General features: G+C 67.3%; 38 protein-coding genes and 1 pseudogene (1 of these 39 running past the window's edge). 10 read left to right on the top strand and 29 right to left on the bottom strand.

Annotated elements, in window-relative coordinates:
- Positions 1–939, bottom strand: the 5' portion of a protein-coding gene (locus K344_RS20845; protein WP_051362036.1) for a hypothetical protein. 795 nt of this gene lie to the left of the window's left edge; 939 of the gene's 1,734 nt are visible here — the first part of the coding sequence; it begins with the start codon at positions 937–939; its stop codon lies beyond the left edge, outside the window.
- A gap of 122 nt (positions 940–1,061) precedes the next feature.
- On the bottom strand, positions 1,062–2,753 hold the full coding sequence (locus K344_RS0108365; RefSeq protein ID WP_028080290.1) for a phosphoethanolamine transferase: 1,692 nt from the start codon (positions 2,751–2,753) through the stop codon (positions 1,062–1,064).
- A gap of 98 nt (positions 2,754–2,851) precedes the next feature.
- Between K344_RS0108365 and K344_RS0108360 the strand changes: the two genes are divergently transcribed.
- From K344_RS0108360 to K344_RS0108315, 10 genes are all read left to right on the top strand, one after another.
- Positions 2,852–3,697, top strand: coding sequence for a symmetrical bis(5'-nucleosyl)-tetraphosphatase (locus K344_RS0108360; RefSeq protein WP_028080289.1), 846 nt, complete (start codon positions 2,852–2,854; stop codon positions 3,695–3,697).
- 567 nt (positions 3,698–4,264) lie between these two features.
- Entirely contained in the window at positions 4,265–5,080 is an 816-nt protein-coding gene (locus K344_RS0108355) for a sulfatase-like hydrolase/transferase (protein ID WP_028080288.1), read from the top strand.
- A gap of 55 nt (positions 5,081–5,135) precedes the next feature.
- Positions 5,136–14,165: a type I polyketide synthase gene (locus K344_RS22955; RefSeq protein ID WP_051362051.1), complete on the top strand. Its 9,030-nt coding sequence runs from the start codon at positions 5,136–5,138 to the stop codon at positions 14,163–14,165.
- A gap of 40 nt (positions 14,166–14,205) precedes the next feature.
- Positions 14,206–19,179, top strand: coding sequence for a type I polyketide synthase (locus K344_RS0108345; protein ID WP_028080286.1), 4,974 nt, complete (start codon positions 14,206–14,208; stop codon positions 19,177–19,179).
- A gap of 34 nt (positions 19,180–19,213) precedes the next feature.
- Positions 19,214–20,833, top strand: a complete 1,620-nt coding sequence (locus tag K344_RS0108340; protein WP_028080285.1) for an alkaline phosphatase family protein — start codon at positions 19,214–19,216, stop codon at positions 20,831–20,833.
- Between the two features lie 8 nt (positions 20,834–20,841).
- The gene (locus tag K344_RS24805; protein ID WP_051362035.1) at positions 20,842–21,618 is read left to right on the top strand and encodes a CatB-related O-acetyltransferase; all 777 of its coding nucleotides are present in this window, start codon (positions 20,842–20,844) and stop codon (positions 21,616–21,618) included.
- Between the two features lie 29 nt (positions 21,619–21,647).
- Positions 21,648–21,929 carry an acyl carrier protein gene (locus K344_RS0108330; RefSeq protein WP_051362034.1) on the top strand — a complete coding sequence of 94 codons (282 nt, stop codon included), beginning with the start codon at positions 21,648–21,650 and terminating at the stop codon, positions 21,927–21,929.
- 16 nt (positions 21,930–21,945) lie between these two features.
- On the top strand, positions 21,946–22,821 hold the full coding sequence (locus K344_RS22950; protein WP_028080282.1) for an alpha/beta fold hydrolase: 876 nt from the start codon (positions 21,946–21,948) through the stop codon (positions 22,819–22,821).
- A gap of 269 nt (positions 22,822–23,090) precedes the next feature.
- The gene (locus K344_RS24800; protein WP_051362033.1) at positions 23,091–23,897 is read left to right on the top strand and encodes a CatB-related O-acetyltransferase; all 807 of its coding nucleotides are present in this window, start codon (positions 23,091–23,093) and stop codon (positions 23,895–23,897) included.
- A 98-nt stretch (positions 23,898–23,995) separates the two neighbouring features.
- Positions 23,996–24,838 carry a glycosyltransferase family 2 protein gene (locus K344_RS0108315; protein ID WP_028080280.1) on the top strand — a complete coding sequence of 281 codons (843 nt, stop codon included), beginning with the start codon at positions 23,996–23,998 and terminating at the stop codon, positions 24,836–24,838.
- Between the two features lie 147 nt (positions 24,839–24,985).
- On the opposite strand, the gene K344_RS0108305 is transcribed toward K344_RS0108315, so the two are convergent.
- The 27 genes and pseudogenes from K344_RS0108305 to K344_RS0108175 form a co-directional block, all read right to left on the bottom strand.
- Complete coding sequence (locus tag K344_RS0108305; RefSeq protein WP_028080279.1) at positions 24,986–25,444, bottom strand: GNAT family N-acetyltransferase; 459 nt, start codon at positions 25,442–25,444, stop codon at positions 24,986–24,988.
- A 2-nt stretch (positions 25,445–25,446) separates the two neighbouring features.
- Positions 25,447–26,016, bottom strand: a complete 570-nt coding sequence (locus K344_RS0108300; protein WP_028080278.1) for a helix-turn-helix domain-containing protein — start codon at positions 26,014–26,016, stop codon at positions 25,447–25,449.
- 59 nt (positions 26,017–26,075) lie between these two features.
- Entirely contained in the window at positions 26,076–28,349 is a 2,274-nt protein-coding gene (locus tag K344_RS0108295; protein WP_043114110.1) for a CaiB/BaiF CoA transferase family protein, read from the bottom strand.
- A 62-nt stretch (positions 28,350–28,411) separates the two neighbouring features.
- Positions 28,412–29,302 (bottom strand): sulfotransferase, encoded by an 891-nt coding sequence (locus K344_RS24305; protein WP_028080276.1) that lies wholly within the window; start codon positions 29,300–29,302, stop codon positions 28,412–28,414.
- Entirely contained in the window at positions 29,299–30,792 is a 1,494-nt protein-coding gene (locus K344_RS24300) for a hypothetical protein (RefSeq protein ID WP_043114109.1), read from the bottom strand. The genes K344_RS24305 and K344_RS24300 overlap by 4 nt, the downstream gene beginning before the upstream one ends.
- A 151-nt stretch (positions 30,793–30,943) precedes the next feature.
- Positions 30,944–33,289 (bottom strand): HlyD family secretion protein, encoded by a 2,346-nt coding sequence (locus K344_RS0108280; protein WP_157622838.1) that lies wholly within the window; start codon positions 33,287–33,289, stop codon positions 30,944–30,946.
- Positions 33,290–33,303: 14 nt separating this feature from the next.
- A complete protein-coding gene (locus K344_RS0108275; protein WP_028080274.1) occupies positions 33,304–34,779 on the bottom strand; it encodes a TolC family protein in 1,476 nt (491 codons plus the stop codon).
- Positions 34,780–35,294: 515 nt separating this feature from the next.
- Positions 35,295–35,630, bottom strand: a complete 336-nt coding sequence (locus K344_RS0108270) for an EthD family reductase (protein ID WP_028080273.1) — start codon at positions 35,628–35,630, stop codon at positions 35,295–35,297.
- A gap of 55 nt (positions 35,631–35,685) precedes the next feature.
- On the bottom strand, positions 35,686–38,088 hold the full coding sequence (locus tag K344_RS0108265; protein WP_245586155.1) for an efflux RND transporter permease subunit: 2,403 nt from the start codon (positions 38,086–38,088) through the stop codon (positions 35,686–35,688).
- Between the two features lie 67 nt (positions 38,089–38,155).
- A complete protein-coding gene (locus K344_RS0108260) occupies positions 38,156–39,409 on the bottom strand; it encodes an OmpP1/FadL family transporter (protein ID WP_028080271.1) in 1,254 nt (417 codons plus the stop codon).
- Between the two features lie 3 nt (positions 39,410–39,412).
- Entirely contained in the window at positions 39,413–40,423 is a 1,011-nt protein-coding gene (locus tag K344_RS0108255; RefSeq protein ID WP_028080270.1) for an alcohol dehydrogenase, read from the bottom strand.
- A 10-nt stretch (positions 40,424–40,433) separates the two neighbouring features.
- Positions 40,434–41,819, bottom strand: a complete 1,386-nt coding sequence (locus K344_RS0108250; protein WP_028080269.1) for a DUF1329 domain-containing protein — start codon at positions 41,817–41,819, stop codon at positions 40,434–40,436.
- Positions 41,820–41,890: 71 nt separating this feature from the next.
- Positions 41,891–42,973 carry a hypothetical protein gene (locus tag K344_RS23960; protein WP_157622837.1) on the bottom strand — a complete coding sequence of 361 codons (1,083 nt, stop codon included), beginning with the start codon at positions 42,971–42,973 and terminating at the stop codon, positions 41,891–41,893.
- A 160-nt stretch (positions 42,974–43,133) separates the two neighbouring features.
- Positions 43,134–45,251 carry a DUF1302 family protein gene (locus K344_RS0108240; RefSeq protein ID WP_169729270.1) on the bottom strand — a complete coding sequence of 706 codons (2,118 nt, stop codon included), beginning with the start codon at positions 45,249–45,251 and terminating at the stop codon, positions 43,134–43,136.
- Positions 45,252–45,327: 76 nt separating this feature from the next.
- The gene (locus K344_RS20825; RefSeq protein WP_157622835.1) at positions 45,328–46,440 is read right to left on the bottom strand and encodes a WD40/YVTN/BNR-like repeat-containing protein; all 1,113 of its coding nucleotides are present in this window, start codon (positions 46,438–46,440) and stop codon (positions 45,328–45,330) included.
- A 7-nt stretch (positions 46,441–46,447) separates the two neighbouring features.
- Complete coding sequence (locus K344_RS0108230) at positions 46,448–47,845, bottom strand: DUF1329 domain-containing protein (protein WP_028080266.1); 1,398 nt, start codon at positions 47,843–47,845, stop codon at positions 46,448–46,450.
- A gap of 78 nt (positions 47,846–47,923) precedes the next feature.
- Positions 47,924–50,407 carry an efflux RND transporter permease subunit gene (locus K344_RS20820; RefSeq protein WP_043114106.1) on the bottom strand — a complete coding sequence of 828 codons (2,484 nt, stop codon included), beginning with the start codon at positions 50,405–50,407 and terminating at the stop codon, positions 47,924–47,926.
- A 598-nt stretch (positions 50,408–51,005) separates the two neighbouring features.
- A complete protein-coding gene (locus tag K344_RS20815) occupies positions 51,006–51,713 on the bottom strand; it encodes a 2-keto-4-pentenoate hydratase (RefSeq protein ID WP_157622834.1) in 708 nt (235 codons plus the stop codon).
- A gap of 135 nt (positions 51,714–51,848) precedes the next feature.
- Positions 51,849–52,280, bottom strand: coding sequence for a GFA family protein (locus tag K344_RS20810; RefSeq protein ID WP_051362030.1), 432 nt, complete (start codon positions 52,278–52,280; stop codon positions 51,849–51,851).
- A 38-nt stretch (positions 52,281–52,318) separates the two neighbouring features.
- The gene (locus K344_RS0108210; RefSeq protein ID WP_028080265.1) at positions 52,319–53,347 is read right to left on the bottom strand and encodes a 2Fe-2S iron-sulfur cluster-binding protein; all 1,029 of its coding nucleotides are present in this window, start codon (positions 53,345–53,347) and stop codon (positions 52,319–52,321) included.
- 20 nt (positions 53,348–53,367) lie between these two features.
- Positions 53,368–54,357, bottom strand: a complete 990-nt coding sequence (locus tag K344_RS0108205; RefSeq protein ID WP_028080264.1) for an aromatic/alkene monooxygenase hydroxylase subunit beta — start codon at positions 54,355–54,357, stop codon at positions 53,368–53,370.
- Positions 54,358–54,385: 28 nt separating this feature from the next.
- Entirely contained in the window at positions 54,386–54,685 is a 300-nt protein-coding gene (locus K344_RS0108200; protein ID WP_028080263.1) for an MmoB/DmpM family protein, read from the bottom strand.
- Between the two features lie 69 nt (positions 54,686–54,754).
- On the bottom strand, positions 54,755–55,090 hold the full coding sequence (locus K344_RS0108195) for a monooxygenase system ferredoxin subunit (RefSeq protein ID WP_028080262.1): 336 nt from the start codon (positions 55,088–55,090) through the stop codon (positions 54,755–54,757).
- Positions 55,091–55,112: 22 nt separating this feature from the next.
- Complete coding sequence (locus K344_RS0108190; RefSeq protein WP_028080261.1) at positions 55,113–55,385, bottom strand: toluene-4-monooxygenase system B family protein; 273 nt, start codon at positions 55,383–55,385, stop codon at positions 55,113–55,115.
- 76 nt (positions 55,386–55,461) lie between these two features.
- Entirely contained in the window at positions 55,462–56,964 is a 1,503-nt protein-coding gene (locus tag K344_RS0108185; protein ID WP_028080260.1) for an aromatic/alkene/methane monooxygenase hydroxylase/oxygenase subunit alpha, read from the bottom strand.
- Positions 56,965–57,044: 80 nt separating this feature from the next.
- Positions 57,045–57,236, bottom strand: coding sequence for a 2-hydroxymuconate tautomerase (gene thmT / locus K344_RS0108180; protein WP_028080259.1), 192 nt, complete (start codon positions 57,234–57,236; stop codon positions 57,045–57,047).
- Between the two features lie 48 nt (positions 57,237–57,284).
- Positions 57,285–57,671 (bottom strand): annotated as a pseudogene (locus K344_RS0108175) (4-hydroxy-2-oxovalerate aldolase); the annotation flags it as partial.

The raw sequence follows: 57,671 nt of genomic DNA, 5'->3' as shown, positions 1-57,671 counted from the left end.
GTCGTCGTGGAAGAACGACAGCGCGCCCGGCGTCGGCAGCAGTGTCCATACGATATAGGACACGACGATGCGCGCTTCGCTGAGCAGGCGCTGGGCAAGCGTGAAGTCGCGCTCCACCCAGACTTGCGGATGCAGGACCATGCGCAGCTGCCAGATGAAGCCGGCAGCGAAGGGCAACACGAATACGGCGAGCAGCAGCAGGCCGATGCGAGCGTCGTACCGCCGCTCGATGGCGCGGAAGCGGAAGACACAGACCTCGATCAGCGCAGCGTAGAGCGGCAGCAGGATCGCCGTCTCCTTCGCCAGCAGGCCGCAGGCCGTGCCGCCGACGATGCCGAGCGCGCAGCGCAGCAGGCCGCGACCGCCGGCGAGCATGTCGCGACGCCCCTGGCAGTAGGCGATGAGGCCGAGCAGCACGAACACGTTGGCCAAGCTTTCCATGCGCTGCACGACATAGAGCACCGCCGTCAGATTGATCGGCAGAACCAGCCAGGCGCCGGCGATCGCGAGCGCCAGCCGCTCCTGGCCGGGCGTGGCGGCGCGCGTCGGCGGCGTGCCGGCGGCGGCCTGCAGGATGAGCAGGCTCAGCCAGTAGAGCAGCGCGCCGTTGAGCAGATGGATGGCGATGTTGGTGAGCTTCATCCAGCGGTAGTCGAGGCCGGTCGCGAGGTAGTTCATCGCGAAGCTCAGCGAGGCCAGAGGCCGCTTGAAGTCGCTCGCGGGCGACGACCACGCGGCGCGCGCCAGCGCCTGCGGATCGAGGTGCTGCGGCTGCACGCCCGGGTTGTCGACGATGTTCGGAAAATCGTCGAACAGGAATCCGCCGTTCAGGCCGGGCAGATAGACCAGCGCGGTGACCAGCAGGACGATGTACAGCAGGCTGCGCGTGCTGAAGCGCGCGGCGCGCGGCGGTGACGGCTCTGCTTCCATCTGGCTCATGGGGCGCTGCAAGGCATCCCGCGGTCGGCGCGGCGGCGCGCATTATGGTCGGCGGCGGCGATCGCTGCGCGCGGCGCGGCGACGGACGGTGTTGCGGGGCGCATGCGTGGCGTCGCCGACATTCAGGGCGCCGCGCGGCAGGCCGAAGTCCGGAAGGCGCGATCGAAATCGACCTGCCGGCGCCCGTCGATGGTCAGCAGCCGCGGCGGCGCGTCGCCGGTCGAATCGGCCGGCGCGGGCGGCGCGAAACCGAAGGACTCGCGCAGCAGCGCCGCGAAGCCTGCGGCGGAGAACGGCCTTGCCTGGCGCGCCCGCAAGGCCTGCAGCCGCGGCGCGAACGCCTGCGCGTAGCGCTCGGAATACCAGAACAGCAGCGGTACCTCGAAGTTGTAGCGCGAGAAGAAGCCGTTGCCGCTGCGTCCGCAGCCGTCCGCCGGCAGCGTCTGGCCGTGGTCGGCGATGTACCAGAGCGCGCTGACGCCGGGCGTCGCCTGCAGCCGCGCGATGAGCGCATCGAGCACGGCGTCGCTGTAGCGCACGCTGTTGTCGTAGGCGTTGCCGATCTGCTCGTCCACCCCGGCCTCGACGATGCCGAGCTCCTCGTCGCCGCGCGGCGCCGGCCGGAAGTGCTGGAACGACGGCGGGTAGCGCCGCTGGTAGGGCGCGTGGCTGCCGATCATGTGCAGGATGACGAGCCGCTTGCCGGGCGGCGAGCGCAGCTCGCGCGCGAAGGCCGGCAACAGCGCCGCGTCGGTCGTGCCCGGCACGGCGCCGGCTTCGCTGTTGAGGAACTCGAGGCGGTCGGCGAGCTGCGCGTAGATGCCGACCGGGCTGTCACGCGGCACCGGCATTTGCGCCGACAGCCAGGACACACGAAAACCGGCCGCCTTGAAGGCGCTGATCCACGACGGCCGGTAGCGCCAGGTCGCGAGATCGTCGATGTTCATGCCGCTGAGCAGCACCGGCAGCGAGGTGCGCGTGGTCGGCGTCACCGATACGGCGTCGCGGAACACCAGGAGCTGCGCGCGACGCGCCAGCAGGGGCGTCGTCTCGCGCGGATAGCCGTAGAGCTGCCAGTGATCGGCGCGCGAGGCTTCGCCGATGACGACGACATAGGTTTCCGGCTGCGCCGGCAGCGGCGCCTGCCGCGTGCCGTCGGCCGTGGCCCGGCGCAGCCGCTCGGCGGCGCGCCGCAGTTCGCGGCGCTGCCGGACCAGATCGTAGAGGCGCAGCGGCATCCCGAGCGGATAGCTGTCCACGACGACCTCGCGCAAGCCCGGTGCGCGAGCGCCGGCCTTCGCCTCGGGCCGCCAGGCCAGGCAGAGCCCGAGCAGCGCGACGGCGAGAACGGCCACGAACAGCGGGCGGCCACGACGCAGCGGCGGCAGCGCACGCCGCAGGAAGCGCAGGGCGGCGAGCAGTGCCAGCAGCCACAGCAGGGCAGCGGCGAGCCACAGCCACAGGGCGCGGCCGATGTAGCCGCTGATCTCGTCACGATTGGTCTCGCCGATGATCGCGAGGACGTGCGCCGACGTCGGCAGGCCGTAGTAGTGCAGGTAGAAGAACTCGCCCGGCAGCCACAGCAGGAACGGCAGCTGCACGAGCAGCCAGAGCCAGGGCCGCGCCAGCACGGCGAGCAGGAGCAGCTCGCTGAGCAGCGCGATCAGCGGCGGCAGCAGCCGCTGCGACAGGGGCAGGCCGGCGCTCAGGCTTTCGGCGCCCAGGAGGAACGCGTTCGGCACCAGCAGCGCGCCGAGCAGCAGCAGACACAGGCCGACGCCGAGTCCTGTTCCGAGACGCGTGTGTTCCGGCATCGGCTGCTGTCGCCCGGCTCGTGGAGGAATCGCCATCATGCCAGCATGAGGAGCGCCATCGCTCTTACACTGATCGTCCGTTTCGCATTCGCACGCGCATGGCCACTTACGCAATCGGTGATATCCAGGGCTGCCTGCAGGGCCTGCAGGCGCTGCTCGCGAAACTGCGCTTCCGGCGCGATGATCGCCTGCTGCTGACCGGCGATCTGGTCGCGCGCGGACCCGATTCGCTGGAGACGCTGCGCTTCATCTCGGCGCTCGGCGCGCAGGCCGTCAGCGTGCTCGGCAACCACGATCTGCACCTGCTCGCGCTCGCGCAGCGCGGCGAACGCGGCGATCCCGAAGACCGGCTCGGCGAAGTGCTCGACGCGCCGGACGGCGATCGCCTGCTGCACTGGCTGCGCCGGCAGCGCATGGCCTACCGCGACCCCGCGCACGGCGTGCTGATGATCCACGCCGGCCTCGCGCCGCAATGGACGCAGCGCGACACGCTGGCGCTGGCCGCCGAGGTCGAAGCCGTGCTGCGCGACGAGGCGCGCTGTCGCCGTTTCATCGACGGCATGTACGGCGACGAGCCGCGGCAATGGTCGGATCAGCTGCGCGGCATCGAGCGCACGCGCTGCACCGTCAACATCTTGACGCGCGCCCGCGTCTGCGACGCCGCCGGCCGTTTCGATTTTCGCTACAAACGCGGCCCGCAGGACGCGCCGGACGGCTTGCTGCCCTGGTTCGCCGTGCCGGGCCGGCGCACGCGGCGCACGCCGGTGATTTTCGGCCACTGGTCAACGCTCGGCCAGATTCGCTGGCCGTCGTACAAGGTGCATGGGCTCGATACCGGCTACGTCTGGGGCGGACGCCTGACGGCCCTGCGCCTCGACGACGGCGCCCTGTTCGACGTCGCGGCCGGGCGCGCCGCGGGTACGCCGATGGCGGCGCTGCCGTAGGACAGTTCAGATTTATTGTCCGATCCTATTCCGACACGGCCGGCGGCTTGCCGGTTTTCAGTGAAATCGGCAGGCATGTGACACAGCGCAGAGCGGCAGTCCGTGGCAGATTTCCGCACATTCCGCCGCTTGTTGTCAGTGCTTACGGCACCATATCCAAACCCTGAGGCAAGCGCCGGAATTTTCTGATAGATGCACCCTGGACCGGCATGGTACCTAGTGTGGTGTAAATATAAGGAAAGACTTGGCCGTTACTAAGACGGCGCTTTCCGACGCCGGCGACCGAGCGCCGGCTCGACATCACGCACGGGAGAACGCAGATGGCAACACCGGCCGGTGGGGACCGGGCCATCCGGACGCGGGGTCAGATTTCATGGGGCAGCAGGTTCACCGCAGGCATCAACACCGACCGAATCACGGCCAGCAGCCGCGCTGCGCGCGTAAAGCCAGCATCTCTCGCACGGCGCGTAGCGCGGAGCGGGCTACACCGTTCGCGGGATTCGTAGTCGTTTCAGGCGGCGGACGCTGTCCGTCGATTCCCCCACATACCGGCATCGTTTTCTTCTCATGAGCAACAACCTGGTTTTCATCGTCATGGACAGCTGCCGCTTCGACAGCTACCACGCCGCCAAGACACCCAACATGGACCGCATCGGCACCGGCGAGCGGCGCTATGCCTACGCCTCGTGGACCAGCCCGTCGCACTACACCTATCTGATGGGCATGATCCCGCATGACAGCCCGCAGAACGTGTTCGCCTCGGAGGTCTACAAGAAGGACTTCGTGAAGTGGGTCGACCGCCTCGGCATCGACGGCCTGTCGTTCAAGAGCTTCATACCGAACCTGTCGCTGCCGAAGGTGCTGCAGGACCAGGGCTACCGCACGGTCGGCCGCGTGTCGATGCCGGTGCTGAACCCGGCTAGTCATCTGAACAAGTACTTCGATGACTACAAACTGATGAGCAACCACAACGACTTCGCCGGCATGGTCGACGAAATCGAGTTCGACGAGGACGAGCCGAGCTTCCACTTCCTCAACCTCGGCGAGACGCACTACCCGTACATGCTCGACCCGAAGTCGCTGCCGCACATCTCGGGCGTGCACGGCGTGTTCAAGCGCATGGACGACCAGCTCGGCCAGGGCAGCGAGGACAAGTTCTTCGACGAGAAGCAGATGAGGGACCTGCACCTGCAGCAGATCAAGACCGTCGAGTACGTCGACGGCGTGCTCGACGCGCTGATCGCCAAGGCGCCGAAGGACACGCATTTCATTATCACCGCCGACCACGGCGAGTGCTTCGGCGAGAACGGCTACTTCGGCCACGGCCCGATCGTGCACGAGAAGGTGCTCGAAGTGCCGTTCCTCGAAGGCAAGAAGCGCTGAGCCGCCACCGCAGTCGTCGCCACGCCCGCCTGAACGCTGGAGAGGTCCCGTGAGCATGCCCCCCGCCAAGACCTTCGATGTCATCGGCCTGCAGGCCGCCGACCTGCCGCATGCCGGCATCGCCGCCGCCACGGCACGCGCCGGCGGCATCGGCCTGCTCGATCTCGAGTTCGCGCGCGACGCCGAGCTGGCACAGCGCAATTTCGCGCAGCTGTGCGCCTCGTCCGATGCGCGGCTCGGCCTGCGCGTGACGCCGGGCAGCGCCGAGCTGGCGAAGAAGCTGCTGGCGAGCGCCGAGGACCGTGCGTTCACCGTCGTGCTCGCCGGCACCGACCATTACCGGAAGCTGCGCAAGGACGCCGGCCTGCGCGCCGGCGACCGCGCCTGGGCCGAGATCAGCGATCCGGCGCAGCTCGACGCACGACTCGAAGGGGCGGCCGGCTGCGATGCCATCGTCGCGCGCGGCCACGAGTCCGGCGGCTGGGTCGGCGAGTACACGAGCTACATCCTGCTGCAGAAGCTGGCCGGCAAGACCATGCTGCCGCTCGTCGTGCAGGGCGGCGTCGGCGTGCACTCGGCGGCCGCCTGCCGCGCCGCCGGCGCGGCCGGCGTGATCTACGACGACCAGCTGCTGCTGCTCGCCGAGTCGCCGCTGCCGGGCTCGCTGCAGAACGAGCTCGGCCGTCTCAACGGCTCCGAAACCAAGCTGCTCGGCGAACTGCTCGACGCCAGCTGCCGCGTCTACGCGCGGCCCGCCTCGCCGGTGCTGAAGGCCGCCGAGGAAGACAACCGCCAGGCCGAAGGCACGCTGCTGGCGCTCGACGCCTGGCGCGAGCAGACCGCGGCGCGCATCGCCTGGAGCGCGGACGGTTCGACGCTGCTGCCGCTCGGCCAGGGCATCGGCCTCGCCGCGGCGTTCCGCCGCCGCTACGGCAACGTCGCCAGATTCGTGCAGGCGGTCCGCCGCGACAGCCTGCGCCAGATCGATCAGGCCGCCGAGCTGCGCTTCCTCGACGAGAACGGCGCCCTCGCCGCCTCGCACGGCACGCGCTTCCCGCTCGCGCAGGGCCCGATGACGCGCGTTTCCGACTCGCCGGCCTTCGCCGTCGAGGTCGCCAGGGGCGGCGCCCTGCCCTTCCTGGCGCTGGCGCTGATGCGCGGCGACCAGGTGCGCGAGATGCTCGCGCAGACCGCCGCGACCATCGGCGACAAGCCCTGGGGCGTCGGCATGCTCGGCTTCATTCCGCAGGCGCTGCGGGATGAGCAGTGCGAGGCGATCTGGAAGTGCAAGCCGCCGTTCGCGCTGATCGCCGGCGGCCGTCCGGACCAGGCCGCCGAGTTCGAGAAGCGCGGCATCAAGACCTACATCCACGCGCCGGCGCCGGCGCTGCTGAAGATGTATCTCGAACAGGGCGCCCGGCGCTTCGTGTTCGAGGGCCGCGAATGCGGCGGCCACATCGGCCCGCTCGCCAGCTTCACGCTGTGGGAAGAGATGATCGACGTGCTGCTCGAGCACGTGCAGCCGGGCGACGAGAAGACCAAAGCATCGGAGATTCACGTGCTGTTCGCCGGCGGCGTGCACGATGCGGTGTCGGGCGCCATGGTCGCGGCGATGACCGCGCCGCTCGCGGCGCGCGGCATGAAGGTCGGCGCATTGATGGGCACGGCCTACCTGTTCACCGAAGAGATCGTGTCGAGCGGCGCGGTCGTCGCCGGCTTCCAGGAGCAGGCACTGATCTGCGAGCGCACCAAGAATCTCGAAACCGGCCCCGGCCACTCGACGCGCTGCGCCGACACGCAGTTCGCCAAGGACTTCTTCGACGAGCGCCGCCGCCTGATCCGCGAAGGCAGGAGCGCCGAGGAAATCCGCGACATTCTCGAGGAGCTCAATCTCGGCCGCCTGCGCATCGCCTCCAAGGGCGTCAACCGCGACGAATCCGGCAAGGTCGTCGAGATCGGGGCCGATCGCCAGCTCAGCGACGGCATGTACATGATCGGCCAGGTCGCGACCCTGCGCCGCGAGCCGGTCAAGGTCGAGGCGCTGCACGCCGACGTCTGTGTCGCCGGCCAGCGCCTGCTCGAGGAGATTTCCGAGTCGCGCGTCGAACGCGCGATCAAGGCGGCGCCGTCCGACGTCGCCATCATCGGCATCGGCACCCTGCTGCCCAAGGCCGGCAGCGCCGACGAGTTCTGGTACCACGTGCTGCACAAGGACGTCGCGCTCGGCGAAGTGCCGAAGACGCGCTGGGACGCCGACCTGTATTTCGACGCCGACCGCAAGGCGCGCGACAAGGTCTACTCGCGCTGGGGCGGCTTCCTCGACGAAATCGCCTTCGATCCGATGCGCTTCGGCATTCCGCCGAAGTCGATGAAGGCGATCGATCCGATGCAGCTGCTGACGCTCGAGGTCGCGCGCCGCGCGGTCGCCGACGCCGGCTATGCCGACGGCGGCTACGATCGCGGCAACACCTCGATCGTGCTCGGCGCCGGCGGCGGTCTCGGCGATCTCGGCCTGCAGTACGGCGTGCGCGCCGAGCTGCCGCGCTTCGTCGAGAATCCGGACCCGTCGGTGTGGCAACGTCTGCCGGAGTGGACGGAGGAATCGTTCTCCGGTTCGCTGCTCAACGTCGCCGCCGGCCGCGTCGCCAACCGCATGGATTTCGGCGGCATCAACTTCACGGTCGACGCAGCCTGCGCCTCGTCGCTCGCCGCGATCAGCATCGGCGTCAACGAACTCGAATCGGGCCGCAGCGCGATGGTGCTGGCCGGCGGCGTCGATACCGTGCAGTCGCCGTTCGGTTTCCTCTGCTTCTCGAAGACGCAGGCGCTGTCGCCGACCGGCAAGCCGAAGACCTTCGACCAGGCCGCCGATGGCATCGCCATCAGCGAGGGCCTCGCCGTCATCGTCATGAAGCGTCTCGCCGACGCCGAGCGCGACGGTGACCGCATCTACGCCGTCATCAAGGCCACCGCCGGATCGAGCGACGGCAAGGCGCTGGGCCTCACCGCGCCGCGTCCGGAAGGCCAGATCCGCGCGCTGCGCCGCGCCTACGCCAAGGCCGGCTTCTCGCCGGCGACGCTGGGCCTCGCCGAAGCGCACGGCACCGGCACGCCGGTCGGCGATCGCGCCGAGGCGCAGACCATCACCCGCGCGCTGATCGACGAGCAGGCGCCGGCCAAGAGCGTCGCGCTCGGCTCGGTGAAGACGCTGATCGGCCACACCAAGGCCAGCGCCGGCGTCGCCGGCCTGATCAAGGTCGCGCTGTCGCTGTATCACCGCGTGCTGCCGGCGCATCACGGCGTCGACAAGCCGATCGACACCATCGCCGATCCGAACTCGCCGGCCTATCTGCTCAAGGATGCGCGGCCGTGGATCGCGCATCCGGATCATCCGCGCCGCGGCGGCGTATCCGCCTTCGGCTTCGGCGGCACCAACTTCCACGCCGTGCTCGAAGAGTACCGGGGCAACGCGGCGGCGAGCGGCGCCAACCGCTGGTCGTCGGAGCTGTGCGTGCTGCGCGCCGCCGACGACGCGGCGCTGAAACAGAGCGTCGACAAGCTGCTGCCGGCCCTGAAGAGCGACGGCGGCCGCCTGACGCTCGCCGAAGTCGCCTTCGCGCTGGCGCGCGAGGCGGATGCGAAGCGCGGCGCGCCGCTCAGCGTGGCGATCGTCGCCAGCAGTCTCAAGGGCCTCGCCGCCGATCTCGACGCGCTGCTCGCCCATCTCGCGCAAGGCAAGCCGCTGCCGCCGCAGATCCGCTTCAGCCGCGCGACGCCGGCCGAAGCGCCGCAGGTCGCGCTGCTGTTCCCCGGCCAGGGCGCGCAGTACGTCAACATGGGCCGCGAAGCGGCGCTGTACTTCGACGAAGTGCGCGCCGCGCTCGAACTCGCCGACCGCACGCTGCGCGACGAGATTCCCGAGCTGCTGTCGCGCAGGATCCTGCCGGCCGCGGCCTTCGACGCCGAGACCGAGCAGCGGCAGGCCGCCGCGCTCACCGACACGCGCATCGCGCAGCCGGCGATCGGCGCGCTCGCGCTCGGCTATTTCAGGCTCGCCACGCGCCTCGGCCTCGCCGCGCAGGCGGCGGCCGGTCACAGCTACGGCGAATATGCCGCGCTGATGGCGGCCGGCGTGCTCGGCGCGCCGGATTTCCTCAAGCTCTCGGCGATCCGCGGCGCGGCCATGGCCAGCGCCTCGCAATCGTCGGTGCCGGGCGGCATGGCCGCCGTGCAGGGCCAGCGCGCGGCGATCGCCGCGGCGATCGCGCCGTATGCCGGCGTCAAGATCGCCAACCACAACGCACCCGAGCAGACCGTCATCTCCGGTCCGAAGGACGCGGTCGCCGCGGCCGCCAAGGCCTGCGACGCGGCCGGCATGCGCGCCACGCTGCTGCCGGTGTCCGGCGCCTTCCACACCGAACTGGTCGCCGCCGCGCAGCCGCCGCTGTCGCAGGCGATTCACGCCACGACGTTCAACGAGCCGGCGCTCACCGTCTACTCGAACAGCACGGCGAAGCCCTATCCGGCCAGGCCCGAGGAGATGCAGCGCCAGCTCGACGAACACCTGCTGAGCAGCGTCGAGTTCGTCGCCGAGATCGAGGCCATGCACGCGGCCGGCGCCCGCGTGTTCGTCGAACTCGGCCCGAAGGGCGTGTGCAGCAACATGGCCCGGCAGACGCTGGCCGGCAAGCCGCACGTCGCCGTCTCGCTCGACGGCAACGGCGGCGGCCTGCGCGGCCTGCTGCTCGGCCTCGCCGAGCTGACGACGGCCGGCGTCGCGCTGAATCTCGCGCGCCTGTTCGACGGCCGCGACATCGCCATCGTCGAACCGGCGCAGTTCGCCGCGCGCGCGCAGCCCGAGGTCCTGCCCCGGCATATCTGGATGGTCAGCGGCGGCTGCGCGCGTCCGCTCGACGATCCGCAATACCGCACCGGTGCGCTGCCGCAGCTGGGCAAGGCGGAAGCCGAAGCCGCCGTCGCGAAGGCCAGGGCCGAGCGCGAAGCGCTCGTCGCCGCCGCGCGCGCGCCGGCGGCAGCGCCGCCGCCGGCCACCGCCGCCGTCGCGCAGGCGGCGCCGATGCCAATGGCGCCCGCCGTCGGCGGCGCGCTGGGCACCGAGGCGATGCAGGCCTACCAGCAGACCATGCGCCAGTTCCTCGCGCTGCAGGAACGCGTGATGCAGCAGTTCCTCGGCGGCGCGCCGAGCGCGGCGATGCCGGCACCCGCGATGCCGGCGCCGCCGGCGGCTGCGCCCACCGTCGCCGGCGCCATGCCGGCACCCGTGCCGGCGCCGGTCGCGATGCCCGTGGCCGCTCCGCTCGCGGTGCCGCCCGTCGGCGCGCCCGCCGCCGCCGCGCCGGCGATCACCGGCGTCGCCTTCGACGCCAGGAAGACCCTGCTCGACATCGTCGCCGAGCGCACCGGCTATCCGACCGAGATGCTCGCGCTCGATGCCGATCTCGAAGCCGATCTCGGCATCGATTCGATCAAGCGCGTCGAGATTCTCGGCGCCCTGCAGAAGGCACTGCCCGGCGACACCGGCAGCGCCATGCAGGCGGCGATGGAACGCTTCACCAGGGCGCGTTCGCTCAATGCGATCCTCGCCGAGGCGCAGGCCTTCGTGCCGGCCGCGACGGCGCTGCCCGCCGTCGGCACGGCGCCCGCCGCGCCGCTCAGCGTCGTGGCCACGGCCGCGAGCGCGCCGGCGATCGACCTGCAGGGCCTGCTGCTCGGCATCGTCGCCGAGCGCACCGGCTATCCGACCGAGATGCTGGCGCTCGATGCCGATCTCGAAGCCGATCTCGGCATCGATTCGATCAAGCGTGTCGAGATTCTCGGCGCGCTGCAGAAGGCGATGCCGGCCGAAGCGAGCGCGCAGATGCAGGGCAGCATGGAGCGCTTCAGCAAGGCACGCTCGCTGAACGCCATCCTCGCCGAAGCGCGCACGATCGGTGCTCTCGCCGCACCGGCCGCGATGCCGGCCGCCGCGGCCGCTTCCGTCGCGGCCGCCACCGTTGCCGCGCCGGCCGTGGCGTTCGACGCCGAGCGCAGCCTGCTCGACATCGTCGCCGAGCGCACCGGCTACCCGACCGAGATGCTCGCCTTCGACGCCGATCTCGAAGCCGACCTCGGCATCGATTCGATCAAGCGCGTCGAGATTCTCGGCGCCCTGCAGAAGCTGCTGCCGGGCACGCTCGCGGAAACCATGCAGGGCCGCATGGAACGCTTCACCAAGGCGCGCAGTCTGCGCGCCATCCTCGACGAGTTCGCGCGGATCGCCGGCGCCGCACCGGCGGCGCCGGCGGTCGCGGCGCCCGCCATCGATGTGCGCGGCACGCTGCTGGCGATCGTCGCCGAGCGCACCGGCTATCCGACCGACATGCTCGCCTTCGACGCCGATCTCGAAGCCGACCTCGGCATCGACTCGATCAAGCGCGTCGAGATTCTCGGCGCCTTCCAGAAACTGCTGCCGGCCGAAAGCGCGGCGGCGATGCAGGCGGCGATGGAGCGCTTCACCAAGGCTCGCTCGCTGCAGGCGATCGTCGACGCCTACGCCGAGCTGTCGGCGGCTGCCGGCGCGCCGGCGGCGCGCCTCGTCACGGCCGCGCCGGCGGCGCCGGCCATCGCGACCGCAGCGGCGACGATTCCGCGCTATCTCATCAAGTCGCAGGCCATGCCGCTGCCGGCCGCGCGCGTCACGCTGCAGGGCCTGGCCCTGATCATCGGCGGACCGGCGGCCGTCAGCGACGCGCTGCGCGGCCTGCTCGCCGCGCGCGGCCTGACGCCGGTCTGCATCGACGCGCGCGGCGAAGCGCTGCAGGCCGCCATCGCCAGCGCGCAGGCCGAGCACGGCACGGCGCGCGCGGTGCTGCATCTGCACGGCCTGGTCGGCGAGGAAGCGACCAGCGCCGCGGCCTGGCAGCAGCTCGGCGCGCGCTGCGTGCTGAGCCTGTTCCATGCCGCCAGGGCGCTGGAGCCGCAACTCGCGAACATCCGCCTGATCGCGGCGACGCGCCTCGGCGGCAGCTTCGGCCGCGACGCCTTCGGCGGCGGCGCGCCGCTCGCCGGCGGCGTCACCGGCCTCACCAACTGTCTGCGCCACGAGTATCCGGAGGCGCAGATCCGCACGGTCGACTTCGATGGCCAGAGCGACGAGGAGATCGCGCGGCTGCTGGCCGACGAGCTGCTGACCGACGACGCCCAGCCGGAAGCCGGCTGGATCGGCGGCGAACGCTACGGCAGCGTCACCGTCGAGCAGGCCGCGAGCGAGCATGCCTTCGCGCCGCAGCTGAAGCCGGAGGCCGGCTGGGTGCTGCTGGTCACCGGCGGCGCGCGCGGCATCACCGCGGAAATTCTCGAAGAGCTCGCCGTGCCGGGCCTGCGCTACGTGCTGCTCGGCCGCACCGCCGAGCCGGCCGCCGAGAGCGCGGCGACCGCGACGCTGGCGACCGGCGCCGAGCTGCGCAAGGCGCTGCTCGATGCGGCGCTGGCGCGCGGCGAGAAGCCGAAGCCGGTCGACATCGACCGCGCCGTGGCGGCGCTGCTGGTGGACCGCGAGATCCGCGCCAATCTCGGCAAGCTGCGCGCCAAGGGCGCCGAGGTCGATTACCTCGCCTGCGACGTGCGCAACGCCGAGGCCTTCGCGGCGGCGATCGACGGCGTCTACGCGCGGCTCGGCCGCATCGACGCGGTGATCCACGGCGCCGGCGTGATCGAGGACAAGCTGCTCAAGGACAAGAGCGCGGAGTCGTTCGCGCGCGTGTTCGGCACCAAGCTCGATCCGGTGTTCGTGATGCTGAACCGGCTCAAGCCGGAATCGCTGAAGTGGCTGTCCTTCTTCACCTCGGTCGCCGGCCGCTACGGCAATCGCGGCCAGAGCGACTACGCCGCCGCCAACGAAGCGCTGAACCGCATCGCCTGGGCGACCTCGCGCGCCTGGCCGCAGACGCGCGTGTTCGCCGTCAACTGGGGCCCCTGGGATGCCGGCATGGCGAGCGAGGGCGTCAAGCGCGCCTTCCGCGACAGAGGCATGGAGCCGATCCCGGTCGCCGCCGGCCGCCGCTTCTTCGCCGATGAACTCGCCTACGGCACCAAGCAGGACGTCGAGATCGTCGCCGGCTTCGGCCCGTGGCGGCACTTCGCGCCGAAGCCGGTGGACGACGAGGCGCCGGCGAGCGGCGAAGCGAGCGCCTATCCGCTGATCCGCGACGCGCTGCGCATGGGTCCCGGCGGCAACATGACGCTCGATCATCTGTTCACGCTGCAGAGCGATCCCTACCTGATCGACCACTGCATGGACGGCAAGGCCGTGGTACCGGCGGCCGGCGCGCTCGAATACATGGCGCAGTTCGTCGGCGCCGCCTGGCCGGGCTGGCACGTGGTCGGCATGCGTGACGTGCGCCAGCTCGGCGGCATCGTGCTCGACGGCGGTTCGCGCGCCGTGCAGCTGCGCGCGCGCGCCTCCTCGCACTCCGACGTGCACGGCCAGACGGTGACGGTCGAGATCATGGACGCGCAGCGCAAGCTGCCGCTGTACCGCGCCACCGCCGTGCTGCTGCAGCAGATGCCGGAGGCGCCGCTGTCGCAGGCGCCGGTGCTGCCGGGTGACGGCGTCGCCATCGAGGCGGCCGACGCCTATCGCGAGCATCTGTTCCACGGTCCGCGCTTCCGCCTGATCGAGCGCATCGAGAAACTGCACGGCGGCGGCATCGCCGCGTCGGTGCAGCCCTCGCAGCTCGCCGGCTTCATCGGCGGCGGCGGCGCCTGGGTCTTCGACATGGGCCTGATGGACGTGCCGCCGCAGCTGGCCTTCGTCTGGGCGCGCGTGCAGCAGGACAAGGGCGCCCTGCCGGCCGGCTTCGGCAGCGTGTCGCGCTACGGCGCCGGCCCGCTGGCGGGTCCGCTGAAGCTGGTCATGCGCCTCAAGCCCGCGCCGCACGAGCACGCCATCGCCTACGACCTCGACATCATCGACGCGCAGGGCCGCGTGCGCATCGCGATCGTCGACGGCCTGAGCACGATGAGCGCCGGCCTCAACAAGCTCGCGCCGAGCCATCGCGACTTCGTTCCGGGGCTCTCGGCTTGAGCGCGCGCGGACAGCGGACGACGGCGGCGGGAGCGCTGTCGTGAGCCAGCCCGTCGACATCGCCATCGTCGGCCTCGCCGGCGCCTACGCCGGCGCCACCGACGCGCGCCGCTACTGGCAGAACATCCTCGACAAGGTCGATGCGGTGACCGATGCCGGCCCGCGCTGGACGGGGCCGTACTTCGATCCGGCGGCGACCACCAACGACCGCATCTACACCACGCGCGGCGGCTTCCTGCACGACAGCATCACCGTCGACCCGGCCGAGTTCGGCGTGCTGCCGAGCCTCGCCGAGGGCGGCGACCCGGACCATCTCATCGCGCTGAAGTACGCGCGCGACGCGCTCGCCGACGCCGGCTACGGCAGCAAGCTCAAGCCCTTCGATCCGCAGCGCGCCGGCGTCGTCATCGGCCGCGGCACCTACGGCAACCGCGGCATGGCCAGCGTGCTGGCGCGCGGCCTGTTCGCCGACCAGGCGATCGCCCTGGCGCGCGGCCTGCGGCCCGATCTGTCGGAAGCCGAGCTGCGAGAGCTGCACGATCACTTCCGCAGGCAGCTGCCGATCTACAACGCCGACATGGTCGGCGTGCTGACGCCGAACGTGATCGCCGGCCTGATCGCCAACCGCCTCAACATGATGGGGCCGAACTTCATCGTCGACGCCGCCTGCTCGTCGAGCCTCATCGCGCTCGACGCCGCGGTGCGCGAGCTGGTGACCGGCCGCTGCGACCTGATGCTGACCGGCGGCGTGCACTCGCAGACGCCGCCGCAGCTGTACATCCAGTTCTGCCAGATCCAGGCGCTGTCGCACGGCGACATCCGCCCCTTCCAGAAAGGCTCCAACGGCATCCTGCTCGGCGAAGGCGTCGGCATGCTGGTGCTCAAGCGCCTCGCCGACGCCGAGCGCGACGACGACCGCATCTACGCCGTCATCAAGGGCGTCGGCACCTCCTCGGACGGTCGCGCCAAGGGCCTGCTGTCGCCGCGCCTCGAAGGCCAGGTGCTGGCGCTGCAGCGCGCCTACGAATCGTCGGGCATCGACCCGCTGACGGTCGATCTCATCGAGGCGCACGGCACCGGCACCGAGATCGGCGACAAGACCGAGATCGAGACGCTCAAGCACATCTACGCCGCGCGCGGTCGCGGGCCGATGATCGCCGTCGGTTCGGTGAAGTCGCAGATCGCGCACTGCCTGCCGGCCGCCGGCAGCGCCTCGCTGATCAAGACCGCGCTGGCCCTGCACCACAAGGTGCTGCCGCCGATGATCTGCGAAGAACCCGATCCGCAGCTGCGGCTCGACGAATCGCCGTTCTACATCAACAACCAGGCGCGCCCCTGGGTGCACGGCGCCGCGCATCCGCGGCGCGCCGCCGCCAACGCCTTCGGCTTCGGCGGCATCAACGCGCACGTCATCCTCGAGGAATACGTCGCCGGCGCCAGCGAGCGGCGCCGCGCGCAGGCCGCCGTGCTGCACCGGCCGACGCCTTCGGAGCTGGTCACGCTGGGCGGCGACACCGTCGCCGCGCTGCTCGCCAAGATCGCCGCGACGCTCGCCCATCTGCGCGCCGCGCCGGCGACCACCACGCTCGCCGAAGTGGCGAAAGCCAGCGCCGGCCTGGCGCGCGGCGCGCATCGCCTCGCCGTCGTCGCCGACAACGAAGCGGACCTGATCAAGAAGCTCGAGCAGGCCCAGGAAAAGCTGCAGCGGCCCGAGGCCAGGCCCTACAAGACGCGCAGCGGGGTGTTCTACGGGCACGGCGCCGCGGCCGGCAAGCTGTGCTTCGTCTACCCCGGCGAAGGCGCGCAATACCCGAACATGCTCGCCGATCTCGCCCTGCATTTCCCGCAGGTGCGCGAGGCGTTCGACTTCATGGAGAAGACCGGGCTGGCCAGCGGCATGCCGGCGCGCGGCGGCATCCTCTTCCCGGCGCCGAGCGGCCTCGACGACGCGCAGCGCAAGGCGCTCGAGGATCGCCTGTACGGCATGGACGTCGCCGCCGAGAGCGTGTTCTCCGCCGCGCTCGGACTGCAGCAGCTGCTCGACGATCTCGGCTTCGAGCCGGACGCCATGCTCGGCCACAGCACCGGCGAGAACACCGCGCTGACGGTGAGCGGCGTGCGCCGCACCGAGCGTCGCGAGGAAATCGCCGAATCGATCCGCACGCTCAACGCGCTGTCGAGCCGCCTGGAGCGCGAAGGCCGCATCGCCGAAGGCACGCTGCTGACGCTCGGCGCCCTGAAGCCGGCGATGCGCGAAGCCCTGCTGCAGGATTTCGCCAGGCCGGGCGGCGAGATGATCGTGGCGATGGACAACTGCCCGAACCAGCTGGTGCTGTTCGGGCCGCCGGCCGCCGCCGAAAAACTGCGCGAGCGGCTGTCCGCGGAAGGCGTCATCTGCGTCGCCCTGCCCTTCGGCCGCGCCTACCACACGCCGCTGTTCAAGCCGTTCGCCGACGCGCTGCGCGAGTACTTCAAGACCCTCGACTTCGGGCCCGGCCGCTGCACGCTGTACAGCGCGCGCAGCGTCGGCCGCTTCCCGGCCGAGCCCGACGCGATCCGCGAGCTCGCCGCCCAGCAGTGGGAGAACCCGGTGCGCTTCACCGAAACGCTGGCCCGCCTCTACGAGGACGGCTACCGCGTGTTCGTCGAAGTCGGGCCGAGCGGCAACCTGACCTCGTTCATCGGCGACGCGCTGCGCGCGCACGACGACGTGCTGGCGCTGGCCCTCAACAGCCGCCGCCGCCATGACGTCACGCAGCTGCAGCAGACGCTCGCGCAGCTCTACTCGGCCGGCGTCGACTTCGAGCCGGCGGCGCTCTACGCGCACCGCGACATCGACGATCTCGACCTGATGTCGGCGCCGGTCGCCGCCAGGCGCCGCGGCATCGCCATCTCCCTGCAGATGCCGGAACTGAGCCTGCCGGAAAACTGGGCGCCGCTGCGGCGCCCGCCGGCCGCGGCGACGCAGCCGGCGCTGCACGACGGCGACGCGACGCATCCGAACGTCGTGCCGATGCCGAAGAAGATCGAGCCGGCCGCGCTGCCCGCGGTCGCGGAGGCGCCGGCCGATCCGCGCAGCGAGCTGCTGCGCACGCACTTCTCCCTGATGCAGGACTTCCTCGACAGCCAGTCGCGCGTGCTGGGCTTGATGACGGGGACGAATCCCACCCCTCCGACTCCCTCTCCCCTGCGTGAAGGGGAGAGGGTTGGGGTGAGGGGTGATGCGGGCGCGGCGCTCGATCGGGCACCCCCTCACCCCAACCCTCTCCCCCACATCCGTTGGGGAGAGGGAGAAAAATCGACGCGCTTTCCGCTGCTCGGCCGCGTCATCGAACAGGGCGCGCGGAAGCTGGTCTGCGAGCGCCGCCTCGATCATCGCCACGACCTGTTCCTGCAGGATCACGCGATCGGCGGCACGCCGAGCCGGCGCGACGCGAGCCTGCTGCCGCTGACCGTCGTGCCGTTCACCTTCAGCATGGAGATGCTCGGCGAGGCGGCGGTCAAGCTGCTCGGCCGCGACGAGCTGAAAGTCGTCGGCTTCGACGACGCGCGCGGCAGCCGCTGGCTGGCGCTCGACGGCGAGGTGCTCGACGTGCGCATCAGCGTCGAACGCCTGGCCGCCGAAGGCGGCGACGAGCGCGTCGCCGGCCGCATCTTCGCCCTCGGCAGGAGCGGCCCGGCCGCCGGGACGCTGCCCGGAACATTGGTGTTCGAAGCGACGGTGCGTCTCGCGTCGCAGTATCCGCAACCGCCGCCGATGCGGCCGTGGACCTCGGCCGACGCACATCCGGCGCGCGCCAATCCCGACGGCGAGATCTACAGCCGCGGCATGTTCCACGGCCCGCGCCTGCAGGGCGTCAAGCACATCGCGCGCTGGGGCGAGCGCTCGATCGAGGCCGACATCGAGGCGATCGCCACGCACGACTACTTCGACTCCACCGCCACGCCGCGCTTCGAGTACGACGCCGCCGTGCTCGACGCGGTCGGCGCGCTCGCCGCGTACTGGGTCACCGAGAAGTTCGCCTGGGGCTACAACTGCTTCCCCTTCCACCTCGGCCGCTTCACGCTCTACGCGCCGCCGCCGAAGGCCGGCGAGCGCCTGCGCTGCCGCGGCGACGTGCGCCTGGTCGGCGACACCATCGTCGCCGCCGACTTCGACGTCGCCGATGCCGGCGGCCGCGTCGTCATGCGCGCCGACAACTGGGAAGACCGCAAATTCCCGACGCCGTCGCACTTCCTGCATTACCGCCTCGATCCGCCGGCGCGCGCGCTGTCGAAGCCGCTGCTCGACGGCGCCCTGCCGCCGGGCCTCCTCGTCAACCGCGTCGAGCCCTTCGATGAAGGCTTCCTCGACCAGGGCTTCGCGATCTGGAAGCGCGTGCTCGCGCACATGGTGCTCGACGCCGCCGAGCTGAAGACCTTCTACGCGCTGCCGCTCGCCGGACCGCGCCGCGAGGAATGGCTGATGGGCCGCATCGCCGCCAAGGACGCGGCGCGGCGCTGGGCGGCGAGCGCCGGTCATGCCCTGGCCGCCGCCGACATCGGCGTCGACAACGACGCGCTGGGCGCGCCGCGCCTGCGCAGCGCCGCACTGGCCGGCACGGCCCTGCCGAGCGTCTCGATCAGTCACAGCCGCCGCTGGGGCGTCGCCGCCGTGGCGCCGCCGGGCCTGCGCGTCGGCGTCGATTACCAGCGCCTCGACGGCGTCGACGCCGAGCTGCTGGCGCGCGGCGCGCTGAGCGAGGCCGAGCAGCGCCTGCTCGCCGGTCTCGATGCGCAGGCGCGCCTGCGCGGCGCCGTTGCGCTATGGTCGGCCAAGGAAGCCGCCGCCAAGGCCGCCGGGTCCGGGCTCGAAGGCCGTCCGCTCGACTGGCGCGTGACGCGCTACGCCGGCGACGCGGCGATCGGCGGTGCCGACGTCGAGCACGCCGCCGCGGACGGCAGCGTGTCGCGCTACGCCGTGATGATCCATTGCCCCGACGGTTGCGACGTGCTCGCGATCTGTCTTTGCTGAATCCCCCACTTTTCTTGAAGCCGCAGGAAACGACATGAACGCCGCACTGCCCCGCAAGACCAAGACGCTTTTCATCGGCCTCGACGGCTGCACCTTCACCGTGCTCGACGAGATGACCAGGGACCTGCCCGGCGTCGGCGTGACGATGCCGTTCATGAAGAAGATCCTCGAGAACGGTGTGCGCGCCAAGCTGCGCTCGACACCGAACCCGCTGACGCCGCCGGCGTGGACCTCGCTGATGACCGGCAAGGGCCCCGGCGTGCACGGCGTGTTCGACTTCATCCGCGCCGAGGACAAGGGCGGCGAGGTCTACTGGACACTGTACGACTCGCGCGACGTCGACTCGGAAATGATCTGGTCGATGGTCAGCCGCAAGAAGCTGAGCTGCGCGGCACTGAACTTCCCGCTGACCGCGCCGCCGCCGAAGAACATCAACGGCGCCGTCATTCCGGGCTTCACGCCGGCCAAGCACCTGCGCCGCAACACGCATCCGCGCGAGCTGTTCGAGCGCCTGAAGAGCGAGGTGCCCGGTTTCGATCCGAAGGAGCTGGCCTGGGACTTCGAGAACGAACAGCAGGCGATGGACTCGCTCGGGCCCGAGGAGACGCACAAGTGGGTGCGCTACCACCTGCCGCGCGAGGAACAGTGGTTCCGCATCGCCGAATACGTGCTGCGCAGCGACAGCCCCGACCTGATGGCGGTGATGTTCGACGGCACCGACAAGATCCAGCACCAGGCCTGGCCCTGGCTCGATCCCGCGCTGCTGAAGGCCGAGCCGAGCGAACACGACCGTCTGATGCGCGAGGTGGTGCTCGAATACTTCCGCAATCTCGACCACTACATCGAGACGCTGGTGACGCTGGCCGGCCCCGAGGCGCAGGTCTTCTTCGCGTCCGACCACGGCTTCACGGCGTCGACCGAAGTGCTGCGCATCAATGCCTATCTCGAAGATCTGGGCTATCTGAAGTGGGCGGTCAGCGACGGCTCCGACATGGCGATGCGCCGCGAGGCCGCCAACTTCGCCAATCTCGACTGGAGCGGCACCACCGCCTATTGCCGCACGCCGTCGTCGAACGGCATCCACATCCGCGTCGCCGAAAAGCCGGGCGACCACGGCGTGCCGCCGGAGCAGTACGACGCGTTCCGCGACAAGCTGATCGAGGATCTGAAGAAGCTGCGCAACGAGTTCGGCGAGCCGGTGGTGGTCGACGTGCTGAAGCGCGACGAGTGGTTCCCCGGCCAGCACATGGAGCGCGCCTGCGACCTGACCCTGGTGCTGCGCGACAACGGCTTCGTGTCGATCCGCAACCTCAGGCCGGTCGTCGTGCAACGCCCGCATGCGGCCGGCACGCACCACCCGGACGGCGTGTTCATCGCCTACGGCAAGGGCATCGCCAAGGCCGGCGAGGTCGAGCGCCGCAAGATCGTCGACGTCACTTCGACGCTGCTCTACAGCCTCGGCACCTCGATCCCCTCGGATCTCGAAGGCGAAGTACCGCAGGCCTTCTTCACGCCGGAATGGTGGGCCGAGCATCCGCTCAAGAAAGGCGCCAGGACGCGCCTGGAACGCGAAGGCAGCGAACGCGAGGACATGGACGCCGGCGAAAAGCAGAAGATGATCGAGCAGCTGCAGATGCTCGGTTACATGGAGTGACGGCCCCCGTGAGTGCAGCCCATCCCGCCTTCGCGCCCCTGCGCGAGCATGGCCTGCTCGGCGGCGCCGGTGTCGTCGGCACGCTCGAATACGAACGGCCGGCGTACATCTACGGCCATCGCCTCAAGGACTGTTCGATCGGCGCCTTCACCTATCTGAACACCGCCGGCAACACCAGCGCCTACCGCTGCCGCCTCGGCCGCTACGTGCAGGTGGCCGAGTCGGTCATCATCGGTCCGCCGGAGCATCCGCTCGACGGCTTCTCGACACATCCGTTCGCCTTCACGCGGCCGAAGTACATGCCGAACCTGTACAGCCTGCCCGACTTCGCGCGCCTGGCGCCGGACGAGCAGTCCGGCCCGTCCTACGTCGACACCGTGCCGAGCGACACCCACATCGGCCACGAGGTGTATCTGTGCGCCGGCGCGCTCATCAAGCGCGGCGTGTCGATCGGCGACGGCGCGGTGATCGGTGCCGGCAGCATCGTCACGCGCGACGTGCCGGCATACGCGGTCGCGGTCGGCGCGCCGGCGCGCGTCACGCGCCTGCGCTTCGCCGAGAATCTGGTCGAGCGCTTCCTCAAGCTGCAGTGGTGGCGCTACGATCTGGCGCCGTTCAAGAACGCCGTCGACTTCAGCCAGGCCGAAGCGACGCTCGCCTTCTTCGAGGAGCGCGCCGCCGACGGCAGCCTGATGCTCCTGCAGCCCGACAGCTACCGCGTCAGCGTGCGCGCCGGCGCGCCGGCCGTGGAGCGCCTCGCGGCGCCGCTCTACTTCCCGACCTAAGCCCCTTCCCGCATTCCGACAACGACATCATGGCAAGCAGCGACGAGATTCTGGTCAAACTGACCGCGACCCTGAAGGACTTCACGCAGGACTGGGACAACGAATTCGAGGGCGAGTACCAGCGCGACACCAAGCTGCTCGGCGATCTCGGTTTCGAATCGATCGACATCATCCAGTTCATCGTCGCCATCGAGGAAGACCTCGGCCTGTTCAAGACGCCGTTCGACAAGCTGCTGATGAAGGACGGCCGCTACGTCGACGACCTCTCGCTCGGCCAGCTCGCCGACTTCCTCGTCGCCTACGTCAAATAGCCGGGGCGCATCGCCGATGCCGAGCGCGACGATCAATGGCCACGAGATTGCCTGGCAGCAGATGGGCGAAGGCCCGGATCTCGTGCTGGTGCACGGGCTCGCCACCAATCGCGCCTTCTGGTACCTCAACGTGGCGAGCGCGCTGCGCGATCGCCATCGCATCACGCTGTTCGACCTGCCCGGCCACGGCTACAGCGCGATGCCGGCGTCCGGCTACACGGCGACGGCGATCGGCCGCGGCATCCTCGAACTGATGGACCAGGCCGGCGTCGCGCAGGCGGCACTGGTCGGCCACAGCTACGGCGGCGCCTGCGCGCTCGAAGCGGCGCTCGCCGCACCGTCACGCTTCACGCAGCTTGCGCTGCTCGACGCCCGCATCTCGCGCCTGCAGCCGCAGATGCGCCTGCACGACATCAGCGATCTCACGGCCTTCGAGCGCGAGACCGCGGCGCGCAGCGCCGCCGCCTTCGGCTACGACTGGGAAAGCGAGGACGAAGTCGGCTTCCGCTTCCTCGAAGCGGCGGCGCGCCTGCGCGTCGCCAACAGCACCGCCGAAGCGCGCGACGAGTTCACGCCGTTCGGCGAAGGCCGCGGCGCGCTGCGCGCCGCGCAGCAATGGCTGCGGCTGATCGACACGACCGGCGCCCTGACGGAGTTTCACACGCCGGGCAGCGAGATCGCGGCGATCGCCGCGCTGCCGCTGCCGGTGCTGCTGATGTACGCGCAGGGTTCGCGCTGCGAACGCTCGGGGCGCAAGCTCGCCGAGCTGTGGCCGCAGGCGCGCTACATCGCCGTGCAGAATGCCGGACATTTCTTCCCGGTCAGTCAGCCGCGCGTCGTCATCGAGGCGCTGAACGCCTTTCTCGAAGCGCCGCGCGCCGCCGCCGCCTGAAAGGCCGCGGCCGTCCTGTCAGGCGCGTGCGTCAAGATGCGCCGTGCTCCTCGGCGCGCTGGCCTGCTTATTGCTGATCATCAGGCAGTCCGCCCGCGCGGCGGAGGTCCGTCCGGCAGAGAGGCCGCGAGCGACGACGACCGGCCGCGACGCTGCGCCTCTCACCTCGCCGGGCCGCACGCACCGTCCGAGTCATCACACGAGCCAAGGAGATCCCACATCGCCGTCCGGCGGCGTGTAGCATCGTGATCGACCACATGGAGGATGGGATGGGCAATGAAGGAAATCTCGCGGTGACGCTCGACAGCGGACGCGAACTGATCGACGAGGGTCTGTTCGGTGGCACCGGCATCGCCGGATCGTTGCAGTACGAACGCCCGGCCTATATCTACGGCCATCGCCTGAAGGACTGCACGGCGGGCGCCTTCACCTATTTCAACGCGGCCGGCCAGACCAGCGCCTACCGCGTGCATTTCGGCCGCTACTCGCAGATCGGCGAAGGCTCGGTGCTCGGCCCGCCGGAACATCCGATGGACTGGTTCAGTTCGCATCCCTTCGCCTTCACGCGGCCGAAGTACATGCCGAACATCTACCAGCTCGAGGATTTCGCGCGGCTCGGCCCCGACGAGAAAGCCGGTCCTTCCTACGTCGATACCGTGCCGCACGAGACGTTCATCGGCCACGAGGCCTACATCGGCGCCGGCTCGTTCGTGAAGCGCGGCGTGCGCATCGGCGACGGCGCCGTGGTCGGCGCCTGCAGCGTCGTCACCAAGGACGTGCCGCCATACGCGATCGTCGCCGGCAGCCCCGCGCGCATCGTGCGCATGCGCTTTTCTGAGTCGATCGTCGAACGGCTCCTGAAACTGCAGTGGTGGCGCTACGACCTCGCGCCGTTCAAGAACGCGGTCGACTTCCAGCAGGTCGAGGCGACGCTGGCGTTCTTCGAGGAGCAGCTGGCGTGCGGCGCGCTGCAGCCGCTGCAACCGCCGGCCTACCGCGTCGTGCGCCGCCAGGGCATGTTGATCGCCGAGCGCCTGTCGCGGCCCCTGCATTTCGCGGCGGCGGCAAAGGTCTGAGCCCATAGCCGCGATCTAAATAAAGAACATTCATCCCCGGCTGCGCCGCAGCCGGTGTGCCGCGGCTATCGTCGACGCGTCCAACACGGAACGAGACGATGACCGCTTCCCGCCTTCGCCCGCAGCGCGCCACGCTGTCGGTCATGATCATCTGCCACAACGAGGCGGATCGCCTGCGTCCCTGCCTCGAATCGGTGCGCGGCTGGGCGGACGAGATCGTGATCTTCGACAGCGGCAGCACCGACGGCACCGTCGACATCGCGCGCCAGTACAGCGCGCAGGTGCACGTCACCGACTGGCCGGGCTATGGGCCGCAGCGCAATCGCGCGCTGCTGCAATGCAGCGGCGACTGGGTGTTCTCGCTCGATGCCGACGAGCGCCTGACGCCGGCGCTGCGCGACGAGATCGACCGCGCCCTCGCCGATCCGGCGCTGCCGTACACGATGCTGAAGATGCCCTGGCGCACCTGGTTCTTCGGCAAGCCGCTGCGCCACGGCCGCTACACCGCGCCGCAGGGCAAGCTGTTCAAGCGCGAGGGCGCGCGCTATCGCGATCATCAGGTGCACGAGTCGCTGCTGCTGCCGAAGCGGATCGAAGGCCATCTCAAGGCGCCGCTCGATCACTACAGCTGGCGCGACTACCGGCATGCGCTCGACAAGCACCTGAAGTACGCCTGCCTGCTCGCCGAGCAGAAGAACGCGGCCGGACGGCGCGGCGGCCTCGGCATCGCCACGCTGCGCTTCTTCGCCGACTTTGCGCAACAGTACATCCTGCGCCTGTCGCTGCTCGACGGCTGGCGCGGCTTTCTCATCTCGCTGATCCTCGCGCAGTACGCCTTTCACAAGTACGCGGCGCTGTTCACCCTGCAACAGGCGGAGCGCGCGACGACGCCGGGTGCGGCGCCTATCGCCGCGGCGCACGGCGATTGCGGCGGCACATGAACGCGCGGCGACGCCGCCGCGGTGTCGTCGATTTGATCGCCATCGAACTGCCGCCGGCGCGTGCCGCGCTCGACGCGGCGGCCGTCCGCGATTTCCGCTCGCACCCGCAGCAGCGCATCCCGCTGAACAACGTGTCGAACCTCGATCCTAGGTCAGCGAGAGCGTCATGAACACGCTGTTCGGATCGTCGCGGTAATCGCCGAACGGCGCGCATTCGACGAAGCCGTGGCGGCGATACAGCGCACGCGCCGGCTCGAAGTACGGCCACGACCCCGTCTCCAGGCTGAGCCGCGTCCAGCCGTCGGCGCGCGCCGCGGCGACGATGTGGCGCAGCACGGCGCTGCCGGCGCCGCGCCGCCGCGCGGCGAGCGCGACGTGCATGGACTTGACCTCGCCATGGCCGGCGCCGAGATCCTTGAGCGCGCCGACGCCGAGCAGCGCCTCGCCGTCCCACAGCGCCCAGAAGCGCACACCCGGCGCGCGCAGGCCCGAAAGGTCGAGCGCGTGCGCGCTGCCCGGCGCGGTCGCCGCGCGCGCCGTGCGCAGATGGAATTCGAGCAGGGCGATGACGCGCGGATCGCCGAGGCCGCCTTCGACGATGCGCATGTTCAGGTCCTCGCCAGCACGACGAGATAGGTGCAGGCCTTGCTGCCTTCGTTGACGAAACGGGTCGCCGCCGGCGGCCCGAAGCCGAGGCAGTCGCCCGGACCGAGCTCGTGACGCTGGCCGCCCTCGACGATCAGCAGGCGTCCGCTCAGCACGCGCACCGCCTGACGGATGTGCGCATACGAGGAGGCCGGCATGGTCACGCGGCGGCGCGGCGGCAGTTCGATTTCGGCGATCTCCAGCGGGTGCTCAGGGCGCATGAAGACCTGGCGGCGCACATAGCCGGTCTTCGGATCGCGCCACAGCGGCTGCGCGTCGGCCCGCACCAGGCGATCGCCGACACCTTGCTCGGCGCGCAGGAACAGCCCGGCGAGCGTCAGGTCGAAAGCGCCGGCGAGCCGCACCAGCACGGTCGCCGTCGGGCTCGTCTCGCCGCGCTCGATCTTGCTGATCGCCGCCTTGGAGACGCCCGCGCGCTCGGCCAGACCGGCCAGCGACCAGCCGCGCGCCTCGCGTTCGAGCTTGAGGCGGCGCGCCAGGGCCAGCCCCGCTTCATCCATTTTTGTGTCCATTCGGACACTTTAGTGGACGGATTACACGGCCTCAAGCGCGGCGCGGCGCGCCGGGTCCGTCACTGGTAGGCGGTACCGAGCTTCGCTTCGTCGAGCAGATCGTCGAGCGCCAGGTCGCCGTAGCGTTCGCGGCAGTAGTCGTTGTCGCGGCCGAGATCGGGACCGCGCCAGCGCAGCTCGAAACCGCCGCGCTGCAGGCGGAACGGCGGCCCCGGCAGGCGCGTGCCGTCGATCGCGCAGAACCACTCGCGGGCCGCGAGGTGCGGATCGGCGGCGAGATCGCGCGTATTGCAGACCAGGCCGGCGGCGATGCCGAGTTCCTGCAGCAGCCGCATCGCCGCTGCCGCGTCCTGCGTGCCGGTCCAGGCGCCGATGCGTGCGTCGATGTCGTCGTGCCGCGCGCGGCGCGCTTCGGCGCTGGCGTAGGCGGGGTCCGCCGCCAGCGCCTCGTCGCCGATCAGCAGGGCGAGGCGCCGCCATTGCGCGTCGTCGGCAACGCTGATCGTCAGCCAGCGGTCCTCGCCGGCGCAGCGGTAGCAGCCCTGCGGCGCGTGCTCGGCATCGCGATTGCCGATCACCGCCGGCTCGCGGTCGTCGAGCGAGGCCTGCGCGAAGAACTCGCCGATCAGCCAGCAGGTCGTTTCGGTTTCCGAAACGTCGATCCACTGCCCGGCACCGCTGCGCCGGCGATGCCACAGCGCGGTCAGCGCGGCGCAGCTGCCGAAGATGCCGTTGATCGCGTCGACCTCGCGCACGCGGAAGCGCGGCGACGACTCGTCGTAGGCGGTCAGCGACTGCAGGCCGCTGATCGCCTCGATGCTGCCGCCATAACCGGCGTACTGCGCGTAAGGCCCGCTGGCGCCGAAGGCCGACATCGACAGCATGACGATGTCCTCCTTCAGGCCGCGCAGCACGTCGTAGCCGAGACCGAGCCGCGCCATCACGCCAGGGCGCGAATTCTCGATGACCAGGTCACTGTCGGCGGCCATGCGCCGGCAGAACTGCAGATGATCGTCGCGCTGCAGATCGAGCGTCAGCGAGCGCTTGTTGCGATGCAGCTGCCACATGCGCGGATGCTCGTTGACCTTGCCGGCATAACCGCCGCGCATGCCGTCGAGGCGGCGCGGATATTCGATCTTGATGACCTCGGCGCCGAAGTCGGCGAGCAGCCGTGCGGCATGCGGCCCCGCCCAGTCGTGCGTGAAGTCGAGCACGCGGATGCCCTGCAGCGGCGGCCGCGCGGCACCGCCGCCGGCCGGCGGCGGATCCTGCGGCACCGGCATCGCATGCGGCATCCGCCACGGCGTGACGCTGCTGCGGAACGGCGCGCCCGGCATCCGGCAGCGGCGGCCGTCGGCGAGCACGCGCGTCTCGAAGAAGCCGCGCGCCGCGTGCTGCGGATCGTCCAGCGCCTCGCGCAGGCTGGCGAGATAGGACCAGGCCAGACCCATGCGCTGGCCGATGTGGAACAGCTCGCGCCGCGTGTGGCTGGCGAGCCAGGGCTTGAGCAGGGCTTCGAAAGCCTGCCGCTCCTTCATGCGCACGTCGGCGCGGGCGAAGCGCTCGCTGATCTCGGCGATGCCGAACAGCTCGGCGGCCTTCTTCCAGTTGCGGATCGGGCCACCGATGATCGCTGCCTCGCCGTCCGCGCAGGGGTACGTGCGCCACGGCACCATGTTGTGCTCGTCGCCGTTGCGGCGCGCGACGCCGCCGCCGGCCAGCAGCTCGGCGATGGCGATCTCGTAGTTCTCCATCGCCGACTCGTGCATCGACAGGTCGATGAAGTCGCCGAGCCCGTCGCCGAAGCGGCGCAGCAGCGCGAGCAGGATCGCCGAGTAGGCGTGCAGGCCGGCGCTCAGCTGCGCGAGCCTCGGGCGCGAATTCAGCGGTTCGCGCTTCGGATCGCCGGTGCTCTGCATGAGCCCGCTCATCGCGTAGAGCGTGATGTCCTCGGCGGCGTAGTCGCGATACGGGCCATGGATGCCGAACGGCGTGATGCGGCAGACGACGAGACGCGGATGGCGCTCGCGCAGCGCGGCGCTGTCGAGCCCGGCGCGCGCCGCCTCGCGTGGCAGGCTGGCGTCGATCAGCACGTCGACGCCGTCCAGCAGCGCATCGAGGCGCGCCGCGCGCCGGTCGTCGGCCCAGTCGAAGGCGACGCGATCGCGCGTCGTCTCGAACCATTCCGACGCCGGGTCGGCGCGCACCGCCGCCTCGCCGGGCGCCGCGATGCTGCAGGTGTCGGCGCCGAAACCGTGCAGCAGCTTGCCGCAGTACGCGGCGCCGGCCGAACTGCCGATGCGAAGGACGCGAATCCCGCTGAGCGCATTCACTGCCTTCTCCCCCTTCGTGCGCGAGGCACGATTCATTTCAAGCAAGGCCCGCGATGTTGATGTCAGCCGTAGCGATAGGTCCGTGCCATGTCGATGATCTCGGGCGCAAACTCGCGACCATCCGCGCGCCACGGCAACGCTCCCCCCAGCTGCGCGTCGCCACGATCGGGCGACAGCGATTCCAGCACTTCGGCCTCGAGTCCGTAGGGCGCCGTCGGCGGGCCATAGCCCCAGAACGGCCAGTCGGCGGCATCGAGTTGCGCGACGACCGCCGGTGTCGCGTCGGCGCCGACGGCGCGCAGCAGCGCCGCCAGCGCGGTGTCGCGCTCGGCGCCGAGGTCCTCGTCGCGCAGCAGCAGATAACGTGTGGCGAAGGCCGGCTTCAGCCAGGTTTCGATGTTGCGGTTGATGCGCAGCCAGGCGATCTGCGGATCGATCGGCGCCATGGGCTGTGCGTGGTCGCGGAAATCCTTGGCGACGAACAGGCGGTCGGCGAGCCAGCGCGCGAACAGCGTGCCGTACACCCGCGGGTGGCGCACGAGGTGCACGATCGTCGCGTCCTCGGCCGCCGCGCGCAGGCGGGCCAGATCGGCGGGACGCAGCACGGCTTCGGTGTCGGGAATCACCAGCCGGCGCGCGCCGGCACGTGCGCGCAGGTGCGCGAACACCGCGGCGGTCGACCAGTCGCCGCGCGCCGCGAGCCACTGCCGCGCCTGTGCCACGCCGTCGTCGTCGTCGCCGCCGAACTCGAGCGCGGCGAGCGCGCGCAGCAGGCCATCGGCATTGCTGCCCTGGCCGATCTCGAAAATCTCCAGCAGTTCGTCGACGCGATCGGCGACGAACAGGCTGGTTTCCGGAATGGCGTGGAACGCGGGATGCGTGCCGAGCGTGGCCGCCAGCCGCGCGACGCCGCTGAACGGCGCACCGACGATCCACAGCGGCGCGGCGCTCACCGCGCACCGCCCGGTGCCGGTGCCGCGGCCTCGGCCTTGCCGAGCCAGACTTCGCAGCCGCCGCGCGGGTTGTAGACGTACTGCCAGCGCCTGCCTTCGAGACGCTGCGCGACGGTCGGCCCGAAAGGATTGGCGGTGCCGACGAACAGGCCGTGCGGCGTCGACACCAGATTGCGGATGCCCCAGTTGTACTTGTTGCCGAAGCCGTTGCGCGTGACCGGCTCCCAGCGCAGACCGTCCGGCGTGCGCCACAGCTCGCAGCCGCCGAAGCGGCGCAGCAGGTTCTCCTCGCCCCAGCGCTGCACCAGCGCGACGACGTCCTCCGGCCAGACGTGCGTCGGCAGATACGGCAGCATGTTGGCCCAGTTGAAGGTGCCGACGTAGAGATAGCCGTCGTGCGCCGCCATGCGCCACATGTAGCCGTTGAACAGATTGTCGAAGCCGGCGGCATAGCCGGACAAGGGATACTTCACGCCTTGCGGCGTGACGCGCGGATCGCCCATCAGCAGGTCCCAGGAATCGTCGGGCCAGATGCGAATGACCTCGCCGGCGCCCGGTCCGACGTTGGCGGCGCGATGGTAGCCGCCGTTGACGATGCCGGTGCCGAGATAGAGCGCGCCGTTGAACTCGCAGAAGCTGCCGGCGACCTCGTTGAACTTGCCGCGGAAGGCGCCGTGCGTCAGCACCTTGGTCCAGCGATACGGCAGATCGCCGCCGCGCGTCTTCCACACCTCGAGGCCGGTGACCGGGTTGACGGTGCCGGCGTAGAGATGATCGTCGAACAGCGCCATCTCGAACACGGTGACGTTGGCGCGCGCGCCGAAGCCTTCGGCGCTCGCCGGCGACCACTTGCCGCCGATGAGGTCATCGCAGGCGTAGATCGTCGAATCGGAGCCGACCGAATCCTGCGTGCGGCGCGCCGCCGCCGTCGAACTGGTCGGCGTGGTGTGCACGCGGCCGTTGAAGACCTGCAGGGTGCGGAACGAGCGCACTACCGTGTCCCAGGGCGGACGCGGCACCGAGGTGAACTCGCGGCCGTCGACGCTGCGCAGGATGTCGGGCGCCTCGGCCTGCAGCGGCGCCCAGGTCGAGACGTAGAGGCAGGGCGCGCTGTCCTGCGCGCCCTGGAACACCGTGATGCCGCGAAAGCCGATGTAGCGCGGCACGTCGTGCCGCGACTGGTCGCGCGCCGTCACCAGCGGCGCCTGGTAGACGCGCAGCCACTGGTCGGTCTCCGGCGTGTATTCCCAGATCTCGGCCTGGCGCGGCACGTCGTAGACGTCTTCGGGGCAGTCGACCGGCCACGGCCGCATGTCGGGACGCGGCAGCACCCACTTGTTCATCGCCATCGTCGCACGCGTGGTGCCGACGTAGAGACGCCCGCGGAACCACGCCATGCTGTGCGCGTAGTGATTCCAGCCGTCGCCGAAGCCGTTGTCGCAGGTCAGGCGGAAGTCGGCTTCGGCGAGCGGGCGGGCGGTGTCGGTCATGGCGTGCGGGCCGGCTCGCAAAAGGCGCTCGGTGCGCGTCCGCAGCACGCGCTGGCGCGCGCCCTCTCTCCACCGTTCGCGGCCGCGAACGGTTCCCCTCTCTCCCGCGAAGCGGGAGAGAGGATGAGGTGTCGCTGCGCGACCCGCGTGCTCAAGGCAGCCAGGACCACACTTCGACGAACACGAAGCGCACGATGGCGCGCGTGAAGACGACGCCGGCGACGCTCCAGCCGCCATCGACCTTGGCGCTGCCGGTCATGCCCGAGCGGAGCTGGTCGAGCGGATCGTCGACCGTCATCTCGACGCGCACGATCTTGCCGTAGGGACTTTCGTCGGCGGCCGGCGCGATGCGCGTGACGTGGCCGGGGAAGCTGCGCCAGGGGAAGGCCCAGGACTTCGCCCACGACCTGCTGCCGACCTTGACCGCGCCGATCGAGGCTTCCGGCATCTTGATCTCGGCGCGCTTGGCGCCGGTGTCCTCGATGATGGCGACGCGCTCGCCGACGTTGAGATAGTTGCCGCGCGCGAACTGCAGGGTGCCGGAGACGATGCGGCCGGCGATCGGCGCCGTGACCTGCGCATAGGAGAGCTGCTGCTGGTTGTACTTCAGCTCCGCCTCGACGCGCTTGAGATCGGCCCGCAGCGATTCGAGGCGATCGGCGGCGGCCGGGCTCGACACCAGCGCCAGGCGTCGCTCGGCCTCGCGCAGCATCTGCTCGTCGACTTCCGCCTGGCCGCGCGCGCGGTCGTATTCCTGCGAAGTGACGGCCTTGCGCTGGTAAGCCTGGGCGAGACGCTGCGCATTGATGCGCGAGAACTCGGCCTTGGTGCGCGCCGTGGCGACGGCCTGCCGCGCGACCTCGACCTCCTCCGGCTTGCCACCCTTCTGCGCCAGCGCCAGATCGGACCTGAGCGAGGCGATCTGCGCCTCGCTGGCGGCGACCTTGGCGGTGTAGCCGTCGTCGGCGAGGCGCACGATGACCTGGCCGGCCGTCACCACGTCGCCTTCCTTGACCAGCACCTCGCGCACGTCGCCGGCGACCAGGGCGCGCACATCGGCCTGCGCGCTCGGCAGCACGACCATGTCGCCGCTCGGCTCATAGGAATACGGAATCAGGCCGATGAGGATCAGCGTCGCGCCGATCCACGTCGTTTTCTCCGAGAACGGCCACCAGGAGAAGGCCCAGCCCATGTTGCTGCGACTCGATTCGGTTCTGCCCATTTGCTTCACCATGTACGCCCCCAAGACCGCTGCCACCAACAAAAAGCCGACGCCGCGCAGGTGCTCGACGAGCCACTGCCCGGAGAAAGAGAAGAGAAGCACCAGCATCAGCACCCAGAAGCCGATCACCAGCCAGGCGTAGAGCTTGAGCACCGAGGCCGGCACTTCGCGCAGCGCCATGTGCCACGGCCGCTTGCCGAAACCGAACAGCGCAAGGCCCGCCGTCTCGCGCAGATCGGAGACGCCGAAGGCGTTGAGCAGCAGGAAGTAGCCGTCGCGACGGGTCAGCGGATTGACGCGCGCCAGCGTCGCGATCACCGCGATCACCATGGTCGCCAGGCAGGCCGCGGCGAAGCGCGGATGCGTGGTGCGGTTCATGAACCACAGCAGGGTGGCGAGCACGAACAGGCCGAGCGTCGCCACCAGCGTGCTGCCGACGATGCGCAGGCGCGTGTCACGGCCGGCGTGCTCGACGGCGCCGCCGGTGTCGACGAACAGCGCCGGCAGATACAGGGTCGTGATGCGGATGCCGACCTGCGGCCGGCTCGGCGTGTAGCGGGCGATGGTCGCGGCGCGCGCCGACATCGAAACCAGGTTGACCAGATAGGCGCCGAGCGCGACGGCGCCGACGAAGGCCCACAGCTCGCTCAGCTCGAGAATCTGCCGCGAGGCGTCGAAGCGGCGGTGATAGAACGCGAACAGCAGCCCGACCACGCTGGCGAGCAGCGCGTAGAGGCTCATGCGCGAGGCCAGCGGCATGATGAAGGGCCGGCCGATGGCGACCAGCCAGTCCGGCGACAGCGGCAGGTCGATGCGGTTGGCGCGGCCGCGCTTGCCGAGCAGGCCGGCGAGACCGCCGAGCAGGCCCGGGCTGCCGCGCGAACCCGGCATCGACGAGGGCGGCAGCGCCGCCGCGGGCGGCGCGCGCCCGGCACGACCGACCTGACCGTCGATCCAGCCGAGCTGGCGCGCCTCCTCGGTGGACTGCGCCGGCACCGGCAGCGGTTCATGCGTGCCGCGGCGCAGGAGCTGCGCGCGCGCGAGACGGTCGGCGAGACCTTCGAGTTCCTGCGGCGTGACGGCGAAGCCGAGCGCGCTCGCCGCCGCCAGGCGCTCGGCCGGCGAGCGGGCGCCGTCGAACAGCTGCGCCAGGCGATATTCGTCGTCGCTCAGGCGCAGGCGCTGCGCGCCGCCGGCTGCCGTCAGCAGCTGCTGCCCGACACCGAGATCGGCGACACCCTCGGCAACCAGCAAACGGTAGCGCGTGGTAGGCACGGTCGAGCGCGGCTTCAGTGCTCGGTCGGCGCCGGCGCCTGCTCCGGATCGCGCAACAGGCGGTTGATCTGCGCAAGGTCCGCGGTCAGCAGGTTGCCGGCGAGCTGCTTGAGCTTGAGCGTGTTGACGAGGAACTTGTAGCGCGCCGCCGCGTAGTTCGTTTCGGCCTGGTAGCGACGGTCGATGGCGTCGAGCACGTCGGCATTGGTCAGCGTGCCGGCGTCGTAACCGGCGCGCGCCGACGCCTCCGCATCGATCGCCGCCTCGACCGCGCGCTTCAGCGCGGTGACGCGCTGCAGGCCGGCCGAGCTGTTGAGATAGGCGATGCGCGTGTCGCGCACGGCCTTCGCCGTCGCCGCTTCGGCATCGGCCTCGGCCTTCTTCTCCATCTCCTGCGCGCCGTGGATGGCGGCACCGATCTGGCCGCCGGTGTAGATCGGCACGGTCATGGTGATGCCGATCTGGTAATCCTGCTGGTTGCGATCGCCGCTGATGCCGCCGCCGTTGTCCAGCGAGTACGCCGTGCCGGCGACGTCGAACTTCGGCAGGCGCCCGGCCTGCGCGACACGGCGATCGACGCGCGCGATCTCCACGGCGGCGCGCTTGGCCAGCACGCCCGGATTCTCGTCGCGCGCGCGCTGCACCCAGAGGCTCTCGTCCTGCGGCTGCGGCGGACTCAGCGTCACCGTCGACGGCAGCACCTTGAAGCCGTTCGCATAGGTCTTGCCGGCGACCGCCTCGAGCGAGACCTGGGCGGCGACCAGGGCGTTGTCGGCGGCGGCCTCGTCGGCCTGCGCCAGCTCGTAGGCGGCCTGCGCCGCCTTGACGTCGGCGTCGGTCGCCAGGCCCGCGCCGGCGCGCGTCTGGATGTAGTCGAGCTGCTCGCGCAGCGTGCGCGTTTCCGCCTGCGCGAAGCTCTGTCCGTCACGCGCTGCGAGCAGGGTGAAATAGGCCTCGACGACCGAGATCAGCAGTTCCTCCTGCGCCGCATCCAGTCCGAACGCCGCCTGCTGCTGCTGCACCTGGGCCTTGTCGAGGCCGAGGAACAGATCGCGGCGATACAGGGCCTGGCTCAGCTGCACGCCGAAGACCGTGCGCAGGAAGGTGTCGTCGACCCTGGCGTGGAAGGTGCTGAGCACGCTGTTCAGCTGCTGGCTGAAGATGGTGCCGACCACGGTGCCGTCGGAATCGGTCTGGAAGGTGTTGTCGTAGTGGATGTCGGCGTCTTCGTGCGTCCAGTTCAGCTGCGCGCCGAGGCCGAGCTGCGGCAGCAGCTTGCCCTTGGCGAGCGGCAGCAGGTCCTTGGCGGCGTAGAACTGCGCGCGCGCCGATTCGTAGTTCGAGTTGAACTGCAAGGCGTCGCTGCACACCGAGAGCAGGTCGGCCGGCGCGCCGGGCGCGGGGCTGGCCTCGGACGTCGCGCCCTGTGCGGCGGCCTGCAGCGACAGCACGCACAGCAGCCACCCGGCCCGGCGCCATGGCCGGTTCATTTTGACACGAGACGGCATCCCCAGAGTCCTCGCTTCCCTGCGCCCACCGTGCCGAGCCGTGAGGATGCGCGGCCAGCGGGCGCTGATGCGCCGCATTATGACCACAGGCGGGCTTCTTTGTCGTAGGAATATGCCGTGCCCCGAAGTCCGTCAGAAAAATGGCCCGCGCGAGGCGGGCCATTCGATGCAGCCGGAGAGGTCCTGGCGATGCGGCGATCAGTGCCGCGGCTTGAACACCGGCTCCTCGCCCGGCGCCAGTTCTGGAGCTTGGCGGCGAAGCAGCGACGGCTGACTGTTCTCACAAACGCCGCTAACTTCCCCCCGCCCCCCTGTTTCAGCCGTTGGAACGTAGACGAACTCCCAACGCGAGTATCGTTCTGCGCCTTTGAAAACAGCTTCACCCTCTGAAAATCGGGAATGCCAGCGGACCGGGCGATGAGGAGCACGGCACGCGCCGCTCGTCTGTGCAGGTCCGTAAAACGCTGGAGTCGTGAACGGGATATAGCGATAGTCTTTTAGTGGTCCTCGACGCCCGCAGCAGCAACGGCGACCTCGCTGATCTGGATGACCGGCAAGATATCCGTGTAGTTCTTGATGTCGCTCATGATCTCTTTGGCGTGCGGTCCGAAGCCTTGCTGGAAGGCCTGTACCGACTGACAGTAGATGTGGCACAGGCCGACATAGACAGGCGGTGAATCGGGCGTGCCACCGGCAATCCCCTTGTCGATTGAATAGGCGATGCAGCTATCGCCCATGCGGCTCTTGAGCAGTGGCATGTGGACGTCGCGGTAGTACTCGTGATCGAACCGTGAGCCCGCCGTCGCGGGATACATGATGCTTACTTTGATCATTGCTTGCTCTCCATCGCGATCCAGATCATCAGAAGTTTCGTTGAAGATAAGGCATTCAGGCAGGCACGGCCGCGCCGTTGCCGTACTTCTCGGCGAAGGCCGGCCGGATCCACCAGATCAGCAGCGGCAGGACGACGAGGGACAGGACCATGTTGATCGTCATGATGGCGATCAGCAGCAGGCCCATGTCGGCGACGAATTTCAGGTCGGACATCAGGTACCAGGGCAGGATGCCGAGCATCATGATCGTCGCCGTGAACAATATTGCTCCGCCCGTGGTGCAAAGCGCCGCATGGACGGCGCCGGCCCAGCGGTCCTCAGCCAGCCCCTGGCGTTGCTGAAGCTCTTCGCAGATGCGCGAGAGCAGGTAGATGCCGTAGTCGATGCCGACGCCGACGCCGATCGCCGCCACGATCAAGGTATTCACATCGAGCCCGACGCCGAGCAGGTGCATGGCCGCGAGCAGCCCCTCGTTGGCCAGATTGACCGGCACCAGCAGGATCATGCCGGCGAGTATCGAGCGGTATGCGACGGCACAGAGCAGGAAGATGAACAGGTTCACGCCGCCGATGATGATCCATTCGTAGCGCGACACGACACGGTTTACCGCTTCCTGCAGGGCGATGGTGCCCGTGCCGAGACGCACGCGGAAATCCGGATGATCGACACCGACCACTTCGACGGCGGCGCGGGCTGCCGCCAGCGCGTGATCGACGGTCTCCTGCTTGTTGTCCTTGTACCAGAGCGACACCGTCGAGTGCTGCATGCTCGGGTCGAGCACGTGGCTGAAGCTCTTGGCGCTCGCCCCCATCAAGGCACCGACCGCGGCGGCCTGGACGGAACGGTCCGTCGGATTCAATACCGCCCAAGCAGGATGGCCGCCGCTGAACAGGCGATTGGCCTCGGTCAGGTAATCGGCGAACGACAAGGTCGCGCGCGGCGGCTGATGGCCGCCCTCCAGGATCTTCTGCAGAGCCAGCGCCGTGAAAACGGTGTCCGGGCGCTGCGAGGTCAGGATTTCGGCATTCGGGTTCTTCGCCTCCAGTACGATCTCCAGCGTATTGACGCCGGGAAAGTTGCCGTTGATGGCGCGGACCGCAGTATTGAATTCGGAGTCTTGGCGCAGCAGGTTCGAGCCTTCGACCGGATTGCCGATGCGAATCTGTGAAGCGATCGCGACCGTCGCGGCCGCCAGCGCCAGCATCGCCACGGTCGTCCAGCGCGCCTGCCGTCCCGTCACTATCCAGGCTACCGCGCGTAGCGCTGCGGTCAGCGGGCCGGTCCGGCCTTTCGCGTCCTTCTTGCTCCGGAAGCGGCTCAGATCGCTTGGTGGCGGCAGCGTGGCCAGCAGCAAGGAGATGAGCACGCAACCGGTCGGGATGAGCCAGACCGCCCACATGCCGCAGAAGATCGCGTGCCGGACCATGGCAGGAATCGGCGCCGCCGCGACGACGACGATGCCGAGGATGTCGGTCATGATGCCGAGCACCGATGGCACCATCATCACGCTCATCGTCTGCTCCGCGGCGCGGCGGCGATCGGCGACTTCGCTGTAAATCTCGAAATAGCGCTCGGTGAATTGGATACTGTGCGAGAACGAGCGCGCCGTCAGCAGCAGCGGCACCACCATCAACAGGGGCTCGACGGAGATGCCGAGCCAGCCTACGAAACCGAAAGCCCAGATCGCGGCAGTCGCGCTGGTCAGGATAGGCGTCAGCACGCCCACCGGATTGCGCATGTAGAAGATCAGCGCCAGCACGATGATCCCGACCGTCACCGCAGATATCGCCACCATCTGGCGTTCATAACGGTAGACGTAGCCGATCAACATGGGCATGCCGGCGACGTGCACGTCGTGACTGGCATCCGCGGTGTTTTCGACAAGCTTCTTCACGAAATCGAAAACCTGTCCGTAGTCGAGCCTGTTCTCGATGAACGTAGCCATCACGAGCGCGGACCGGTTGTCGTTCGATATCAAAAAGCGGCGGACGTTGCTGGCTTCATCGACGTGTGCGCGAAAACTGGAAATCTCCTCCGGCGTCGACGGCGGGTGATCACCCATGAGCGGCCGCATGTCGATGCCGTCCGGTGTCGCCTCGGCATAGCGTGCTTTTTCGGTCGTGATGGAAAGGATCTGCTCGTGATCGACGGCGGGAGCCCGATCGATGGCTCGGGTGAAATCCCAAACCTTGCCCAAGGTCTCGGCATTGAAGATGTCGCCGTCCTTGCGACGAATCATGGTCATGATCGTCAACGGGCTGCCGAATCCGGGATGATCTTCGTAGACCTGCACGAATGGATCGTCCTGCGGCAGCATGTCCGAGAACACGGTTTTCAACTGGACTCGCGGAATTCCTGCGGCGAAGAAAACCGTCAGCAAGCCGAACACGAGCAGCGCCGTCTTTCGGTGCGCCAGCGTCCAGCACGCAAATCTTGCACGGAGCGGATACATGCTCATCGCTCTCCCGCGAGGTAGGCAGAAGCGGTCCGGCCTGCCGTGCGAATCCGCTCAGGACCGAGGGTCTTCAGAATTTGTAGCCGAGCGAGAAGCTGAGGATGCTGAGCTTGAAATGGAGATCGGCTTCGCCGCCACCCAATGCCGTCGGAATCGAACCGTTGCCGTGCAGCGTGTCGCCGTAGTTGTAACTGTAGGCGAGGCTCGCCTCGTAGCTCTTGTTGACGTTCCACGTAGTACCCAGAGTCAGGTGCCTGTCGCTGACGGCCGGCGCAAGGATATTGAGCAAGGTCTGGTTTTCAGGAATCGGCTGCCGAGCGTAGCTGTAGCCTGCGCGCACGATCCAGTCCGACGCCACTTGATATAAAGCTCCAAATTTGTATACGGTCACGTCACGCCAGCCGAATCCCGGGCCGTTCGCCGTGCCGAGCTGTGCGCCGGTGAACAGGGAATCCACACGATTGCCGACCGCCGCGACCTTGCTGTAGCTGATGCGCTGCACATCAGCCGACAATGCAAACGCCGGTATTGCCTTGACAGCGAGGCCGGCGCCGTAGGTTTCCGGAATGTCAAACTCGCCCCTGTTGGCAAACAGACCGCGGTACTTGTCGAACCGCGACATTTTGGTCTTCGGCTGCCACGTCAGGCCCAGCGTGATGGCATCGGTAATCTGCCCGAGCCATCCCAGATGGACGCCAGCGCCATATGCGCGATCGGTGCCCTGATTGGTCAGATGCGCCGCATCCGACGAGAAAGGCCCGAAGGCGTCGATCCCCTTTGCCGAGAATTGCTGATAGGCGAGATTGACGGCCAGCCCCAGTGTATTGCGCGCGGTGATTTTGTAAGCAACGGTCGGGGCGACAAACAGTTGCGCGAAGTCGATGCCCGCCGCTCCGGTCGCGCCGAAACGCGTGTAGGGATTGTTCGTGTAATCGGTGTTCAGTCCGCCGTTGCCGTAGACCACGATGCCGAACGAGAGATCCGGTGAGAGCGGACGGTTGTAACCCAAATTCGGGATCAGGAAGGACGATTTGCGGTCGGCATCGTAGGCTTCATCGGCGCCGGCCTGATTGCCAGTGATGGACGCGTCGCGGCTTGGCTTGAGCCACGAGACGCCAAGGTCAATGCGTTCCCCGACGAAGCCGATGCCAGCCGGATTCGCGGCTGCGGCAAGCGCATCTTGCGGCAGCGCAATGCCAAGCCCGGCGACCGCTTCCGATTTGGTGCCGTAACCATGCGCGAAATAGCCATTGGTGGCCTGCGCGGACAGCGAAACGAACGCCGCGAGAGACGCCAGCGCCGTGCGCCCTGTGATGCTCGCCATGACTCAGGCTCCGGTTTCCAGAACAACCCTGAATCTGGCGCCACCACTCATCATGCGTTCGTAGGCTTCGGCGGCCCGATCGAGCGGATAGCGTTCAATCAGCGCACGCACGCCCGACAGCGCGCTGAAATCCATCGTTGCCTCTGAATCCCTGGCGGTACCGCTCGGCCATCCCTTGATCGCCTTGCGCCCCATGATGAGCTGAAATGGGGAAACCTTGATCGGCTCGGCCGATGCGCCGACGACGAGCAGGGTTCCGTTCTTGCTCAAACCGTCAATCGTCGCGCTCATGGCGTCCGCGTCGACCACGGTCGAGAGCACGACCTTCGCACCGCCAAGATGATTCAGGGTCTCCGAGACATTTCCAAGCGTGGCATCGATGTAATGCCTGGCTCCGAGCTGTTTGGCAAATGCCGCCTTGTCGGAGCCGCGCGCAATGGCGATGACCTCATAGCCCATTTTCGCGGCGAACTGGACACCGAGATGCCCCAGACCGCCAAGCCCCAGAATCGCGACGCGGTCACCCGGTTGCGCGCCGCTGTGTACGAGAGAATTGAACGTCGTGATACCGGCGCACAGCAGCGGCGCAGCTTCGACACTGCTCAGCGATTCGGGCACTGCAGCCAGCGCTTCGACCGGGGCCACCATATAGTCGGCGTAGCCTCCGTCATAGGTAAGCCCCGGAACCGCTCCGTTGTCGCACAGAATGAAGTCGCCGCCGCGGCATTGGGGGCAGGCTCCACAGTGTCCGCCGTGCCAGCCGATCCCGACTCTCCGCCCGACAGTCCAGTTCGTCACGTCCGGACCGACGGCATCGATCAATCCGACCACTTCGTGTCCGGGGACGATCGGATAAGCGATTCCGGGAAACAGGCCTTCCTTGGCGAACACGTCGCTGTGGCAAATACCGCATGCCTGAACGCGAACCCGCACCTCACCGGCCTTGGGCACCGGCATGTCGCGCTCCACCAACTCGAATGCCCCGCCCGCCCTGGGAATCTGTATGGCTCTCATGGCCCGTCTCCTATTTCATGCCCAGGCGCATGAGGGCGACTTGCGTCAGATATTTTTCGTAAACCTTCGGATCGTTGGCGGCGCTGAAATGCGTATTTTCGACCTGCCGAACCTGCTCCAGGCGGCTGACGCTGCCGGTCTGGATATCCGAGGCGGTGACATGCGCCCAACTCCAGTACGGGTGCTGGCCGTCCATGAATTTCTGCTTGCCATTGTCGTACAGGGTGTACGCGCCGTCGAAGGAGCGATACGGTTTCCCGTTGCGGTCGAACGTGACCATGCCCACGACTACTTGATTGCGGGCGTCGAACCAGACTCGCTTCTTGGAAACCGGAGCACGCGGAAACTTGACGGGCTCGGCTTCGACGACGATCGCTTCCGGCACCAACTCGACCGCGGCGTCCCAGAAGGATTTCCCTTTCGGGCCGCCGTGCGTGGTGTGTTCCCAGTTCGGATGATCGGCGTTCCAGCTTTCCGACAGGCCCGCGAGAAACGGCCCGCGCCCGACGATCTTGTAATTGCCCCAGGTGTAGAGCGGATCGCCGGCGGCCCAGGCATCCGACAGGAACAGCGTCAGCCCGGGCAGCAGAGGTTCGAAACGCTGGTCCGTCGGAAACTGGCGCACGCGGCGGAATTCGGGCACATAGCCGTAGAGCACCGGGAACGCATGTGCATCGTAGTCCCAGAGATTGAGGAACGAAGTTCCACGATAAGCTTGCGGCGTCAGGAAGAAAATCGACTGATAGCGCAGCTTGTCCTCATGCTCCGGCCAGTACGGTTTCGGATCCATCACCACGCGGCCCACCGCCGACAGCTCCGCCCAGCCGCCGCTGTAGCTGAACTTGACGTCGCCGGACGCCATCTCGGTCGTATACATCTTCACCGCGTAGAACGAGGCATCGTGCCGCCCCCAGTTCATGGTCTGTGCGGCAAAGAGCTCAAGCCCGTTCTTCGGATCGGGAAATGGATTGCCGCCGATCCACGGCTTGCCGTCGGCCCTGTTGACCACGTTGCCGTTCGCATCGAAGACCGCCTTGCCGCTGTTGCGAAGCGTGGCTTCGATGTATTCCCACGGCGACAGGCGCATCACGTCGGTCGTCGTCTTCACTACTTTCAGTTTGCGCCCCTGCGCGCGGATCTGCTCGTAGCGCACCGGCTCCAGCAGCGCTTTCACCAGTTCGACGTTCGAGGCGTCGATGATGTCGCCGGTCTTGATCCGGCCTTTCGTGTACGCCTCGATCGACAGCAGCTCGTCCGGATACGCCTTGCTGACGTCGCCGGTCGCCGCGATAGCCTTCGCCAGCGGCATCAGCACGCCGCAGCTGAGAACGCCGCGTGCCGCATCGGCGAGGAATTTCCGTCTCGAATAGCCGCGATCGAATTGAATCAGTTTCATGCTTGTCGCTCCTGTCGCTCGAGACTTGGCGATCGCCCGGCGCGACGATCAAGGACATGTCGCGGCGGCGCTCATCGTGGCTTTGGCGCGGGCTCCGTCGGCGCATCGTCGGTGTCGGTCAGCTGAGTCGGCGCGCCGCTTGCGGCCGGAGCGGCATCCGGCGCTGTCGCGGCGCCGCCCGGCGCGTCGGATGCCTTTGGCGCAGGCGCCGGCTCGGTGGGCGCGAGCGCGTCGTCGGTCGCAGGTTCGGGCGGCGCGGGCACGGGAGCAGCGGGCCCGGACGGCGCAGCCTCGCCGGCTGGCTCGGCATCCGCCGGCACGTCCATCGCCGGCTCCGGTTCGGCAACCGGCGGCGCGACAGGCGCCGACGGTTCAGGCGTCGATGCCTTCTTGCGTACCGATTGCGTCGCCCGCTTCGCGCGAGGCGGAGGCGGCGCAGGAGGCGGCTCGACCGCAGCATCCGCAGTTGCGGAGGACGATGGCCCTTCTGGAGGCGCCGAAGGAGCCTCGTTCGCCGGCTCCACGGAAGCGGGCTCTTGTGCCGACGCTGGCGAGGTTTCGTCCGCAGCAACACCCTCGGACGGCGCTTCGGCCGTCGCGGCCGGCTCCGGCTCCTCCAAAGGCACGACGGTTACCGGCTCCATCATCGCCGGCGTCGATCCATGCGCGCTTCCGAACGGAACCCGCAGGCCGACGCGCAGCAGGGGCTCGGCATCGTCGTCGCCCTCCTTGTGCCAGAGTGCCTCGAGCCGAAGCGACACCGCTCGATTGAGGAAGGGCCGGTCGAAACCCAGGCCCGCCGTGTAGGCAGCCCGCTTGCCGCCTTCAGCATCGGCATGAACGAAAAGGCCTTCGTTGTCGGCCGACAGATAGGCGTTCAGTCCGATGCCGGCGCCGTAGCTGTGCTCGAGGTGGGTGTAGCGCAGATAGTCGCCGACGATCTCGACACCCAGATGCGGAAGCCAGGACGCACCGACGGCCACCGCGGCACCCACGGCAAGGTCATGCGTTCCATCCTTTTGACTGGCCGCGATCGTCGCCATCGGTGCGATGTAGTAGCGACCGCCGCTGGCCTCTCCTTCCTGCGCGTTCACAGCGAACACGCAGAAAGAGAGCGAAGCACCTGAGAGCAAACGCGACAACGGCCTGTTCATCTTCGTGTCAAGATAGTCAGAAATCCAAGAAGATCCCGGCAGCGATCCACCATCGCCGCCGGGACGCAAATACCTGGTAGAGGGAGAAGCACTACGCAGGTGATATCGGCACACACCCCGACCATGCGCAGCCGGGGGCGTGCCAACCCGAGACGGGACATCAGAATTGATAGCTGAAACGCACGTTGGCTTCGTTGGCGAAGTCGATGGCGCGAATCAGATTGTTGGTCGGTGTGCCGTAGAGATGACCGTTCACGTAGTTGTAGAACAGATCGACGCTGAAGTTGTGGCCCGGATTCCACTTCAGCAGCGGCTGCGCCAGAAGCCCGCCACGCACGTCATACAGGACGGCCCACTCGAAGATGTACTTGCGATTCGGCCAGGGCTGGAAGCCGGCGAACGCGAGGTAATCGGCCGAGGAAATGCCCTTTGGCGTCCTGATGCCCGAATAGTCGTTGCCCTGCAGCCCAACCGGATCGTTGACCTTGTAGTTGCCGCTGTTGCCGCCATAGCCCTTGAGGCTCAAACCGACCAGATCGCTGGCGCTGCGATGCTGGAACTCGAAAGCCAGATAGGCCGCTGGGAACGCCTGCGTCCAGCGATACCACTTTTCGCCGACCAGGGTCACGATGTATTCGTCGCTCTCGTATCCGCCGTGCGCGAGGCCGACGTCGGTGAAGCGGCGCGACGGCGTGTACTGCACTTCCGCGTTGATGATGAACTGGTCCCAGAACGATTCGGGATTCTCGGTTCCGATCACGTAGCTGCCGCCAAGACCGAACACCGATTCACGGTAGTAGTCGCGCTGCACGTTGCCGCGGATGCTGCCATCGGATGCGAGGAAGAACGTGTTCAGCAGATTGCTCGCCTGCTGGACATTGTCGACCTCCGAAGCATAGACGTCACGCAGAGCAGGGTACTCTTCAATAGCCGTGTTGAGCGCCTTCAAGCCGTCGAGACGCAAGCTGCCGGCCGCCGAGAACCATTCCTTGTTGCTGTAGACACCGCCGGGTCCGACAGTGAACGGCGTATGCGCCAGCGCCTCACCCAGACTGTCGTACATGCGGCAGGCGCTCGGGTTGTAGTTCGGGCACAACGGGCCGCCGGCCTTGGCTTTCAGGCCATACACGGTTTCGACGAGCGTGCCGAGGCTGTTGCCCCAGCGCGTGCCGTCGGGATTGGTGCCCGTCAGTCCCTTGTTGATCCCGCTCTCCGCCCAGCTGAACACGCCGAGCGGGTTCATGCGGCTGGCCGCCATCGCCGAGTAGCCCCAGTTGCCGTAGTCGGCCTTCAGGCGGATGCCGTAGCTGAGCTTGGTGTCGTAGCCGCCGGAATAGTAGTTGTCGAGCGGCTTGTAGAACTGCGCCGGCGCGACGTTGTACGGCGTGTTCGGATTGGGAATGATGGACGGCTGGAACTTCTGCACGTAGCTGTCGACGAGAATTTCGTCGGTGGCCTGAATCGCGCCGCGGATTGCCAGCGCCGGCACGCGCTTGTCGGAAAACTCTTCGATGGCGCGATCGAGGATCAGGTGGCGGCGCAGATCGAGACCATCGGGAATATCGAAGGTCTGGAAGAAGATCGCTTGGCCCCAGGCGATCTGCTGCAGGCCGATGCGCACGTTGTAGGCGTCGCGCTTGTACTCGAGGATCGCGGTCGGAAAATCGATCATGTATTGCCGGCCCGCGAACTCGGTCGGATTGATCTTCCGCCCTTCACGGCCTCGTGCCTCGAAGTAGTTCGGCTCGCCGAGGTCGGCGTAGCGGTCACCACCGCCGTCCGCGATGCCGCCCTGGATATTGGCAACGTCGCCGGCATCGAAACTCTTGTAGATGTCCGGATCGTAAGACGCACGCGCCTGGATATTCAGTCGCCAGGCATCCGTGAACGACACGTTCATCTCGCCGCCGAAACGGAGTTCCTGATAGTTGAACGTGGTGTTGGCCTTCGGGATGTAAGTGTCGCGCCGCACCGTGTCGCTGGTGTGGACGATTCCCAGCGAATTCGGGATCGGGACGGTCCACTTGTCGACGACCGTGCCGACGATGCCACCCGCGAGATCGCCCAGCAGGTTCGGCGGCAGGTATGCCTGCCGCGGCACGGCGATGTGCTGGAACGGCGCTGCGGACTGGTTGTCGTAGTTGTCGATGCCCGTCGTCTTGTAAGACGTGTCGCTGCGTACCGTGGCATTGAACGTTGCTCTCCCCCACAGGTCCGACAGGAAGCCACCCTCGTCAGCCCAGGAAGCCGTCGATCCCGCCATCAAGGCAGCGCCCACGAGCACTGCGTGGTGCATTGCACGAGTTGAATGCATTTGAGTCTCCCCTCTTTAATTGTTCGTCTGTGGGTTTTCGTCAGTTGCCCGCCGCCGCGAGCCGCAGCACGCGACCGCTGTGCCCCACGGCGATGACCGAATTCCCGTCCGCGCTGTCGCTGTGGCCCAGACCGCTGTACCAGTTGAGGCCCACGTCGAGCGCCTTCAGTCGCTGCCAGGTCTTGCCGGCATCAGTACTGAAAAGGCAGCTGCGCATGCCGATCGCGAAGACATGGCCATCGCCTGTCGAGTCGATATCGAACAGACTCGCTTGCGAGCCTGAAACGAGCTGTTTCCACGACTGGCCTTGGTCCGGCGTCATGATGATCAGCCCTTCCTGCCCGGTCGCATAGCCGGTGCCGTCGGCCCGGAAGTTCATGCCGAACACCGTCGGCGGCGTGGAGCCGGCCTTGGCAGCCGCTGCGCGGAAGACCGAGGTCCAGGTATTGCCGCCGTCCGTCGAGCGATTCAGCTGGCCGTATTCGCCGCCGATGACGATGGAGCCGTCGTCGAAGACCTTGACGACATACAGCGTGGGCTCGTCACGAACGGCCGCGAAATCGCTGGTCTCCTCGCTCTGGTAAAGCGTCGCCCAGTCGGGCTTCAGCTCGGACCAGGTTTCGCCGTAGTCGCTCGATTTCAGCAAGGTGCCGAACGCGCCGACCGCCACCGCGACGCCAGCCTTGTTCATGCTGACCCGCAACAGGCGCTGATCGGTGACCGCCTCGATCTTGCGCCACTGCTTGCGCCCGTCACGAACGAGAATGAGGCCCTGCTGGCCGACGGCGACCGAACGCGCGCCGCTGATGGCCACGCTGAACAGCGACGCCTGCGTCGGAGGGCTGATCTCGTGCCGCCACGTCTTTCCTCCATCGGTCGTCTGCAGCAGCAACCCGGCTTCGCCAACCGCTTCGCCGAAGTCCCCGCTGAACGCCACGGAGAAGAGACGGTCGTGCGGCGTGAACTGCACGATCTCCTCGCTCCCTTTGGCATCGGCGAGCGCGCCAGTCGAGACGCCAGCCGCCAGCAACAAGGCCAAAGGCTTGATACGCATCAGGCGTGTAAAAGCTTTCATGAATTTGATGACTCCGCTCGACGGAGAAAGACGGCGGCGGCACGTCGGCCGCCGCCACGGGGCAACCGCCTCGGTCATGCGTCGATCACGCACGGCCCAGGGCCTGCAGCGCCTGCGCGGTGCAGTAGGTGTTGAACAGCCATTCCGGATCGGCGTTGAAGCGCGCCTCGACGCCCGCAGCGCCCTTGCTGTGGTTGCAGAGCGACATGCGCCGGTTCTGGAAGTCGTAGATGTGCACGTAGGTCCACGACCACGCCGGATTCTTGCCGTCCGAACTGAGGATGACGCGCTTGCCGTCCGGACCGCCGCCCTTGAACTGGCCGTGCGCCATTTCAAAGTTCGACCAGAGCTTGCCCTGGCGGTCATAACGCATGTTGCTCGCGGCCATGGAGTTTCGGGCATCCACGTAAGCCACGCGCTTGGATACCGGCGAGCGCGGATAGCCGGTCGGCTCGCAACTGGTGACGATCACTTCCGGCGACATCTCGTAGGGGATGTCGAAGAACTTGGGATTGTCCTTCTGGCGCGGCGGCTCCCAGTTTTCGTCGTGCTTGGAGAAATCCGAGGCCCAGGGTCCGAGCATCGGCTTGCGTTCGACGATCTTGTGATTGCCCCAGGTCAGGTACGGATCGCCAGCGGCCCACGGATCGCTGAGGAACCACACAGCACCCGGAACGAGCGGTTCGAAGCGCTGGTTCGACGGGAACTGACGCACACGGCGGAATTCCGGAAGGTAGCCGTAGAGCTCCGGAATCTTGCGCTGGTCGTAGTCCCAGATGCTGAGGAACGAGGTGCCACGCACGTCGGGCGACGCGGCGAAGAACACCGACTGACGGCGCAGCTCGTTTTCCAGGCCCCTGAAGACCTTGCGATCGGTGCGCGCCGTGCTGTTCAGCTCGACCCACTGGAAGTTGTAGTGATACTCCTGCTTGCCATCGGAGCCGTAATCCTTCTGCTCGATGACGTAACAGCCATTGTCGGTACGGCCGATGTTCATCGCCATGTTGGCCCAGACTTGCTTGCCGTCCGTCGGGTTGACGAACGGCAGGCCGCCCTGCCACTTCTTGCCGTTCTCGTCGACGACGTTGCCATTGGCGTCGAACTTGCCTTTGTGCCCGGACTGGATGTCCTGCATCGTCGCTTCGTAATAAGGCGCGTTGACCAGATCGCGCGGATTCAGGGTCGGCGCCTTGATGCGGATCTTGCGTCCTTCCGGGCCGGTGATCTGTTCGATCGCGCCGGGGTCCAGCAGATGCTTGACGTACTCGACGTTGTCCTTGGTGATGTAGTCGCCGACCTTGACCTTGCCCTTCGACTGGGCCTCGATCGACAGCAGTTCGTCGGGATACGCCTTCTGGATGTTGTCGATCTCCTTGGCGAGCAACTTCTCCCAAGGCATCAGCACGCCGGCGCCAAGACCGTAGGCGACGGATTGCATCATTTTCCGGCGTCCGTAGTCGATGTCGTATTTTTTGATTCTCATCTCAAGACCTCCAGGTTGCGCTTGCGCGCCTCGCATTGTTGAACCGCCCGATCGATCCATGGACCGATCGGCTCACTCTCATTTGCTCGGCAGAAAGTCGGAATCGCCGATCCTCCGCATTTCCTCGTGACGCGGCACTTCTCTTGATTCGCTGCCGCCGAACTTGGAAAGGTCGATGCCTTCGCCGACGATCAGGTCGGTGCGCGTCGCGAACTTGGGCTTCACCAGCCAGACCAGCAGCGGCAGGACGACGAGGGCGAGCACCATGTTGATGAGCATGATCGCGGCCAGCAGCAGGCCCATGTCCGCCATGAACTTCAGGTCGGAGAGGAAGTACCAGGGCAGGATGCCGATCAGCATGATCGTCGCGGTGAACATGATCGCCTTGCCGGTGGTGGTCATCGCCATCGTGATCGCACGGCCCCAGTCCTCGTTCTGCTCGTGGTACTCCTCGCAGATGCGCGACAGCAGGTAGATGCCGTAGTCGATGCCGACACCCACGCCGAGCACGGTCACCAGCACGGAGTTGATGTCGAGACCGATGCCCAGCATGTGCATCGTCGACAGCAGATAGAAGTTCGACAGCAGCGTGGGAATCAGCAGGATCACGGCCGCGACCGGCGAACGGTAGGCATAGGTCGCGATGATGAAGATCGCCGTGCAGCACAGACCCACGAGAATCCAGTGATAGCGCTCGACGACACTGTTCATGGCCTGCTGGAGCGCGATCGTCCCGGAGGCGAGCCGGATGCGGATGTATTTGTGATCGAGGCCCACCGCGTCGACCGCCTTGTGGGCCGCCGCCAGCGCACCGTCTACGGTCGGCTGCTTGTTGTCGCGGTAGAACAGCGAAATGGTGGAGTGCTGATAGTGCGTGTCGACCATGTCCGCGAAGTTCAGCGGGTTCTGCCCGAAGGCCACCGCCGTCGCGGCCGCGCCGACCGCCCGGTCCGTCTGATCGACCGACAGCCAGGCCGGGTGTCCGCCCGAGTACAGGCGGTTGCCTTCATCGATGACATCGGAGAACGAGCGCGTCACGCGCGGCGGCATCGGCCCGTTCTCCACCGACTTCTGGATCGCCTTCGAGAGCTGGTATGCCTCGAGCGTGCGCGCGGCGCGCACCTGCATGCTCGCCGGATCCTTGGACTCGAGAATGATCTCGAGCGAGTTCACACCGGGGAAGTGATTGTTGATGTCGCGAACCGCGGTGTTGAACTCCGAGTCCGGCCACAGGAGATTGGAGCCCTCCACCGGGTTGCCGATATCGATGCGAATGCCGAACACGATCGCGAAGGCCGTCAGCGCCGACATCACCGCCAGCGTCACCTTGGCCCGCCCACCGAACGTGATGCCGGCGATGCTGCGCAGCAGATTCTTCTGGAGCTTGTGGATGCCCCTCTCGCGGTCGCCGCCGACGATCGCGTCGATGTTGTGCGGCGCCGGCAGATACGACAGCAGGACCGCGATCAGCATCACGCCGGTCGGAATCAGGTAGACCGCCCACATGCCGCAGAACAGCGCGAAGCGTTGCATCGCCGGAATCGGCGTCACGCCGATCACGAAGATCGCGATCACGTCGGTCATGATGCCGAGGATGCTCGGCGCCATCATCACGCCCAGCGTCGCCTCGCAGGCCTTCAACGGGTCGCGAAGATGCGCGTATACCTCGTAGTAACGCTCGGTGTACTGGATGCAGTGCGAGAACGATCGCGCGACGAGCAGCAGCGGCACGACCATCAGCAGCGGTTCGATCGGCGAGCGCAGCCAGCCGACCATGCCGAAGCCCCAGATCGCTGCGACGAAGCTGCAGACGATCGGCACGACGATGCCGGTAACATTGCGCATGTAGAACGCCAGAGCGCCAACCAGCAGCACCAGCGTCACGCCGAAGATGGCATAGGTCTGGTTCTGCAGCTTGTATACCCAGCCGGTCAGGATCGGCTGGCCGACCACGCGCACGATGTGGTGGGCATCGGCCGCCGCCGCGGTCAGCTGGTTGAGCGATGCGAACACCTTGCCGTAGTCGAGCTGATCCTCGCGGAACGACACGCGCAGCAGCGTCGCGCTCTGATCGGCCGACACGAGATAGGTACGCGCCGTCGGCGAACGCTCGACCTTGCCTTCGAGTTCGGCGAGGTCCTTCGGGTCGGTCGGCACTTCGTTGCCCATCAGCGGCTGCATCTGGATGCCGTCCGCCGTCGCCTCCGCGTACGTCGCCTTCTCGGTGGTGATCGACAGAATGCGATCGTGATCGACACCTGGAATCAGGTCCACGTCGCGGGTCAGCTTCCAGATTTTCTGGAGCGTCTCGGCGTTGTAGATCTTCTGGCCGTCGGTCCGCTTCAGCATGATCGTGACGGTCAGCGGATCACCGAAGTTCGGGTGATCGTGATAAGCCTGTACATACGGGTCGTCGGTCGGCAGCAGATCCGCGAAGATCGTGCGGATGTCCAGCCTGGTCATGCCGACGGCGAAGAATGCCGTCAGCGCAATGAAGGCGATGCCGACCGAGCGGCGATGCGCGATCGTCCATCTCGCAAGACGGTTACGAAGATTATCCATTGACCACATTCCTTGGCGAATACCGTCGCCGGCAGGAGACGAGAGAAGTTCCCGCTTCGCGCGGCACGAGTTGGTTGTCTACTTGTGTTTATTCTGGGTGCGGCGCCCGGCGTTACTTGGCGCCGTGTGCAAACCGCTTGGCGTGCGGTGCAAAAGAGCGCACTGCCTACCTGCTACGAGGAGAGACCCTGGCCCCAGCATGTCGGGCGCTTTCACGAAGCGCTTCATGGGCGAGCTCCTTCATTGCAGATGGTCGCCCTCAATCTTGGTCGAATCGTGACCATGCGTCCTCCTCGCTCTTGATCATTTTTTTTGAACAGATGCCATCTTCGACAGGCGACCTGATCAATTTCTCTGCGCCCCATATATGCAGCAGCCATGCCATCGGGCGTACATGACACAGCATCCGCAGTGCAGCATTCACGGAAGTTATTGAGACACCGCGTTTTATGGTCTACTCAAGAAGCTCCCCTTCGTTGCCGGAAGATTCATGCTGTCCTCCCAGGCCTCATCTAATCATTAAAAAAAATACGGACAAATCCCCAAGATTTCATGATTTCGGTGTTGGGGTTCCGCCTTGGGCAACGACAAGAAAAGCTCACTCGGCGCGGCAAACCGATACGCCCGCGCCGTGATCGTAGATCGCTTCGGCGAAACAGCCATCGCCCAGCGGAGCGGCAGCCGTCAGACCACCGGTTAAGACGATCTGGCCGGCATGTAAACCCTCGCCACGCTTCTCGAGCTGCGCACAGAGCCAGGCTACTCCCAGCAAGGGGTGCCCTCCCGCCGCAGCGCCGGTCGCCGTACCAAGCAAGCGTCCGTCCATCGCGAAGCGGACCCTGACACGCTCGCACTCGCGTGGCGCCACGCCCAGATCCGGTCCCAGCACGACGCCCGCGGCCGACGATCCGTCAGCGGTATTTTGTTCAAGGCTGAAACGATAGTCGCGCCAGACGGAGTCGACGATTTCCAGGCATGCATGGACTCCGGCGACTGCATCTGCGATTTCAGGCAGCATCAGACGGCTGCCGGCGATGTCCGCCCCAAGGATCACCGCGATTTCCGGTTCCACGCGTGGCTGCGTGTATCCTCGCACCGTAGCACCGGAATCGACGATCATGTCCGCATAAAGCGGCCCGAAGTTGGGGGCGTCGATCCCCATCTGCCGTCGCATCGCCAACGAGGTGTAGCCGAGCTTGTACCCCGCGATCCTACGTCCTGACGACAGATTCAAGGCCGTCAGTTCGGCCTGCACAAGGTACGCTTCGTTCAGCGTCAGCTGTGGTCCCTCGGCGGCCCCTTCCATGGTCCGGCGCTCCCGGCGCGCGGCGAACAACTGGCGAGCCAAAGCGGACGGGAAGACATTCTGACAACGACTCAATGCTTGGCTCAGCTTTTGCGCTGTCGGTTCCTAAGCTCTCTGCCGACGGTGACAAACGGGCTACGTGGGCATGTATTCGAAGCGCGCCAAGTCATCCGCGGCTCGATCCCAAGGCTGAGCGCTGGCACAGTAGATGTGTGCGGAGGGTTTGACCCAGCTCGGATCGTCCAGACTCACGGCGCGCACGAAGCGCACGTCCGGGAAGCCGTCGGCTTCCGAGAACAGTGGTGCGCCACAGTTGGTGCAGAAGTAGCGCCGCACATACTGGCCGCTGTCGCCGCGGTATGCATACGATCTCGGCGTGCCGCGCAACAGATTGAAGTCGGCGGCCGCGATACCCATCAACGTCGCCGCTCCGCTCCCGCTCGAACGCTGGCAGTCCCGGCAATGGCAGTGAACGGTGAAGATCGGCTCGCCATCATATTGGTAGCGGACCTCGCCGCAAGCGCATCCGCCTTCGTGGTTCGGTCTTCCGGATTCCTTGGCAGTCATTGGATATTCCTGTCGTCGACTGATCGCAGCAGGTGCGCTCAGAAAAAGCGATCGTAGTGAATCTGGGCGAATGGAACGCGATGCTGGACCATGAGTAAATCCTGCAGCGCCTGCGTCATCGGTGGCGGACCGGCGAAATAGAACTCGAACTCCGACAGGCGCTCGCCCAGTTCGCCGAGAACGCGATCGTGCACAAAGCCGGTCGCCCCGCGCCAGGTGCTTCCTTCGATCTGCTCCGGCATCGACACAACCGGGTGGTAGCGGATACTCCGCGCATAGTCGGGGAGCGATTGCAATATCGTCTCTCCGCAGATGTCCTTCGGTGTGCGGCCACCGTAGAAGAAGTGCAGCTCGCGGCCTTCCTTCAGCATCCCGGCAGCAGAAGCGCCCCTCGCGATCGATATCATCGGCGCCAACCCCGAACCGCCGGCAATGCATGCGATGGGCCGCGGACTTTCCTGCCGCAGCCAGGCAAGTCCGTAAGGGCCATCGATGCCGATCTCCGCGCCAGGTTTCAGCCGCCGGAACAGATGCCCGGTCGCCCGGCCATTGGGCACCAGCCGGATCTGGAAATGCCAGTCACCTTGGGTGTTGGCGAGGTTGGACATCGAATAGGCGCGTGGCGTGGCGATACCGGGGATTTCCAGCATCGCGTACTGCCCCGGCAGAAAATCCGCTTGGGTGTCGGTACGGAAATGGAATTCACGGATATCCGGTGTTATGTCGACCGTTTCGATCAGATGCGCGGTTTGGCGGACGGGACGCACGCGCGGACGATACTCGTCTGCGGGCCTCACCCGGATATTGAGCGCTCCGACCGCCCGGCATTGGCATGCGAGGAGTCGCTGCTTGCGACGATCACGGTCGGTAAGCCCAGGCGCCTCGGGCCACAGGTTATCCACCTCCCCCGCCACGAGTTCGAACTTGCAGCTGCCACACCCGCCGGAGTTGCACTCATACGGAAAGCCGATGCCGGCGCGCAGCGCCGCACGCAGGATGGTATCGCCCTCCTGCTGCGCGAAAGCGGCGCCGGCCGGACCTTCGATCGTAATGTCGTACTGCTTCATCTCGCGTTCGCTTCCGCTGCTCAAAGCCCGGGCAGCGAGCCGCGGAACGCGCGCACAGCCTGCCTGGCGGTGTCCGCCGCATCCGGAACGTCGGGCAGGGCGGCGCCGAAGGCATCGATGGCGCGGTCGGCCAGCGGCTCCCACTTGGCGATCCAGCCTTTGATCACGTCGGCATTGCCCGGCTCGGCGGTCGCCAACTTCACCAGTGCCGAAGACCAGCGGCGATGACGGGCGCTGTCGATCAGCTCGGCGTCGATCACCAGGCCAAGCAGAGTATCGCCGTTCTGACGCGCCGCCTCGCCGAACTTGCGCAGGACGACTTCTTCGATCGCCGGCTTGGCCACCAGGTCGAGGGCAACGAAAGCTTCGCCCCAGTCATAGGCGATCAGGACTTTCTCCATCAACTCGCGGAAACCTTGCCACGCGGCATCCTCTTCCCAGTATCGACGTTCGTCGCGGGCGAAGCCCTTGTCCGGGAAGGTCAGCGACAGCTCCTTCGCACGGTAAGCCGTATGGCTGAGCCAGCGCAGCGAATCCGCCCCCTGGAAAGCGGCGCAGATCGAGATCGTGCTGGCCGGTGCCATCTGGGCGAGATAGGCCGAACCGATCTGCAGCGTATGGAACAGGTAGCGGGCCGGCGTGTAGAGGCGGGCCAGCGTACCGGCCCAGTTCGCGCTCAGACCCTTGTCGTGCTCGCGCTCGTTGAACTGATCGAACAAGCCCGTCACGTAGGTTTCGGCGCCGTCCTGCATGATGTTGTAGGTCCGGTAGATCAGCTCATCCGGATCGCGGAAGGCGTTCCAGTCCGGATGCTTGAGCGGACTGGCATTGCGTTTTTCCTTGTACCAGCGGTTCATAAAAACGTCGGGATCCAGCTCGAAAGGATCTGCGCCCGGACGCGTGCTGATGTGCAGGTTGGTGGAGACGATTTCGTATTCGCTGGGCTTACGCCGACGCGCGGCGAGATGGCTCCATGTCTTCAGCGGTTTCAGGACTTCGGTATTGCTCATGATTTTCTCCTGGTGCGCCCCGAGCAGCTCAGAGGTGCTTTGTGTAATAGAAGCGGACGTGGTCGGCGTTGGTTTCGATACGCCCCGCAAAGGAAGCCATGTCTACTTCGAGCTGGTTGATCCTGAACGGCTTGCCGAGCATCTCCTCGATTGTCTCCTGACGGAGGATCATCTCGTCCTCAGTCTGGATCCGGACGTAGGCGACCTTGTCCTCGACCAGAATCTTCTTGCCGGGATTGTCGACCTCGGCAGCTTCGAACACCGCCTTGGCCAGAGCGCCTTGGCGCATGATCGGACCCACCATGTTGTTGACGTTTAGCTGGCTCATTTTCGCTCCCCTCTCTATTGGTTGTTTCCGCCGTGGTGGCAAATCCGCGTTGCGGACGTTCGTCCAGTACTACGTATGGGCAAACAAAGCCTGGACGCCCTCGGTATCCACGAGGACCTCATCGCCCTCGACCTTGATCGGGTATTTGGCGAGGCGGCAATCGGCTGGATTGATGCCCGCGCCGGTGCCGGAGTCAAACGTCCATTGGTGAGCGCGACAGATGATCATCTTGCCGTCGAACTTGCCCTCCACTAAAGGGATGTCTTGATGCGGGCACACGGCCTGAAACGCGACGATCTCGCCATCGGTCGGCCAGACCACCAGGATTTCGAGGCCATCGACCTCGAAAGACGCCATCTCGCCTTCCCAGAGATCTTCCAGCTTGCAAAGCTTCACGAACGCCATTGGGACATTTCCAGAATGAGGCTTAACGGGCAGCCGCCGGGGCTTCCCAGATCACTTCAATGCATTCCATGGGCTGCAGGCCGGATTCACTGACCTTCATGGTTCTCGGCAGCGGCTCCTTCGTGCCCTGGCGGCGTACGCGGAGGCCATAGCCGGGGCGATCAGCGACGCGCCGGTTCACCGAGTGATGCGCCGCCGCCGAAGCGACTTCATCCATCGTGTTTTCAGTGTCCACCGCAACGAGCTGAAGGACGAAATCGCCCTCAAAATTCGACGTCAACGGAAAAAGTGCCACGGTCAAGTCTCCTCTCGATTCGTTCTATAGTCCCGGAGCCCCAAATCAGCGGCCCCGGGCTTCACAGCTTCAGATTTCAGCTGGCCTTCTTCAGACGCTCACCATGCGCCGCATGCGCCCACGCATAGTTGTGCGCGTCGTCGCCGATCTCGCCGGGCGCGAGGCCCATGTATTTCAACGCGCCGCCGAGATCCATTGGCTGAATTTGACCGGCCAGGAATCGGTCGACGATGGACAGATGCCCTTCGTAGCGCGACGGTTCCTGCTCGAACACCCATTTGCAGGGTTCCGAGCAGAAGTGATAGAGGCGGCCATTGTGCATGTGCGGCATGTCGCGGACGCGCCAGGCGGGGCCCGGCGTGGCATTGACCGGCAGCTGGCACATATTGCATACAACCGGCAGCGTCTCCGGATAGGTATGCGCCATATCGCCTTTGACGATGTTCTCGGTGATGACGTCCCAGACCGTGCCGAAAGTCGCGTTCCAGCCCGGATACTTCTCTTCCAGCCAGGCCCGCTCCTCGGGCGACGCGCCGGCGGCAGGATTCCACCAGACCGTAGGACGCCAGAACCAGACACCGATATGCATGCCGTGGTGCTGCCATTCGATCTCGTCGAGCAGCTGATCCCAGTACCAAGGCCTCTCGAGACCCACGTCGATCAGCGCGCGCTCGAACTGGGTGACGATCCATTCGTGCATGAACTCCTTGAATGACAACTTGCGGTCTTCGAGCGGCGTGTAGTAGTCCATGATCGGGCCCGTGAGCACCGAGAACAGCTTCCAGCTGCGCCACAGGGCGATGTCGACCAGCTTCTGCGCCTCGGCCTTCTTGCCGTTGGCGACGAGGATCGGAATCAACGGCCCGCCGATCTGGGCGTGACGCGATTCGTCGGTTTGAATGCTTGAGATCAGGCTCGAGAACGTCCAGTCGCCAGCCTCGGCGGCGTCGGCCGCAAGCCCGAGGAACTGCATGTTGGTAAAGCCGGTTTCGAACGCGAACGTCAGCATCAGACCGATTTCCGTCGCGTTACGCGCGGCGAAGATGTCGTCGAACATATGGCGAGCAGCGATCGCGGCCCACTCGTTGGTATCCATTGCCTTGTGTGCCCAATCGAACTGGCGATCCTTGGACACATGTTCGTGCGGGAAAAACAGCTGAATCTGGCCATGGCGAATCTCGTCCATCATGCCGAGCGTCGCCATGTTGCGCTGGCCCGGTGCCTTGCCGAAGCGCGCCATGCGGGCTTCCGACTGCGACGCGTGGTATTCCTCGCGCGCGATGGCGCCGTAGTGCGCCTTCAGCACGCTGATCCAGCCGGGGTCCGCTGTCTCGTAGATCCTGGAGCGCTCCAGCGCGGCCTTGACCGAGTAGGCGCCTGCGTCCTTTTCGCGCTGCACCTTCACGTATTCGGGATAGGACTGTTTGAAAGGCTCGTCATACGACTCCCACTTTTCCAGCGGAATGCCCATCGTTCCCGAAAGCTCAGGCGGAAACAGCTCGTCCTCCTGAACATACTTCGGGGTCCAGTTCGTGGTGCGCGCAATGTCGTACCAATCCATTCTTTCCAGTGTTGCCATGACGTTTCCTCCTCATTGATCGCTGGCTCGGTTAAGCCAACGCGGACAGTGCAAATCCGGACGCCGTAACCGCCCTTAACTCACCGGCCCAAATCCTTGGCCGTCTTCCCAGCGATTCCCCAGTTGGTCTTGGGGACATCGTGTATCCACACGCGGACATTCTCTTTCGGTGCGCCGGTGCTTTCGGACAAAGCCTGCGTCACCGTTTCGATCACGGCGCGTTTCTGCTCCTCGCTACGACCTTCGATCAGGTAAATCTGCGCAAAAGGCATGTTTCGGTCCTCGTTCGTTCAGCCGACGCGATCGTCGGCCATCGGCAATCAGGCGGCATTCGCCGTCTTCAGCAGTCCCCGCTCGCGCGCCATCGTGATCGCCGTGTCCTCGATCATGTCTTCCTGGCCGCCGACCATCTTCTGGCGGCCGAGCTCGAGCAGGATCTCGCGCGCCGGCACGCCGTACTTCTGCTCGGCGCGCCTGGCGAACAGCAGGAAGCTCGAATAGACGCCGGCATAGCCGAGCGTCAGCGAGTTGCGGTCGATGCGCACCGGGAAATCCAGGATCGGCGTGACGAGGTCTTCGGCGACATCGCTGACCTTGAACACGTCGACGCCGGTCTCGATGCCCATGCGCTTGCACACCGCGACGAACACTTCCATCGGCGTGTTGCCGGCGCCGGCGCCCATGCCGCCGCAGGCGCAGTCGATGCG

Origin of the sequence: Solimonas soli DSM 21787 (assembly GCF_000474945.1) — a bacterium.
Lineage (GTDB): Bacteria > Pseudomonadota > Gammaproteobacteria > Nevskiales > Nevskiaceae > Solimonas > Solimonas soli.
This window is presented reverse-complemented; position numbering and strand designations above follow the sequence as displayed.

Coding starts and splice junctions, on each gene's coding strand:
- K344_RS0108365 (WP_028080290.1), bottom strand. CDS start 2,753: ATGCCGGAACACACGCGTCTCGGAACAGGACTCGGCGTCGGCCTGTGT.
- K344_RS0108360 (WP_028080289.1), top strand. CDS start 2,852: ATGGCCACTTACGCAATCGGTGATATCCAGGGCTGCCTGCAGGGCCTG.
- K344_RS0108355 (WP_028080288.1), top strand. CDS start 4,265: ATGAGCAACAACCTGGTTTTCATCGTCATGGACAGCTGCCGCTTCGAC.
- K344_RS22955 (WP_051362051.1), top strand. CDS start 5,136: ATGCCCCCCGCCAAGACCTTCGATGTCATCGGCCTGCAGGCCGCCGAC.
- K344_RS0108340 (WP_028080285.1), top strand. CDS start 19,214: ATGAACGCCGCACTGCCCCGCAAGACCAAGACGCTTTTCATCGGCCTC.
- K344_RS0108330 (WP_051362034.1), top strand. CDS start 21,648: ATGGCAAGCAGCGACGAGATTCTGGTCAAACTGACCGCGACCCTGAAG.
- K344_RS22950 (WP_028080282.1), top strand. CDS start 21,946: ATGCCGAGCGCGACGATCAATGGCCACGAGATTGCCTGGCAGCAGATG.
- K344_RS24800 (WP_051362033.1), top strand. CDS start 23,091: ATGGGCAATGAAGGAAATCTCGCGGTGACGCTCGACAGCGGACGCGAA.
- K344_RS0108315 (WP_028080280.1), top strand. CDS start 23,996: ATGACCGCTTCCCGCCTTCGCCCGCAGCGCGCCACGCTGTCGGTCATG.
- K344_RS0108305 (WP_028080279.1), bottom strand. CDS start 25,444: ATGCGCATCGTCGAAGGCGGCCTCGGCGATCCGCGCGTCATCGCCCTG.
- K344_RS0108300 (WP_028080278.1), bottom strand. CDS start 26,016: ATGGACACAAAAATGGATGAAGCGGGGCTGGCCCTGGCGCGCCGCCTC.
- K344_RS24300 (WP_043114109.1), bottom strand. CDS start 30,792: ATGACCGACACCGCCCGCCCGCTCGCCGAAGCCGACTTCCGCCTGACC.
- K344_RS0108275 (WP_028080274.1), bottom strand. CDS start 34,779: ATGAACCGGCCATGGCGCCGGGCCGGGTGGCTGCTGTGCGTGCTGTCG.
- K344_RS0108270 (WP_028080273.1), bottom strand. CDS start 35,630: ATGATCAAAGTAAGCATCATGTATCCCGCGACGGCGGGCTCACGGTTC.
- K344_RS0108265 (WP_245586155.1), bottom strand. CDS start 38,088: ATGAGCATGTATCCGCTCCGTGCAAGATTTGCGTGCTGGACGCTGGCG.
- K344_RS0108260 (WP_028080271.1), bottom strand. CDS start 39,409: ATGGCGAGCATCACAGGGCGCACGGCGCTGGCGTCTCTCGCGGCGTTC.
- K344_RS0108255 (WP_028080270.1), bottom strand. CDS start 40,423: ATGAGAGCCATACAGATTCCCAGGGCGGGCGGGGCATTCGAGTTGGTG.
- K344_RS0108250 (WP_028080269.1), bottom strand. CDS start 41,819: ATGAAACTGATTCAATTCGATCGCGGCTATTCGAGACGGAAATTCCTC.
- K344_RS23960 (WP_157622837.1), bottom strand. CDS start 42,973: ATGAACAGGCCGTTGTCGCGTTTGCTCTCAGGTGCTTCGCTCTCTTTC.
- K344_RS20825 (WP_157622835.1), bottom strand. CDS start 46,440: ATGACCGAGGCGGTTGCCCCGTGGCGGCGGCCGACGTGCCGCCGCCGT.
- K344_RS0108230 (WP_028080266.1), bottom strand. CDS start 47,845: ATGAGAATCAAAAAATACGACATCGACTACGGACGCCGGAAAATGATG.
- K344_RS20820 (WP_043114106.1), bottom strand. CDS start 50,407: ATGGATAATCTTCGTAACCGTCTTGCGAGATGGACGATCGCGCATCGC.
- K344_RS20815 (WP_157622834.1), bottom strand. CDS start 51,713: ATGGAAGGGGCCGCCGAGGGACCACAGCTGACGCTGAACGAAGCGTAC.
- K344_RS20810 (WP_051362030.1), bottom strand. CDS start 52,280: ATGACTGCCAAGGAATCCGGAAGACCGAACCACGAAGGCGGATGCGCT.
- K344_RS0108210 (WP_028080265.1), bottom strand. CDS start 53,347: ATGAAGCAGTACGACATTACGATCGAAGGTCCGGCCGGCGCCGCTTTC.
- K344_RS0108205 (WP_028080264.1), bottom strand. CDS start 54,357: ATGAGCAATACCGAAGTCCTGAAACCGCTGAAGACATGGAGCCATCTC.
- K344_RS0108200 (WP_028080263.1), bottom strand. CDS start 54,685: ATGAGCCAGCTAAACGTCAACAACATGGTGGGTCCGATCATGCGCCAA.
- K344_RS0108195 (WP_028080262.1), bottom strand. CDS start 55,090: ATGGCGTTCGTGAAGCTTTGCAAGCTGGAAGATCTCTGGGAAGGCGAG.
- K344_RS0108185 (WP_028080260.1), bottom strand. CDS start 56,964: ATGGCAACACTGGAAAGAATGGATTGGTACGACATTGCGCGCACCACG.
- thmT (WP_028080259.1), bottom strand. CDS start 57,236: ATGCCTTTTGCGCAGATTTACCTGATCGAAGGTCGTAGCGAGGAGCAG.